The sequence below is a fragment of the Heyndrickxia coagulans 36D1 genome, from assembly GCF_000169195.2.
In the GTDB taxonomy this organism is placed as follows: Bacteria; Bacillota; Bacilli; order Bacillales; family Bacillaceae_C; genus Weizmannia; species Weizmannia faecalis.
In genome coordinates this window covers 2,595,213-2,652,883 of the sequence record NC_016023.1, presented here as the reverse complement: position 1 = coordinate 2,652,883, position 57,671 = coordinate 2,595,213, and the positions used below count along the sequence as shown (strand labels likewise).

General features: G+C 48.1%; 45 protein-coding genes, 20 tRNA genes, 3 rRNA genes, 2 pseudogenes, 1 riboswitch and 1 other annotated feature (1 of these 72 only partly in view). Of the genes and pseudogenes, 16 read left to right on the top strand and 54 right to left on the bottom strand.

What is annotated here, in order from left to right; genetic code table 11:
• The 7 genes from BCOA_RS29795 to BCOA_RS29765 form a co-directional block, all read right to left on the bottom strand.
• A protein-coding gene (locus tag BCOA_RS29795; protein ID WP_014097667.1) for a putative polysaccharide biosynthesis protein crosses the window boundary here: on the bottom strand, window positions 1-596 show its 5' portion. The gene continues 1,030 nt to the left of window position 1, outside the view; 596 of the gene's 1,626 nt are visible here — the first part of the coding sequence; the start codon lies at window positions 594-596; its stop codon lies beyond the left edge, outside the window.
• Window positions 597-843: 247 nt separating this feature from the next.
• On the bottom strand, window positions 844-1,029 hold the full coding sequence (locus tag BCOA_RS29790) for a sporulation protein Cse60 (protein ID WP_014097666.1): 186 nt from the start codon (window positions 1,027-1,029) through the stop codon (window positions 844-846).
• Between the two features lie 53 nt (window positions 1,030-1,082).
• On the bottom strand, window positions 1,083-1,586 hold the full coding sequence (locus BCOA_RS29785) for a hypothetical protein (RefSeq protein WP_014097665.1): 504 nt from the start codon (window positions 1,584-1,586) through the stop codon (window positions 1,083-1,085).
• Window positions 1,567-2,052: a hypothetical protein gene (locus tag BCOA_RS29780; RefSeq protein WP_014097664.1), complete on the bottom strand. Its 486-nt coding sequence runs from the start codon at window positions 2,050-2,052 to the stop codon at window positions 1,567-1,569. The genes BCOA_RS29785 and BCOA_RS29780 overlap by 20 nt, the downstream gene beginning before the upstream one ends.
• 124 nt (window positions 2,053-2,176) lie before the next feature.
• On the bottom strand, window positions 2,177-4,591 hold the full coding sequence (gene leuS / locus BCOA_RS29775; RefSeq protein ID WP_014097663.1) for a leucine--tRNA ligase: 2,415 nt from the start codon (window positions 4,589-4,591) through the stop codon (window positions 2,177-2,179).
• Between the two features lie 68 nt (window positions 4,592-4,659).
• Window positions 4,660-4,865 (bottom strand) — a binding site (T-box leader).
• 54 nt (window positions 4,866-4,919) lie between these two features.
• Window positions 4,920-6,107: an MDR family MFS transporter gene (locus BCOA_RS29770; RefSeq protein ID WP_014097662.1), complete on the bottom strand. Its 1,188-nt coding sequence runs from the start codon at window positions 6,105-6,107 to the stop codon at window positions 4,920-4,922.
• 343 nt (window positions 6,108-6,450) lie between these two features.
• On the bottom strand, window positions 6,451-6,726 hold the full coding sequence (locus BCOA_RS29765; RefSeq protein WP_014097661.1) for a YtzC family protein: 276 nt from the start codon (window positions 6,724-6,726) through the stop codon (window positions 6,451-6,453).
• 374 nt (window positions 6,727-7,100) lie between these two features.
• Between BCOA_RS29765 and BCOA_RS29760 the strand changes: the two genes are divergently transcribed.
• Window positions 7,101-7,673, top strand: coding sequence for a class I SAM-dependent methyltransferase (locus BCOA_RS29760; protein WP_014097660.1), 573 nt, complete (start codon window positions 7,101-7,103; stop codon window positions 7,671-7,673).
• 429 nt (window positions 7,674-8,102) lie between these two features.
• On the opposite strand, the gene BCOA_RS29750 is transcribed toward BCOA_RS29760, so the two are convergent.
• Window positions 8,103-9,197 carry a tetraprenyl-beta-curcumene synthase family protein gene (locus tag BCOA_RS29750; RefSeq protein WP_014097658.1) on the bottom strand — a complete coding sequence of 365 codons (1,095 nt, stop codon included), beginning with the start codon at window positions 9,195-9,197 and terminating at the stop codon, window positions 8,103-8,105.
• Window positions 9,198-9,207: 10 nt separating this feature from the next.
• A complete protein-coding gene (locus BCOA_RS29745; protein ID WP_014097657.1) occupies window positions 9,208-10,014 on the bottom strand; it encodes an alpha/beta hydrolase in 807 nt (268 codons plus the stop codon).
• Window positions 10,015-10,172: 158 nt separating this feature from the next.
• Here BCOA_RS29745 and BCOA_RS29740 point away from each other — a divergent pair, with 158 nt between their 5' ends.
• Window positions 10,173-10,688: a gamma carbonic anhydrase gene (locus BCOA_RS29740; protein WP_014097656.1), complete on the top strand. Its 516-nt coding sequence runs from the start codon at window positions 10,173-10,175 to the stop codon at window positions 10,686-10,688.
• A 370-nt stretch (window positions 10,689-11,058) separates the two neighbouring features.
• On the opposite strand, the gene asnB is transcribed toward BCOA_RS29740, so the two are convergent.
• Together asnB and metK are read right to left on the bottom strand one after the other, a co-directional pair.
• Entirely contained in the window at window positions 11,059-12,957 is a 1,899-nt protein-coding gene (gene asnB / locus BCOA_RS29735; RefSeq protein WP_014097655.1) for an asparagine synthase (glutamine-hydrolyzing), read from the bottom strand.
• Window positions 12,958-13,187: 230 nt separating this feature from the next.
• On the bottom strand, window positions 13,188-14,399 hold the full coding sequence (gene metK, locus BCOA_RS29730) for a methionine adenosyltransferase (protein ID WP_014097654.1): 1,212 nt from the start codon (window positions 14,397-14,399) through the stop codon (window positions 13,188-13,190).
• Window positions 14,400-14,544: 145 nt separating this feature from the next.
• Window positions 14,545-14,693, bottom strand: a riboswitch (SAM riboswitch).
• A gap of 170 nt (window positions 14,694-14,863) precedes the next feature.
• Between metK and pckA the strand changes: the two genes are divergently transcribed.
• The gene (pckA, locus tag BCOA_RS29725; protein WP_017550244.1) at window positions 14,864-16,453 is read left to right on the top strand and encodes a phosphoenolpyruvate carboxykinase (ATP); all 1,590 of its coding nucleotides are present in this window, start codon (window positions 14,864-14,866) and stop codon (window positions 16,451-16,453) included.
• Between the two features lie 150 nt (window positions 16,454-16,603).
• Here pckA and BCOA_RS29720 read toward each other — a convergent pair whose 3' ends face one another.
• The 3 genes from BCOA_RS29720 to BCOA_RS29710 all read right to left on the bottom strand — a co-directional run bounded on the left by BCOA_RS29720 (window position 16,604) and on the right by BCOA_RS29710 (window position 19,078).
• Window positions 16,604-16,993 (bottom strand): DNA mismatch repair protein MutT, encoded by a 390-nt coding sequence (locus BCOA_RS29720; RefSeq protein ID WP_014097652.1) that lies wholly within the window; start codon window positions 16,991-16,993, stop codon window positions 16,604-16,606.
• A 483-nt stretch (window positions 16,994-17,476) separates the two neighbouring features.
• Window positions 17,477-18,520: a DUF2584 family protein gene (locus tag BCOA_RS29715; protein ID WP_258435304.1), complete on the bottom strand. Its 1,044-nt coding sequence runs from the start codon at window positions 18,518-18,520 to the stop codon at window positions 17,477-17,479.
• A 15-nt stretch (window positions 18,521-18,535) separates the two neighbouring features.
• Entirely contained in the window at window positions 18,536-19,078 is a 543-nt protein-coding gene (locus BCOA_RS29710) for a flavodoxin family protein (RefSeq protein WP_014097650.1), read from the bottom strand.
• Between the two features lie 217 nt (window positions 19,079-19,295).
• On the opposite strand from BCOA_RS29710, the gene gntK reads away from it, so the two are divergent.
• The 4 genes from gntK (at window position 19,296) to BCOA_RS29690 (ending at window position 24,423) form a co-directional block, all read left to right on the top strand.
• Window positions 19,296-20,831 carry a gluconokinase gene (gntK, locus tag BCOA_RS29705; RefSeq protein WP_014097649.1) on the top strand — a complete coding sequence of 512 codons (1,536 nt, stop codon included), beginning with the start codon at window positions 19,296-19,298 and terminating at the stop codon, window positions 20,829-20,831.
• A gap of 981 nt (window positions 20,832-21,812) precedes the next feature.
• Entirely contained in the window at window positions 21,813-22,820 is a 1,008-nt protein-coding gene (locus BCOA_RS29700) for an ABC transporter substrate-binding protein (protein ID WP_014097648.1), read from the top strand.
• Window positions 22,821-22,859: 39 nt separating this feature from the next.
• A complete protein-coding gene (locus BCOA_RS29695; RefSeq protein WP_014097647.1) occupies window positions 22,860-23,630 on the top strand; it encodes an ABC transporter ATP-binding protein in 771 nt (256 codons plus the stop codon).
• Window positions 23,617-24,423 (top strand): ABC transporter permease, encoded by an 807-nt coding sequence (locus BCOA_RS29690; RefSeq protein WP_014097646.1) that lies wholly within the window; start codon window positions 23,617-23,619, stop codon window positions 24,421-24,423. The genes BCOA_RS29695 and BCOA_RS29690 overlap by 14 nt, the downstream gene beginning before the upstream one ends.
• Window positions 24,424-25,061: 638 nt before the next feature.
• Here BCOA_RS29690 and ytkD read toward each other — a convergent pair.
• Complete coding sequence (gene ytkD, locus BCOA_RS29685) at window positions 25,062-25,523, bottom strand: RNA deprotection pyrophosphohydrolase (RefSeq protein ID WP_014097645.1); 462 nt, start codon at window positions 25,521-25,523, stop codon at window positions 25,062-25,064.
• 168 nt (window positions 25,524-25,691) lie between these two features.
• On the opposite strand from ytkD, the gene BCOA_RS29680 reads away from it, so the two are divergent.
• Window positions 25,692-25,940 carry a DUF6154 family protein gene (locus BCOA_RS29680; RefSeq protein ID WP_013860030.1) on the top strand — a complete coding sequence of 83 codons (249 nt, stop codon included), beginning with the start codon at window positions 25,692-25,694 and terminating at the stop codon, window positions 25,938-25,940.
• 72 nt (window positions 25,941-26,012) lie between these two features.
• Here the strand turns inward: BCOA_RS29680 and BCOA_RS29675 are convergent, their stop codons facing one another.
• Complete coding sequence (locus BCOA_RS29675; protein WP_014097644.1) at window positions 26,013-26,462, bottom strand: Dps family protein; 450 nt, start codon at window positions 26,460-26,462, stop codon at window positions 26,013-26,015.
• A gap of 116 nt (window positions 26,463-26,578) precedes the next feature.
• Between BCOA_RS29675 and yidD the strand changes: the two genes are divergently transcribed.
• From yidD to BCOA_RS34790, 4 genes are all read left to right on the top strand, one after another.
• Window positions 26,579-26,815, top strand: coding sequence for a membrane protein insertion efficiency factor YidD (gene yidD, locus BCOA_RS29670; RefSeq protein WP_013860032.1), 237 nt, complete (start codon window positions 26,579-26,581; stop codon window positions 26,813-26,815).
• A gap of 100 nt (window positions 26,816-26,915) precedes the next feature.
• Window positions 26,916-27,035: a DUF4021 domain-containing protein gene (locus BCOA_RS34795; protein ID WP_014097643.1), complete on the top strand. Its 120-nt coding sequence runs from the start codon at window positions 26,916-26,918 to the stop codon at window positions 27,033-27,035.
• 119 nt (window positions 27,036-27,154) lie between these two features.
• Window positions 27,155-28,045: a metal ABC transporter solute-binding protein, Zn/Mn family gene (locus BCOA_RS29665; RefSeq protein ID WP_014097642.1), complete on the top strand. Its 891-nt coding sequence runs from the start codon at window positions 27,155-27,157 to the stop codon at window positions 28,043-28,045.
• Between the two features lie 61 nt (window positions 28,046-28,106).
• The gene (locus tag BCOA_RS34790; RefSeq protein ID WP_014097641.1) at window positions 28,107-28,265 is read left to right on the top strand and encodes a DUF1540 domain-containing protein; all 159 of its coding nucleotides are present in this window, start codon (window positions 28,107-28,109) and stop codon (window positions 28,263-28,265) included.
• Between the two features lie 328 nt (window positions 28,266-28,593).
• Here BCOA_RS34790 and menC read toward each other — a convergent pair whose 3' ends face one another.
• The 6 genes from menC to BCOA_RS29635 all read right to left on the bottom strand — a co-directional run bounded on the left by menC (window position 28,594) and on the right by BCOA_RS29635 (window position 36,462).
• Window positions 28,594-29,697 carry an o-succinylbenzoate synthase gene (gene menC / locus BCOA_RS29660; protein ID WP_014097640.1) on the bottom strand — a complete coding sequence of 368 codons (1,104 nt, stop codon included), beginning with the start codon at window positions 29,695-29,697 and terminating at the stop codon, window positions 28,594-28,596.
• On the bottom strand, window positions 29,694-31,148 hold the full coding sequence (locus BCOA_RS29655; protein WP_014097639.1) for an o-succinylbenzoate--CoA ligase: 1,455 nt from the start codon (window positions 31,146-31,148) through the stop codon (window positions 29,694-29,696). Before BCOA_RS29655 ends, menC begins: the two co-directional genes overlap by 4 nt.
• Window positions 31,149-31,725: 577 nt before the next feature.
• Complete coding sequence (gene menB, locus BCOA_RS29650) at window positions 31,726-32,544, bottom strand: 1,4-dihydroxy-2-naphthoyl-CoA synthase (RefSeq protein ID WP_014097638.1); 819 nt, start codon at window positions 32,542-32,544, stop codon at window positions 31,726-31,728.
• Between the two features lie 39 nt (window positions 32,545-32,583).
• Window positions 32,584-33,387, bottom strand: a complete 804-nt coding sequence (menH, locus tag BCOA_RS29645; protein WP_014097637.1) for a 2-succinyl-6-hydroxy-2,4-cyclohexadiene-1-carboxylate synthase — start codon at window positions 33,385-33,387, stop codon at window positions 32,584-32,586.
• Window positions 33,384-35,129, bottom strand: a complete 1,746-nt coding sequence (menD, locus tag BCOA_RS29640) for a 2-succinyl-5-enolpyruvyl-6-hydroxy-3-cyclohexene-1-carboxylic-acid synthase (RefSeq protein ID WP_014097636.1) — start codon at window positions 35,127-35,129, stop codon at window positions 33,384-33,386. The genes menH and menD overlap by 4 nt, the downstream gene beginning before the upstream one ends.
• Window position 35,130: 1 nt before the next feature.
• Window positions 35,131-36,462: an isochorismate synthase gene (locus BCOA_RS29635; RefSeq protein WP_017551861.1), complete on the bottom strand. Its 1,332-nt coding sequence runs from the start codon at window positions 36,460-36,462 to the stop codon at window positions 35,131-35,133.
• Window positions 36,463-36,727: 265 nt separating this feature from the next.
• Here BCOA_RS29635 and BCOA_RS29630 point away from each other — a divergent pair, with 265 nt between their 5' ends.
• On the top strand, window positions 36,728-37,651 hold the full coding sequence (locus BCOA_RS29630; protein WP_014097634.1) for a 1,4-dihydroxy-2-naphthoate polyprenyltransferase: 924 nt from the start codon (window positions 36,728-36,730) through the stop codon (window positions 37,649-37,651).
• Window positions 37,652-37,815: 164 nt separating this feature from the next.
• Here the strand turns inward: BCOA_RS29630 and BCOA_RS29625 are convergent.
• The 25 genes and pseudogenes from BCOA_RS29625 to BCOA_RS35710 all read right to left on the bottom strand — a co-directional run.
• A tRNA-Glu gene (locus BCOA_RS29625) sits at window positions 37,816-37,887 on the bottom strand.
• Window positions 37,888-37,892: 5 nt separating this feature from the next.
• Window positions 37,893-37,984 (bottom strand) — tRNA-Ser (locus BCOA_RS29620).
• A gap of 3 nt (window positions 37,985-37,987) precedes the next feature.
• A tRNA-Asn gene (locus BCOA_RS29615) sits at window positions 37,988-38,062 on the bottom strand.
• 5 nt (window positions 38,063-38,067) lie between these two features.
• A tRNA-Ile gene (locus tag BCOA_RS29610) sits at window positions 38,068-38,141 on the bottom strand.
• Between the two features lie 4 nt (window positions 38,142-38,145).
• Window positions 38,146-38,219: transfer RNA gene (locus BCOA_RS29605), tRNA-Gly, on the bottom strand.
• A gap of 7 nt (window positions 38,220-38,226) precedes the next feature.
• Window positions 38,227-38,299, bottom strand: a tRNA-His gene (locus tag BCOA_RS29600).
• 23 nt (window positions 38,300-38,322) lie between these two features.
• Window positions 38,323-38,398, bottom strand: a tRNA-Phe gene (locus BCOA_RS29595).
• A gap of 8 nt (window positions 38,399-38,406) precedes the next feature.
• A tRNA-Asp gene (locus tag BCOA_RS29590) sits at window positions 38,407-38,479 on the bottom strand.
• A 2-nt stretch (window positions 38,480-38,481) separates the two neighbouring features.
• Window positions 38,482-38,555, bottom strand: a tRNA-Met gene (locus BCOA_RS29585).
• Between the two features lie 17 nt (window positions 38,556-38,572).
• A tRNA-Ser gene (locus BCOA_RS29580) sits at window positions 38,573-38,665 on the bottom strand.
• A gap of 18 nt (window positions 38,666-38,683) precedes the next feature.
• Window positions 38,684-38,760: transfer RNA gene (locus BCOA_RS29575), tRNA-Ile, on the bottom strand.
• 13 nt (window positions 38,761-38,773) lie between these two features.
• Window positions 38,774-38,847 (bottom strand) — tRNA-Met (locus BCOA_RS29570).
• 24 nt (window positions 38,848-38,871) lie between these two features.
• Window positions 38,872-38,947 (bottom strand) — tRNA-Ala (locus BCOA_RS29565).
• Window positions 38,948-38,960: 13 nt separating this feature from the next.
• Window positions 38,961-39,037 (bottom strand) — tRNA-Pro (locus BCOA_RS29560).
• A gap of 13 nt (window positions 39,038-39,050) precedes the next feature.
• Window positions 39,051-39,124 (bottom strand) — tRNA-Arg (locus BCOA_RS29555).
• Between the two features lie 17 nt (window positions 39,125-39,141).
• Window positions 39,142-39,227 (bottom strand) — tRNA-Leu (locus BCOA_RS29550).
• Window positions 39,228-39,236: 9 nt separating this feature from the next.
• Window positions 39,237-39,311 (bottom strand) — tRNA-Gly (locus tag BCOA_RS29545).
• Window positions 39,312-39,326: 15 nt separating this feature from the next.
• Window positions 39,327-39,408, bottom strand: a tRNA-Leu gene (locus BCOA_RS29540).
• A 7-nt stretch (window positions 39,409-39,415) separates the two neighbouring features.
• Window positions 39,416-39,491, bottom strand: a tRNA-Lys gene (locus tag BCOA_RS29535).
• A gap of 168 nt (window positions 39,492-39,659) precedes the next feature.
• A tRNA-Val gene (locus tag BCOA_RS29530) sits at window positions 39,660-39,732 on the bottom strand.
• An 8-nt stretch (window positions 39,733-39,740) separates the two neighbouring features.
• Window positions 39,741-39,856: ribosomal RNA gene (gene rrf, locus BCOA_RS29525) — 5S ribosomal RNA — on the bottom strand.
• A gap of 133 nt (window positions 39,857-39,989) precedes the next feature.
• Window positions 39,990-42,922 (bottom strand): 23S ribosomal RNA (locus BCOA_RS29520).
• A 165-nt stretch (window positions 42,923-43,087) separates the two neighbouring features.
• Window positions 43,088-44,641: ribosomal RNA gene (locus BCOA_RS29515) — 16S ribosomal RNA — on the bottom strand.
• The 16S, 23S and 5S rRNA genes sit together here with 20 tRNA genes alongside, the layout of an rRNA operon.
• A gap of 468 nt (window positions 44,642-45,109) precedes the next feature.
• Window positions 45,110-45,385, bottom strand: a pseudogene (locus BCOA_RS34785) (zinc ribbon domain-containing protein); the annotation flags it as partial.
• Window positions 45,385-45,983 (bottom strand): annotated as a pseudogene (locus BCOA_RS35710) (IS1380 family transposase); the annotation flags it as partial. The pseudogenes BCOA_RS34785 and BCOA_RS35710, both read right to left, overlap by 1 nt.
• Window positions 45,984-46,114: 131 nt before the next feature.
• Between BCOA_RS35710 and BCOA_RS29505 the strand changes: the two are divergent.
• Both BCOA_RS29505 and BCOA_RS29495 read left to right on the top strand, forming a co-directional pair.
• On the top strand, window positions 46,115-46,321 hold the full coding sequence (locus BCOA_RS29505; protein ID WP_014097633.1) for a helix-turn-helix transcriptional regulator: 207 nt from the start codon (window positions 46,115-46,117) through the stop codon (window positions 46,319-46,321).
• A gap of 895 nt (window positions 46,322-47,216) precedes the next feature.
• Window positions 47,217-48,380 (top strand): glycosyltransferase, encoded by a 1,164-nt coding sequence (locus BCOA_RS29495; protein ID WP_013860044.1) that lies wholly within the window; start codon window positions 47,217-47,219, stop codon window positions 48,378-48,380.
• 323 nt (window positions 48,381-48,703) lie between these two features.
• Here the strand turns inward: BCOA_RS29495 and BCOA_RS29490 are convergent, their stop codons facing one another.
• Entirely contained in the window at window positions 48,704-48,883 is a 180-nt protein-coding gene (locus tag BCOA_RS29490) for a hypothetical protein (RefSeq protein ID WP_013860045.1), read from the bottom strand.
• A gap of 342 nt (window positions 48,884-49,225) precedes the next feature.
• Window positions 49,226-50,131, bottom strand: coding sequence for a DMT family transporter (locus BCOA_RS29485; protein ID WP_014097631.1), 906 nt, complete (start codon window positions 50,129-50,131; stop codon window positions 49,226-49,228).
• A gap of 90 nt (window positions 50,132-50,221) precedes the next feature.
• Between BCOA_RS29485 and BCOA_RS29480 the strand changes: the two genes are divergently transcribed.
• Window positions 50,222-50,911, top strand: coding sequence for an MgtC/SapB family protein (locus BCOA_RS29480; RefSeq protein ID WP_014097630.1), 690 nt, complete (start codon window positions 50,222-50,224; stop codon window positions 50,909-50,911).
• Window positions 50,912-51,048: 137 nt separating this feature from the next.
• Here the strand turns inward: BCOA_RS29480 and BCOA_RS29475 are convergent, their stop codons facing one another.
• The 5 genes from BCOA_RS29475 to BCOA_RS29455 all read right to left on the bottom strand — a co-directional run bounded on the left by BCOA_RS29475 (window position 51,049) and on the right by BCOA_RS29455 (window position 57,429).
• Window positions 51,049-52,116 (bottom strand): DUF1646 family protein, encoded by a 1,068-nt coding sequence (locus BCOA_RS29475; RefSeq protein WP_014097629.1) that lies wholly within the window; start codon window positions 52,114-52,116, stop codon window positions 51,049-51,051.
• Window positions 52,117-52,564: 448 nt separating this feature from the next.
• Window positions 52,565-53,719: an MFS transporter gene (locus BCOA_RS35480; RefSeq protein WP_230090548.1), complete on the bottom strand. Its 1,155-nt coding sequence runs from the start codon at window positions 53,717-53,719 to the stop codon at window positions 52,565-52,567.
• 632 nt (window positions 53,720-54,351) lie between these two features.
• A complete protein-coding gene (locus tag BCOA_RS29465; protein WP_014097627.1) occupies window positions 54,352-56,766 on the bottom strand; it encodes a heavy metal translocating P-type ATPase in 2,415 nt (804 codons plus the stop codon).
• Between the two features lie 93 nt (window positions 56,767-56,859).
• Window positions 56,860-57,066, bottom strand: coding sequence for a copper chaperone CopZ (gene copZ / locus BCOA_RS29460; RefSeq protein WP_014097626.1), 207 nt, complete (start codon window positions 57,064-57,066; stop codon window positions 56,860-56,862).
• 15 nt (window positions 57,067-57,081) lie between these two features.
• On the bottom strand, window positions 57,082-57,429 hold the full coding sequence (locus tag BCOA_RS29455) for a metal-sensitive transcriptional regulator (RefSeq protein ID WP_014097625.1): 348 nt from the start codon (window positions 57,427-57,429) through the stop codon (window positions 57,082-57,084).
• Window positions 57,430-57,671 lie beyond the last annotated feature (242 nt).

Sequence of the window (57,671 nt, the reverse complement as noted above, 5' to 3'; positions counted from 1 at the left end):
GCCGCGCTGATGGCGGACACGATGCTGCCGTGGAGCATATGTAAAATCACGTAAGCACCGATCAGCATAAATAAAATCCGGACAACCTGCTCCACAACCTGGGAAACAGCAGAAGGCCCCATTGACTGGTGCCCCTGGAAAAAACCGCGAATCAGGCTCATCACCGGAATAATGATCAGCGCAAAACTGACCGCCCGGATCACCACCGTCACGTCGGCTTTTGAGAAAACCTGAGCCTCCTGCTTACCGGCCATCGCCAAATCCGTAAAATACGGGGCAAAAACATACATCACAAGAAAGCCGGCAATACCGGTCCCAATCATTAAATACATGCTCGACCTGAACAGCTTCCGGCTGACTGCATATTCTTCAAGCGCATTGTATTTTGCCACATATTTTGCGACAGCAAGCGGGACGCCTGCCGTGGAAATGCTAATAAAAATATTGTAAGGGACATACCCGAACTGGTAGAGTGCCTCCGGTCCTGATCCGCCGATGATCGCATCAAACGGAATCACATAGAACACCCCGAGAATTTTCGAGATGATCGTCCCAAGTGTTAAAATAAATGTGCCGCGCAATAATTTTGAAGACATAAAATCCCTTCCCGCCCGAAATGATCTTCCGGCCGCCCCTGATGCGGACGGGCCTTTTTTCACACACTATAATGTAGTGTACCGCGAACATACCCGCTTGACAATTTTTTTATGAAGAATTTTTTCCGCGGACAGGTGGCGGGATGGATGGCAGTTGAGACTGCAGCTACCATGGATCATCTTTTACAATCGTGTGGACGAAAAAAAGCAGAGCGGGGCAAAAAAGTGAGCGTCCCCACACTCCGCTTTATTTATGGTACAAAATCATTGCAGAGAAGCAATAAATCTGGTCATCCTCTGCCGGCTCCACCATGGCAGCAATATTATATTTGATGTCAATCAGTTTATCTTCCTCTATTTTTTCCAAAAACGCATTCATGCTTTCCTCGAGATCCTTTTCATGTTCACAATCGAAAAGTTTGACCTGTACCATTTGTGATTCCTCCCCGTTTCTTTTATGTCTATTGTCTCCAATTTCAGAACATTTTAATCAGTCACTTCCATTTTTAAAATCCAATTTGCATAAGCATAAAATATCGGAAAGATGAAGCAATAGGCAACTAGCGAATGAAAATTGTTCCATTCCTTCAAATAGTGGAACACGCCAAACTTAACAGCAATGGTCTCCATCAAACACGTAAAAACGATCCAGGCGAGCAAATAAAAAAACACGTTGCGTACAGAGCGGAGTCGCGCCCGAAAAAAACGCTGCACCGTAATAAACAAATAGCCGTACAAGGTAAAAACAGGTAAATAAATAATGAAGTCAAAAAGCTCGAGATCAGGCGAATCAAATGTGTTGTATAAGTTTAAAGGATGCATCGCGCTAAGCACTTCATCCGCAAAGCAGGCCATTGCTGTAAAAAACAGCCCGTTCGCAAGTCCTGCTTTCCATGAAACGGCTTTTGGCAAGAGATACAGCGCCAGCATCAACCCTGCCAAGGCGGCAAGGGTAAAGATTTCATTCTCGTCAAATTTTTCCGGAAGCATGCCGGTGTACCTCCTTTTTCCTGTCCAACCATCTATAGAGCGCATCGCCTACGTGTAAAACCGCAAGATCAGTGAAGAAGAAAGCAAGGACATACCGCCATGACCATCCGTAGGTATACAGAATTTGTAAAAAATCAAGGATGGCGACATAACCTGTAAAAACAAGGAAAAAACATGCTACTGTCAGTGTTTTCCGGCCGGACGTCCGTGACAGGTGAAACACGTGCAAATACAGCAGAAACAAAAGGGGCACCTCGAACAGAACAAGCAACCTGGAAATATAGAACATCGTTGTATGGTGATCATGAACAAAGTGCAGGTTCATTTCCAGTATCCTTAAAAAATTGATTGTCCAGAAGTATAGCCATAAGTAAAGCAGCAATGATTTCATTTTTTCTGCCTCAAACAGCGTGCGGGACAAATAGGCCAGCCCTGCCCCTGCCAAAAGTGAAAATAAAAGAACCATCTTTTTTCCCCTTTTTATGGTTGATAATCCTAGTTTGCCATTTCACAAACAAATTATGAATTTCACGCATAAAAAACGGGGCTTACGGCCATTTCACCGTAAAGCCCCGTTTTCCGGAAATCCATCAGTTTGCCACAATGTTGACGAGTTTGCCCGGTACAGCAATGATTTTGCGAATCGTTTTTCCTTCCGTAAATTCCTTGATTTTTTCATCCGCAAGCGCGAGTTTTTCCATGTCCTCGCGGCTCATGTTGCGGTCGATCTTCACTTTGTTGCGCACTTTGCCGTTCACCTGGAGGACAATTTCCACTTCATTTTCGATGAGTTTTGAAGCATCAAAAGCAGGCCATGCTTCATATGTGATCGTGCCGCTGTGGCCGAGTTTTTCCCACAGTTCTTCGGCAATATGCGGGCAAAACGGCGACAGCAGCTTGACGAAGCCTTCCACATACGTTTTCGGTATCACTTCCGCTTTATAGGCATCGTTTATAAACACCATTAATTGCGAAATGGCCGTGTTAAAATGAAGGGCATCGATATCTTCCGTCACTTTTTTGACCGTCAGATGATACGTTTTTTCAAGTGCCGGATTGGCCTTGTCCTGAATTTTTTCTGACAGGCTGCCGTCTTCATTCACAAACAGGCGCCAAATCCGGTCAAGGAAGCGGCGGGAACCGTCAAGGCCGTTCGTCGACCACGGAATCGATGCATCCAAAGGGCCCATGAACATTTCGTACAGCCGGAGCGTATCGGCCCCGTGCGACTCGAGAATGTCATCCGGATTAACGACATTGCCGCGCGATTTGCTCATTTTTTCATGGTTCGCGCCCAAGATCATGCCTTGGTTGAACAATCTTTGGAATGGTTCTTTCGTTGACACCACCCCGATATCGTACAAAAATTTATGCCAGAAGCGGGCATACAGCAAGTGCAGCACCGCATGCTCGGTTCCGCCGATGTAAAGGTCAACCGGCAGCCATTTTTTCAGCTTTTCCGGATCGGCAATCGCTTTATGATTTTTCGGATCGATGAAACGGAGGAAGTACCAGCAGCTTCCCGCCCATTGCGGCATCGTGTTTGTTTCGCGCCGGCCTTTTTTCCCTGTTTTCGGATCGACAACATTGACCCAGTCTTCCACATTCGCAAGCGGTGATTCACCTGTTCCGCTCGGTTTGATTTCCTTCATTTTCGGCAGCATGAGTGGCAGCTCTTCTTCCGGCACGGCCGTTATGGTCCCGTCTTCCCAGTGGATGACCGGAATCGGCTCGCCCCAGTAACGTTGGCGGCTGAACAGCCAGTCACGCAGGCGATATGTCACTTTCTTCTGTCCGATCCCTTTTTCTTCAAGCCACTCGATCATGCGTTTAATCGCTGTCTGTTTATCCAGCCCGTTTAAAAATCCGGAATGGACGTGTTCACCGTCACCGGTATAGGCTTCTTTTTCAACGTTGCCGCCTGCGACGACTTCTTTAATCGGCAAATCGAATTTGCGGGCAAATTCATAGTCGCGTTCGTCATGGGCCGGCACCGCCATGATTGCGCCTGTCCCGTAGCTCATTAATACATAATCGGCAATCCAAATTGGCATTTTTTCGCCGTTCGCCGGGTTCACGGCATACGCCCCCGTAAATACGCCGGTTTTGTCTTTCGCAAGGTCCGTCCGTTCGAGGTCGCTTTTTAATTGCACCTCGGCAATGTAAGCCTGAACTGCATCGGCCTGCTCAGCTGTTTTGATTTTATCCACAAGCGGGTGTTCCGGCGCAAGCACGGCGTAGGTCGCCCCGAACAGCGTATCCGGGCGGGTCGTGAAAACGGTAAACGTTTCATTTGTGCCTTCAACCTGGAATGTCACTTCTGCCCCTTCCGAACGGCCAATCCAGTTGCGCTGCATATCCTTAATGTTTTCCGGCCAATCCAGCTCCTCAAGGTCTTCAAGAAGGCGGTCTGCATAGGCGGTAATTTTCAACATCCACTGGCGCATCGGTTTGCGGATGACCGGATGCCCGCCGCGTTCGCTCTTGCCGTCAATGACTTCTTCGTTTGCCAGCACGGTTCCGAGCGCAGGGCACCAGTTGACTGGCACTTCATCAATATAAGCCAGCCCCTTTTTCCACAGCTGCAGAAAAATCCACTGCGTCCATTTATAATATTCCGGATCAGATGTGTTGATTTCCCTATCCCAATCATAAGAAAACCCGATCGATTTCATCTGGCGGCGGAACGTATTGATATTTTGAATTGTGAAAACAGCCGGATCATTGCCGGTATCAATCGCATACTGCTCAGCTGGAAGCCCGAATGCATCCCACCCCATCGGATGGAGGACATTATATCCTTGCATCCGTTTCGTCCGCGACACGATGTCGGTCGCCGTATAGCCTTCCGGGTGCCCGACGTGAAGGCCTGCCCCCGACGGATACGGAAACATATCCAGGCAATAAAATTTCGGTTTATTTTCGTCTTCACCGGTACGGAACGTGTGATGCTCTTCCCAGTACTGCTGCCATTTCTTTTCGATTTTCCGGTGGTCAAAACTCATGACAGACTCCTCCTTTTTTATGTATCGACATTGACAATATAGGACGCAAAAAACCTCCCATCCCAAGAAAAAGGGACGAGAGGGTTCTCCCGCGGTACCACCCAAATTAGTGCAAGCACTCACTTTAAGTCCTTAACGCGGAATACGGCAAATACTAAAACGGGTCATATTTGCAACTCAAAGGCGAGTTCACGGGGTTCTCTGATTGGCTTGCACCTTCCGCCAATTCTCTTGTTTCAGCGCCGCCGTTACTACTCCTTGTCAACGTTCTTCTATCATTTATTCAATTTATAACCTATTTTACAGAAATTCATTCCCAGTTTCAATATTATTTTCCTGTTGCCCCAGAATGTGATTTTTCCACGAGTGGGCGGTCATACAGCAAGGCCAATAAAAGGGAAATAGCGAGAAAAATAATGAGCAATCCGAACAATGCCTTCATGCCGAATGCATCTGCGACAAACCCGCCAACAACAGGGCCAATCATTCTGCCGCATGTTGCGACACTGTTGATGATGCCCTGGTAAAACCCTTCCCGCCCTTTCGGCGAAAGCGTATTGGCAACTGCGGGCACAGCCGGCCAGACAAGCATTTCCCCAACCGTTAAAATGGCCATTGCCACTAAAAAGCCGGCAAAATGCCCGGCAAAGGCAACGACAGCGAATGACAGCATAAAAATGGCCGTCCCAACAACAATTTGCTGTTTGACTTCCGGCAAGAACCGCTTTAAAAACGGCAAAAGGAGCGGCTGGCCGAGCACGATGATCGCGCCATTCAATGTCCAAAGAAAGCTGTATTTGTTCAGCGATATATGAAGCGTCTGCGTATAAGTGGAAATCGTGGCCGTCCATTGCGTGTACGCCGTCCATGCCAGGAAATAAGCAAAGCATAACAGGATGAGTGATGCCACTTGCGCCCGTCCTGCACGTTTGGCAGAAGCAGCGGCTGTGCCCGCATATCCGGCATGTTTTTCGGCAATATTCCGGTAGCCGAAGATAGCAATCGCCATAAAAACGAGAAAAAGTGCAAGATTCGCTGCAAAAATAAGGTCAATGGAATAAGAGGCAATCACACCGCCCAGCGCGGCACCGAGTGCAACCCCGATGTTGTTGGCGACATAGATGGCATTGAACGCTTTTCTCCCTCCGCCTTTCCAAGCCGCGCCCGCCATTGCAAGGATCGCCGGGCCGATCATGCCGGAACCGAGCCCGATGGCACCGAGGAAAAATACATAATCCGGCCAAGCGTGGTTCCATGTCAAGCCGGCAAGCGCCCCGGCAGAGATCAAGCCACCCAGTATTACGGAACGGTAACCTCCGATTTTATCATGCAAATATCCACCCAAAAGACTGCCGATGACGCTTGTAAAATTATTCAGCATGAGCACAAGCCCGGCGATAAACAGCGATTTACCGAGATGATCGTGGATATAGATTGAATTTAACGGCCATAAAAAAGAAGCGCCAGTCATGTTGACAGCCATGCCAATGACAAGCAGCCACACAGTTTTTGGCAAAATGAATGCCCCCCTGCTAATGAATCGATCAAAGGAAATTGTAGGGGTTTTTCCCGACAGTTACAAGCATTCTTGCAAAATATAAATATTATGGCAATTCCCCGTCCTCTACTTGATCCAACATTTGCATTAAAAGCGGGATAAGGCCCGTGCCCTATCCCGCTTTCATGAATCCGCCCGGCTTTTCTTGTTGTTTTTCCTAAATTTTCTGTGCCGAAACCGCTCCTACATGTCCGTTGTTCCCGTCGGATTTTTCGCCGTGATGTTTGCCTGGCTTTTCCGTTTTCCCCATTTGCTTATTGAGCATTTTGCCCCAGCAAGTTTCCGGCTTACGTTTTTCCAATTACATGGTCGGTTCATGTTCCTGTAAAATCATCTCGTTTTGCAGCTGCTGAATCACAAGGCGCATACGGTGGAGGCGCTCACGCTGCTGGGAGTTGGCACTGATCGCCAATTTGCAAAGTTCATTATAGGCTTCTTCCAGCTCTGTTAACGGTTCCGAAAAATCATAATAGCCGTAGTTTTCCTGGCGGTTGCCTTCCGCAAATTGCTCACGCGCCGATTGAACGGCTTGCTCGCAACGGTTGATACAATTTTCGACTGCTTCCCGTGTGGCCATCACGATTCCCCCCTTTATGCTTTGAAGCGTGCAGGCTTCATTTGTATAATGCCCCGTGCAGAAAAAATGTTTCCCCAGCGCATTGGGAGTTTCTTCCCGACAGCTCGATTTAGAATCCGAGCCGCCTTTGCACCCGCACCCGTTCATGGTAAAATGCAAAAGGAGTGCGCTGCATAAAGACGGTTTTTTACCATTTTGGGGCGCGAGCCTGTATGTCTGAAGAATAAGAACGATTTTGCCGTGTCCATTCCGGTATTCGAATGGAAAGCGCTGAAAAATATGATTTACATGGGGCACATTTGCCTTTTCACAGTAAAAAAACAGGCGTTCAACTTTCGCCTGTAGACCAATCAATAAATGGAGATGCTGCAAAGATGAATATGCTTCCTGTTCTCTCATTTGCTCATTTACTTTTAGAAAAAGCTGTAAAGAGCGGCGGTTTTGCCATTGACGCAACAGCCGGGAACGGGCATGATACTGTATTTCTCGCCAAACGGGTTGGAGAAGGTGGAAAAGTGTTTGCTTTTGATATCCAGCCGGAAGCGGTGAGGCGGACAAAGGAACGCCTGGAGAAAGAAGGCCTCGTTACGCGCGCCGAACTTTTCTGCACCGGCCATGAACATGCCAGCGAATGCATCCCGGCAGCGCTGCATGGCAAGATCAGCGGAGCGGTTTTCAATTTGGGCTATTTGCCGGACAGCGACAAAACGGTCATTACCCGGCCGGAGTCAACCATTGCCGCACTCGAGCAGATTTTTTCCATGCTTGAAACCGGCGGGATCATCGCAGTTGTGGTTTACCACGGCCATGAAGGCGGCGCGTATGAACGTGACCGGCTCCTGGATTATGTAAAACAGCTCGATCAGAAAAAGGCGCATGTGCTCCGGTATGAATTTCTCAACCAGGCAAACCATCCGCCTTTTCTTATTGCTATTGAAAAACGATAACGAAGGATCGATTGGTTCGGATTCAAAACATAACGGGAACCTGGCTTTTTCATGTCATTCCCAAAAGCGATAACATATGCGCCGGCTACGAACAGCTGCCTTTTTCAATCGCATATGAATCTGACCGGGTTCTGGATTATGCAAAGCCCGCCTTTTTTCATGCCATTCAAAAAGCGATAACAAAAGGGCCGGGTACGAAAAGCACGCCTTTTCTCATTGCCTTTGAAAAACGGTAACAACGGGGCCGGGTACGAAAGCCCGCCTTTTTTAATCGTATATGAACACGGCCGGCTCTTGAATGATGCAAAAAGTCCGGCCGGAAAAAGCCACATTGCTCCGGTTTCCTCAACCAGACAACCATCCGCCTTTTCTAAAAACGGCAACAAAGGGGCCGATAAAATCTGCCCTTTCCCGTTGCCACCAGCCGGCTCATTTTACTATTGTTTTTGCCAGGCTGGCCGGGATCATGTTTTTGATGGCGCGGTACATTTTTCCGTTAAAATAAAAGAATAAACTGATCGAGCCGGCAAATTTGATCATTTTCCGCGACAATTTCTGAACGCTCCGCTGCTTCTTCACCTTTTCATCTGACAAATAAACAGCCAAAAGCCCCCGGTTAATCAGTTTATGAAATTTTTCATTTGGGAGTCGGGCCGTATGTTTATCCGCCTCCTGCAAAAAATGCTTCAGCCGTTTAAACAGCTCTTCTTCGCTCGGGTAATAAAAACAAAAATTCAAGTCTCCGCCTTTTTTGTCTTCGTCCTGGTCGATAAAATAATCCAGCAGAATATGCAACCCCTGAATATAAGGAAAATACCCGTCACGGATGATTGTCGCATATTCAGGGCGGAAATCGTCCCGGAGCGCGTAGGAAACAAGGCAGAAAATCCCGAGGGTCGAGCCGGAACAGGCGGAAAACTCATACCATTCCATATCTGGAAAATCCGGCTTGTAGCGCAAAAACCATTCCTTTAGCCGCGGCACCCGTTCCTCTACGCGCACATGTTTATGTACTTGCAGATCCGAATAATAACGGCAAAGTTCCAGCAAATAAGGTTGAATGGCTTTATATTGAGGGATGCGGCTCAACACAACCTGGCATGTCCGCACGAGTTCATGCAAATAACCACCGTCATCCTGGTCCAGTCGGTAACGGTAATAATTTTTCAACGGTGCGCCGACTGTAAGCGCATCGGACATGGACTCGTGCAGTGCTCGGAAATCAACCGGGTCAAGCGATGTGCTGCGGTCGCATAGATTATCAAGATAGTCGCTGATCGTCTGGTAAGCGACAATAAACCGAAAAGCCGCTGTCCGCTCTTCCATTGCCAAAAGGCCGAGGATCGATCCGCCTTCACAGTGAAACGTTTTATGTTGAATGCTGGCGAGCGCCTGTGTCTTTAATTCATCATTGGGAATCTGGCGTGCCTTTTCCCGCCAGTAATGGAGTTCACGGTGGACAGCCGGCATCACCCGGCGGTAAACTTGCGCCATTAATGAGATCGGATAGGATGGAATTGTCACAAGCGTCACCTCATTCTAATATATAGCCTAACGTGCGGAGCCGGTTTTCCACAAAATTTTTCGCATAAAGGAAAACATCTTCCCTTTCCGGTTCATTGAAAATTTCATGGTAGCATTTCGGCCATTCTTTGTATAATTTTTCGGACACGGAAGTTTGGTTAAACCAATTTACGACAGCCCCCTTGTCCACAATTTTGTCATTCCCGGCCTGCATGACAAGAAACGGGACGTCCGGCAGCCGTACGGTATCCATCTGTGCCTGCCGCATCGCTGCGAGCAGCTCACGGTACCAGCGGACAGATACTTTTGTCAGCATCAATGAATCGTTGACCGCCTGCATTTGAATATCCTTATTCCGCGTTGCCATTTGCACGGTCAGCGGGCTGTTAAAGCGGAGGCCCGGGGCAATCCGGTTTAACCCGATCGAAAGCAGGCCGAGCAGCTTTGAAGGATACTGGACAAGCCCAAGGCACGGCGAGGAAAGAATAACCCCCGCGATTTTCAGATGTTCCTGCTCAAGCAGCCGGATGACCGCCAGCCCGCCCATGCTGTGACCGAGGAGAAAAATCGGGAGGTCGAACTGATAGGCTGCCGTCACCCACTCTTTTATCTCTGTTGTATATTCATCAAAGGAATCAATATGCCCCCTTTTTGCTCTTGATGTCATCCCATGACCGGGAAGATCGCCCATCACGACATGATAGCCGCTTGATCTCCACATCTCAATTAGCCAGCTGTAGCGGCGGTGATGTTCCATCGCGCCATGAACTATGACGATGACTGCTTTTGGGTTTTCATCTGCTTCCCATTTCCACATGTTCCTGCCTCCTTCAAAACCTGCGAAACCATCCTGCTTTTATTTTACCCATAATCCTTCTGTTCTGAAAAACATATGCCATTTTTAACCCGATTTATTCACAATTTATTCCCAATTCTTTAAGATAAAAGAAAAGATCAAAACAGGAGGGTATGAATATGATTTATGCTTACAATGGAAAAACCCCTTTGATTGCGCCAACTGCTTATATTGCTGACAATGTGACCGTTACGGGGGACGTTGAAATCGGCGATGAATCCGGCATCTGGTTTGGAACCGTTATCCGCGGCGATGTCGCACCGGTAAAAATCGGACAAAAGGTAAATGTCCAGGATAACTGCGTCCTGCACGAAAGCCCGCAAACACCGCTCATACTGGAAGATGAAGTGACGGTCGGCCACCAGGTAATTTTACATAGCTGCCATGTTCGGACAAAAGCTTTGATCGGCATGGGTTCAATTATTCTTGACGGCGCCGAAATCGGGGAAGGCGCTTTTATTGGCGCCGGCAGCCTTGTAACGCCCGGGAAAAAGATTCCTCCGCATACGCTTGCGTTCGGCCGCCCGGCAAAAGTGATCCGTGAACTTACCGAAAAAGATATCCAGGACATGCGCCGCATCGTCCGCGAATATGCCGAAAAAGCACAGTACTATAAAAATTCCGTCGGGCGCTGACAAAGGTTACCGGCGGGGACAAAAATAACGCCTTCTTTAAAAGCATCGGCAGCCGCACTGTTTTAAGCCGCAAACAAGCGAAAAAATGAACAAAAAAAGCCATGCTGCGAACCGGGATAAATGCAAAGCTTACCAGGCATATACGAAAAAAGCGTTATACGATAAAGGGGCCTGCCCCCGTTTCCGATTACACGGAAGCGGGGCCAGACCCCCCTTTTTTGTCCCAGCTTTCTTACTGTGAAACGCTGAACGAACACCGGACCATTTCACAATTCCATCCCCTTTTGAAGACGGAAAAACCTCCTGTCCGCTCATTTTGCGGACAACTTTACCCGGTTATTTTCCCGATTGTGAATCGATTTTTTGGAGATTACAGCGAAGCGCCGGCAAGCCGCCCTTGTGCGCCTTTTTGGAAATCGTACTTGTCTTCCATATACACGGCATGCCAGAGCATGAAAATGAGCACGGTCCAGATTTTCCGGCTGTAATCGAGCTTGCCTGCACAATGGTCTTCCAAGAGCTTCAGTACATATTGTTTGTTGATGATGTCATCGGTCGGGCTCGTTTTGATGATCTCTGCCGCCCAATCATGCATTTCATCTTTCAGCCAGTGGCGGATCGGGACCGGGAACCCGAGTTTTTTCCGATTCAGCACATGTTCCGGCACAATGCCTTCTGCCGCTTTACGCAAAACATACTTCGTTGTGTTATGAGACGTTTTTAAGCTCGCCGGAATTTGCGAAGCGACCCGGAACACTTCTTTATCCAAAAACGGCACACGCAGTTCAAGTGAATGGGCCATCGTCATCCGGTCCGCCTTCAGCAAAATATCGCCGCGCATCCACGTATGGATATCGATATATTGCATCCGGTTAACCGGATCATAGCCTTTTGTTTCATTGTACAGCGGCTTTGTGATGTCACGGTAGTCAAGGCTGTTGTTATAAGTCAACAGCAAGTCGCGTTTTTCTTCTTCGGTGTACATTTTCGCATTGCCAATATAACGGTCTTCCATTGGCGTGACGCCGCGTTCGATAAAGCTTTTTCCTTTTACCCCTTCCGGCAACACTTTCGCCAAAGCTTTCAAAATAGATTTTCCGGCAGCCGGAATTTTATCAAAAACTTCAAGCGACTGCGGTTCACGGTAAATATTATAGCCGCCGAACAATTCATCCGCGCCTTCGCCAGACAGAACAACGGTCACGTACTTTCTTGCTTCACGCGCCACAAAATAAAGGGGCACACAGGCAGGATCTGCGAGTGGATCGTCCATATGCCAAATGATTTTTGGCAGTTCTTTCATGTATTCTTCCGGCGTGATCACATAGCTGATATTTTCAACCCCGAGTTTTTCCGCCGTTTCTTTGGCCACATCAATTTCGCTGTAGCCGTCGCGTTCGAAGCCGACGGAGAATGTTTTAATGCCCGGATGGAACTGTTTTGCAATCGATGCCGTAATCGAGGAATCGATCCCACCCGACAGGAATGCGCCAACCGGTACATCGCTGCGCATATGGACTTTCACCGAATCAATCATTACGTCACGCACTTCTTGAATAAATTCGTCCTCGCTTTTATGAACCGGGTGGAAGGATGCTTTCCAATATCGTTTGATTTCCATCGGTTTGCCAATTTTTTTCACAAAATAATGGCCCGGTTCAAGTTTCCGGATGCCTTTTGTCATGGTGAAAGGTTCGGGCACAAATTGGTAGGTTAAATAATATTGGACAGCATCATAATTCAGTTCTGGTTTTTCCATGGCAAGCAAAATGCTTTTCTTTTCAGAACCGAAATACATTTTATCGCCGTCTTCATAATAGAAGAACGGTTTAATACCGAACGGGTCACGCGCGCCGCACAGCGTTTGTTCCTGCTTATCCCAGATCGCAAACCCGAACATCCCGCGCAGGCGTCCGATTGCTTTTTCGCCGTAACGGCTGTACATGGCAAGAATGACTTCCGTATCCGAATTCGTTTCGAATGTCATCCCTTCTTTAATCAATTCTTCACGTAATTCAACATAGTTATAAATTTCGCCATTAAAAATAATCCAGTACCGTTCGTTTTCGTATGTTAAAGGCTGGTGCCCCGCCTCGATATCGATAATGCTCAGGCGCCTGAAACCGAACTGGATATGCTCGTCTTCATAAAAGCCTTCATCATCCGGGCCGCGGTGCTCAATCATATGATTCATCTGTTTAAACTGTTGCCTGTCTTCGTCTGATAATGTAACGGGATGGTCATGGACGCAGCCAATAAATCCGCACATGTAAAAAGTCACCTACTTCATTTCGATATACTCTATTGTAAATTTATTTCTTTAAAAAACAAATGCATTTCCGCCAAAATTTGACGGCCAAATTCTGCACATGTAATATAGTTTAGCATGTTTTCCGCCAGTTTGCAGGGTTTTTGTTAAAAATGAGGCAAACAGGATTCCTTATTCCCGCCGTTTTATGAAAAAGAGCGGCCTGTATACCAGGCGCGCTCTTTTTCCTATTATTTTCCGATATGATTGCGGGCGAATTCGTTCAACGCCCCGGCTTTGTCCGTTTTTTCCCAAGGCACATCCAAATCATCGCGGCCGAAATGCCCGTACGCAGCGATCTGCCTGTAAATCGGACGGCGCAAGTCGAGCATTTTGATAATGCCGGCCGGGCGCAGGTCAAAATGAGCTTCGACCGCCTCGATCAGCACTTTTTCCGGCACTTTTCCGGTCCCAAACGTATCGATGGAAATAGAAACGGGCTTCGCCACCCCGATCGCATACGCAAGCTGTACCTCGCATTTTTCCGCAAGGCCTGCCGCAACAATATTTTTCGCAACATAGCGGGCGGCATAAGCAGCGGAACGGTCCACTTTCGTCGGGTCTTTCCCGGAAAATGCGCCGCCGCCGTGCCGGGCATAGCCGCCGTACGTGTCGACAATGATTTTGCGGCCGGTCAGCCCCGCATCCCCTTGAGGGCCGCCGATGACAAAGCGGCCGGTCGGATTAATCAAATACTTTGTATCCGCATCGAGCAAGTGTGCCGGCACAACCGGTTCAATGACGTATTTTTTCATATCTTCCTGGATTTGTCCGGCGCTTGTGTCAGGATCATGCTGCGTTGAAATGACAATCGTATCAATCCGGGCAGGCTGGTTGTTCTCGTCATATTCAACTGTCACCTGTGTCTTTGCATCCGGGCGCAAATACGGGATCACTTCTTGTTTGCGGAGTTCAGCAAGACGGCGGGCAAGCTTGTGGGCAAGCGAAATGGGAAGCGGCATCAGCTCTTCTGTCTCATTGCAGGCAAACCCGAACATCAGGCCCTGGTCGCCGGCTCCGATTGCCTCAATCTCTTCGTCGCTCATCCCGCCTTCGCGGGCTTCCAAAGCCTGGTTAACGCCGCGCGCAATATCTTCGGACTGTTCGTCAATCGATGTCAGCACCGCGCAGGTTTCCGCATCAAACCCGTATTTCGCGCGCGTATAGCCGATCTCTTTAATGGTCTTGCGCACCACTTTCGGAATATCCACATATGTATTGGTGGAAATTTCCCCCGTGACGAGCACGAGCCCTGTTGTGACGGAAGTTTCACAGGCAACGCGGGCATTCGGGTCTTTTTCTAAAATGGCATCCAAAATGGCATCGGAAATCTGGTCGCAAATTTTGTCCGGATGGCCTTCCGTCACCGATTCCGATGTGAACAAATGCCGTCCTTTTAACATCCGCTTTTCCTCCTTATATGGTTACATATTGGAAACGGTACTCATACCCTAAACTCGATTCATTTCATGTACAAAGCCAAAAATAAAAACCTTCCCCATTCATCATGAGTGGAAAGGTTTTGACTTCAATCAATCGCGCCTTTCACTCTTATCGTTCAAGGAAACAATCCTTGCTGCAGGTTAGCACCTTTGCCTGGAAGTCAAGCGGCAGCTGCGTTGCGAGCGCATTGCCTGTTCCAGAGGCGGGTTGCTGGGTTTCATCGGGCCCGTCCCTCCACCAGCTCGGGATAAGAGTATCCGTTCAAAGTAAAATCATACGCAATTTAGCAGGCGCTGTCAATGATTTTTTCGCCCTTCTCCCCTTTGTCCTCTGCATTTTTCCCGGAAAAAAGTATGTAATAAACGGATGAATATGTTATACTGATATCGTTTAAAGTGAAATAAGTTATTCAAAGGGGCGGTTTATGAAAATGGATCTGATTGGCGCTTCTGACGATTTAAAGTTTTTGTTGTCGGGGGAAAACGTACGCATGCAGCTTTCCGTGCCACAATTAATGGAAAAAATTATCGAACGGAAAGAAGCTGTACTGACAACGGAAGGGGCCATTTCTGCTGCAACAGGAAAATATACAGGAAGGTCACCGAAAGATAAATTTATTGTCGTCGACTCCGAATCAAAAGACCGTGTCGACTGGGGCAAAATCAACCAGCCGGTTTCTCCCGGCGTGTTCAACAGGCTTTATGAAAAAATGGTCCGGCATTTAAAAGGGAAAGACGAAATTTTTGTGTTTAAAGGTTTTGCGGGTGCCGATCCAAAAAGCCGCCTTCCGATCCAGACCGTGAATGAGTTCGCCTGGCATAATTTATTCGCGCATCAATTGTTTATCCGGCCGGATGCGGAGGAGCTCTATCAACACGATGCGCAATTTACGATTCTTTCCGCGCCGCTGTTTAAGGCAGACCCGGCGCTTGACGGCACGCATTCCGAAGCGTTCATCATGATTTCACTTGAACGCCGGATAATTTTGATCGGCGGGACGGAATATGCAGGCGAAATGAAAAAAAGCATTTTTTCCATCATGAATTACTTGCTGCCGCAAAAAGGCATCCTTCCCATGCACTGCTCCGCCAATACTGGGAAAAACGGCGATACGGCCCTGTTTTTCGGCTTGTCCGGGACCGGGAAAACGACGCTTTCCGCCGATCCGGAGCGCGCACTTATAGGGGACGATGAGCACGGCTGGTCCGACAGCGGTGTCTTCAATATTGAAGGCGGATGCTATGCAAAGTGCATCGGGCTTACGGAAGAAAAAGAACCACAAATTTACCAGGCGATCCGTTTTGGGACCGTACTTGAAAATGTGGTCGTAGATCCGGTGTCCCGCAAACCGCAATATGACAACAATGCACTGACGGAAAATACAAGGGCTGCTTACCCGATTGAAAACATCGGCAATATTGCCCGCTCCGGCATGGCCGGCCATCCGTCAACCATTATATTCCTAACGGCCGATGCGTCCGGTGTCCTGCCGCCGATCAGCAGGCTGACAAAAGAGCAGGCCATGTACCATTTCTTAAGCGGTTACACTTCTAAACTGGCCGGTACCGAACGCGGCGTCACGCGCCCGGAAGCCGTGTTCTCCACTTGCTTCGGCGCGCCGTTTTTGCCGCTTGAGCCCGCCGTTTATGCGGAAATGCTCGGCGAGAAAGTTGACAGGCACAACGTCCAGGTATTTCTTGTCAATACCGGCTGGACAGGCGGCCCGTACGGAACCGGTTCCCGCATGAAATTAAGCGATACGCGCGCCATGGTCCGGGCTGCGATAAACGGCAAACTGAAAGATACCGAAACACGGCAGGATGATATTTTCGGGCTACACATCCCGGTTCATATTGAAGGGGTGTCAGATGACGTCCTTTATCCGGCAGATACATGGACGGACAAGCAGGCTTACCGTGAAAAAGCGTTCGAACTAGCAGCCCGGTTCAAAGAAAATTTCCGGCAATTTTCGGTGCCGGATGACATTGAAAAACTCGGCGGCCCGCTTATATAAGCATAAGCGAGAAACCGCATTTTAAATTAAAATGAGACTCCAATTAAATTGTGGTCTGCTCATTTCTGCAAAAGCGGAAACGCTGCAGCAACCCGAAAGGTTACGGCGAGTACCAAGGGTCTGCTCATTTAAGCAAAAGCGGAAACCTAGTTAAAACCAGGTACTTGTCTGGACGGCGCTGATTCCTTCCTGCACTGCCCATTGATGGTGGGCACCGGCCATTTTTTCCACAGCCTCGTGAAGGTTGAGCCATTCCAAGTTATGGCTTCCTTTGCGGGGCTGTTCCCATTTTCCTAAATAAAACAGGCCTTCATCCATGGACCGCGCGCCCGTTTCCTGTGCCGCTTTGCCTAAAAAGCCCGCGATTTCAAGTTCCGCGCCGACTGTCCGCATCAGGCAGGCAAGTTCAGACTCCCCGCGGCTGATTTCCCCACCCGGCAGCCTGTAGCCGCTGCCCGATGGCACCACCCCGACTTTTTCTTTTTTCGCATCAAAAATGACGGCATATGCGCCGCAAGCTTTTTTGTAGTCCGTTTCCATCTTTGGACTTCTCCTCCTTTTTCAAGCAAATGCGGAAGGCCGGCCCTTTACCTCAAGTATTCGATTCTGGCGGGAGTAGCTGCCAGCCTTTTTAAATCGCTGCGACCAGTTCTCTTTTCCAGTTTTAGAAGCCGGCCTCTCTTCCGATTAGTATTTTCAATCCTGCCCATTTCATCCCGAAGAACCAGGCTGGCGGCACACTTGCAAGACGTGTTGCGTTCGCCAATATTCCTGTCCACACCGGTCTAGGCCCAGTTGAAAAATTTTAGCAGTTCCATTCACCAATACTCCGGCACCACTCCCGCCGGATCCGTTCTTTCTCCGCGCTACCCGCAAGCTGGTTCAGTTCCGTTCACAAGGCATTGCCCTTTGGCCGAATTCCGGCGTTCTCCGCAAGACCAGCCAGGCATTACACTTGTAAAATTCCCTTCCGCCCGTCCTGATAAACTAAACAGGCGCCGCGGACCATGGTGCGGCGCCTGTTTAATTCGGCGTGTTCAAAGAAACCAATTCATAGTGAACGATCGTTGTATTGTTTTCCCATTCCAGTTTGCGGATGACAGCGCTTCCGCTCGGCCCGTGTTCCTTCTTTTTCCGGATTTCAACCGGCGTATCAAGCGGATACACGCAGTATCCCGGTTGTTTTAGCAAAAAGAGGTTTTGCTCAATACGCTCTTCTTTTCCGTTCGTCACGAGCATCGTATCGAGTTCCATCGGCATTCCCATTCGGCTCACCTCCGTCGTTGCTTCTATTGTATCATGTGCGGAATGCCTTTTCATCCAAACGCTGGCAGCATGGACAATCCGCCGGTTTACAGGCGGCGGGAAATGGTGGCCAAGTTCCGGAAAATACCATGTTTCAACCGATTTTCCAAGCTGTTTGAGACCGTGTTCGAGACGTATGGCGTGTTCCACGGACACATTTTGATCCTTCTCCCCATGGATGACGAGAACGGGGCAACCGATTTGCCCGAGCTTGTACAGTGGCGTCCGCACCCGGTACCGTTCCGGATATTTTTCCGGCGTGCCCCCGATCACGCGCTTCATCATTTTTCTTAAATCGACCCGTTCCGCATAACAAAGCGCAACATCCGAAACGCCACCCCATGTGACAATAGACGCGGCAGGCCGTGCTTCCGCGGTGCCGAGTGCCATGATGCCGCCGCGGGAAAATCCGAAAACGTGGACACGCCCGCTCACCCGCTCATGCTCCATTAATACGTCAAAACCAAAATACGCATCATGCATATCGTCTCCGCCAAAGTCTTCATCGCCTTCCCCGCCCCAGTTGCCGCGGTAAAAAGGCGCGAAAACGATAAACCCTTCCGACGCAAACTCGCCGATTCGCGCCGGCCGCACCATCCCGACGCTTTTGATGCCGCCGCGTAAATATAAAAACCCGTCATAAACGCGCCCGTCATCCGGCTCTGCCAGCAACCCTTTCACTTTCAGGCCGTCCGACCAGTATGTTACAAGATACATGCGCACATGCGGATTCGGGGACGGAAAAAGCTGCTTTTCGATCACGGTCTTCAAATTGCATCACCTTTTCAGTGCTTCGTTTAATTGATCCGCTGCAAAGATTGCCTCTTTATCTTGTACAATATCGCCGGGTTTATTGCCTTCTCCAAGAATGTAACCGTCAAAACGCATGCCTAAAAAGTCAAAAATATATGCAAACTGCTGAATCAGCGGCAGCCCTTTGACACGCGGCATATCCCCGCCGACTGCAATCACATAAATTTTTTTCTCCGCCATTCTTTTTTTAAAATCCGGAAACTGCGGATCCCGCAACGTTTGCGACCAGCGATCGATGAAGTTTTTCATCAGCCCCGACATCCCGTACCAGTAAATCGGCGTTGCAAAGATAATCGTATCGCACATGAAAATATGCTGGATGAGAATGCTATAATCATCCTCCACTTTTGAAAACCCTGAATCCGTATGGCGCTTGTCTTCGATTGGAAGAATATGCGCATCTTTCAAATAGAAGCGCTCCACATGCATGCCTTCCACTGCCCGCTCTGTCAGCATCTCTGTATTGCCGCGCGGGCGCGAACTTCCGTAAATCACTGCAATCGTCATGGCTGTACCCTCTTTTATCCATTTACTTTTACTTTCTATGTTAGTATGTCGGCCGCAGCCTTCGCCTGTCAAGCAATTCGGATTCCAGCGATTTTCCAAAAAACTTTTAAAACCCGTCCAGTTTCAGTTAAAATAAAGGTATTGGAAAAAATTAAAAAAACGCTGAACTGTAAACCATTTTGAAGCAACAGGTTCATAAAAAGGAGATTGACTTTTAATGACCTATTATTTAGGCGTAGATATCGGTACAACAACAACAAAATCTGTTTTATTCGGCGAAAAAGGGAAAGTCATCAGCATGCACCATGCAGGCTATCCGCTTTACAGCCCATCCCCTCAGGTCGCCGAGCAAAATCCGGATGAAATTTTCCGTGCTGTCATTGACTCGATGAAAACAGCGATCGTAAAAAGCGACATTGATCCTTCCGAAATAAAACTTGTTTCGTTCAGTTCCGCGATGCACAGCTTGATTGCAGTGGACAAAGACGGAAAACCGCTAACCAACTGCATTACTTGGGCGGACGCACGCGCGGCAAAATGGGCGAAAAAAATAAAGGATGAATGGCACGGCCAGGACATTTACAGGCGGACCGGCACCCCTATCCATCCGATGTCCCCCCTTTCCAAAATCACATGGCTCCGCCACGAGGAACAGGAGCTGTTCAAAAAAACGTTCAAGTTTATCGGCATTAAAGAGTATATTTTTTACCGCTTTTTCGGGCAGTATGTCGTCGATTATTCGCTTGCCTCTGCGACCGGCCTTTTTAACCTCCACGACCTGGACTGGGACAAAGAGGCGCTACATGTGGCCGGCATTACAGCGGACAAGCTGTCAAAACCTGTGCCGACGACCTTTTCCCTCACCGGGCTTGCGCCGGAATATGCGGTCGAAACCGGCATTCCGCAAGACACGCCGTTTGTTGCCGGCGCAAGTGACGGGGTGCTTTCAAATCTTGGTGTGAATGCAATCGACCCCGGTGTTGTCGCGATCACGATCGGGACAAGCGGCGCGATCCGGACCGTTACCGACAAACCTGTGACCGATCCAAAGGGAAGGATTTTCTGCTATGCATTAACGGAAAACCACTGGGTCGTTGGCGGGCCGGTCAATAACGGCGGCATGACGTTCCGGTGGGTGCGCGATGAACTGGCCGCAGCTGAAGTCGAGACGGCAAAACGGCTCGGCATTGATCCGTATGAAGTGCTGACGAAAATTGCCGCCCGTGTTGCCCCGGGATCGGACGGACTCATCTTTCATCCGTACCTGGCCGGCGAGCGCGCACCCATTTGGAACGCGGATGCAAGGGGCTCGTTTTTCGGCCTTGGCCTGCACCATAAACGCGAGCATATGGTCCGCGCCGTGCTGGAAGGCGTGATTTATAATCTCTATACGGTCATGCTGGCGCTTCAGGAAATGATCGGCATTCCGAAAAAAATCCAGGCGACCGGCGGCTTTGCCCGCTCCGATTTGTGGCGGCAAATGCTCGCTGATATTTTCAACCAGGAAGTCGTCGTGCCGGAAAGTTTTGAAAGCTCCTGCCTCGGGGCGATCGTCCTCGGCATGTACGCGCTCGACGAAATAGATGACTTCTCGGTTGTCTCCGACTGGATCGGCGCCACGCACACCCATCGCCCGATTCCGGAAAACACTGCGGTATACGAAGAGATCCTCCCAATTTACATCCGGATCTCCCGCCTGCTTGAAGGGGAATACACCAACATTGCCGCATTTCAGCGAAAATGGGTAAAATAACACACACGTAATGGTGAAAACAAAGACACACATGGATTTGATAGGGCCGCCATTTGCTTTTGTTCATTCTGCAAATGGCGGCGTTTTTTGTAAAACTAGGCCGCCCACTTTGCGAGATCCAATTCGCAAATGGGGGCGTTTTTCCCAAAACCCGTTCGTTCGCTTTGCAAGATCCAATTCGCAAATGGTGGTGTTTTTCGCAAAAACAGTTCGTCCGTTTTGCCTTTAGAAAGACACAGTGTGGGGGTGTATGGAAGACAACCATTCCGCTTTAAAATTTGCGAAGGACCTGGGTTGCAAATAGGGATTGCTGAATAAGCAAAATTCCTAGATTTAGCAAGAATGCTGACAGCTTTGGCATTTATAAAAAATGCAGGGAAAAGCTTGCACTTGAAACGCGCCCTACGTGAAGGAAGGCCGTCAATTTTACGCACTTTCTTAACGTAGACGCGCTCTATGTGAAGAAAGAGACTCGTTTTTGCTTGCTTCCTTAACGTAGACGCGCTCTATGTGAAGAAAGGCCTTCATTTTTCCGTGCTTCCTTAACGTAGACGCTCTCTATGTGAAGGAAGCGCCTCGTTTTTCCACGCTTCCTTAACGTAGATGCACTCTATGTAAAGGAAGCGCCTCGTTTTTCCGCGCTTCCTTAACGTAGATACTCTCTATGTGACGGAAGACCTTCATTTTTCCGCGCTTCCTTAACGTAGACGCTCTCTATGTGACGGAAGACCTTCATTTTTCCACGCTTCCTTAACGTAGATGCACTCTATGTGAAGAAAGGATGTCAATTTTCCTCGCTTTCTTAACCTAGACGCCCTCTATGCCCCGGCATCCGGCTGGTCTCCAGTACTGTCATCGTTTTTATCATAAGCTCTCTTCTCTTCCCCTAACCCGGCAAAATAAATTTTTAATTGATTAGGCGTTCACACAATCAGCGCCCGCGGCATAGGCTGTAAAAAAGCCCAATGAGGAGGTTGCATGATGAAAAAGTGGCTCAAATCCGGATGCACGCTTCTGCTTGCCGCATTGCTTGCATTCAGTTTAAGCGCGTGCGGCAGTATCGGTTCAAAGAAAAAAGCATTGCAGAAAGTACGGGTTGCCGAAGTGACACGCTCCGTCTTTTACACTCCGCTTTATGTCGCGCTTGAAAAAGGATATTTCAAAGAGGAAGGGCTTGATATTAAGCTGACCACCACATGGGGCGGGGATAAAACGATGACTGCCCTGCTTTCAGGGGGAACCGATATTGCGCTCGTTGGATCGGAAACGTCCATCTATGTATACAAACAAAAAGCGGCAGACCCGGTTATCAATTTCGCACAGCTGACGGCGACAGACGGAACATTTCTCGTCTCGCGCAAAAAAATCGACCATTTTTCGTGGGATATGCTGAAAGGCACCACTTTTCTCGGCCAAAGGAAAGGCGGAATGCCGCAAATGGTCGGCGAGTTTGTCCTGAAAAAGCACGGTATTGACCCGCACAAAGACACGAAGCTGATCCAAAACATCGATTTTGCCAATGTCGCTAATGCTTATGCATCCGGAACGGGGGATTTTGTCCAGCTGTTTGAACCGACCGCATCCACAATGGAAAAAGAAGGAAAGGGTTATATTGTGGCTTCTTTCGGCAAAGAGTCCGGCGAAGTGCCGTACACGACCTTCATGGCAAAACAAAGCTATTTGAAAGAGCATGAAAAAACAGCGGTGAAATTTGTCCGCGCCCTGCTAAAGGCCGGAAAATGGGTGCAAAAAACCGATGCGGAAACGGTCGCAAAAACGGTTCAGCCTTATTTTAAAGACACGAAAACTGATATGCTCGCCTCCTCCATTGAACGGTACCGCAGCCAGGGCTCGTTCAGTAGCGATATGATTTTAACCAAAAGCGGCTGGAACACGATCCAGGACATCATGAAAGAAGCCGGAGAACTCGACCATACTGTGCCGTACGACAAACTCGTCAACGCATCGATTGTGAAAAAGGCAAAATAACGGAAAGGGGGTGCGCCCCTCTTCAGGCGGGCAGCACAAATGCATTTTTTGACCGTACAAAACGTCAATCACACCTATTTTACGGCAAAACAGGCCACAAAGGCGCTTGAAAACATTTCGTTTCAAATGGAAGAAGGCGAGTTTGTCTCGCTTTTGGGCCCGAGCGGCTGCGGAAAAACAACGCTGCTTTCGATTCTTGCAGGGCTTCTGCAACCGACTGCGGGGATTGTGCAGATTGACGGCAAATTACCAGGTTCCCGGCAATCTTCCATCGGCTATATGCTGCAGCAGGACTATTTGTTTCCGTGGAAAACAATTGAAGAAAACATCATGATCGGGCTGAAATTGGAAAAACGGCTGAATCCGGAGTCAAGAAAACATGCTCTCGGGCTTTTACAAACGATTGGCCTTGCCGGCACCGAAAAGCAATACCCGCGCCAACTTTCGGGAGGAATGCGGCAGCGGGCGGCACTTGTGCGGACGCTCGCGGTCGATCCGAAAATCCTGCTGCTGGATGAACCGTTTTCCGCCCTTGATTTTCAGACGAAGTTAAAACTGGAGGACCTGGTATTTGACACACTGAAGCAATTCCATAAAACAGCGGTGCTTGTCACGCACGATATCGGCGAAGCGATTGCGATGAGCGACCGGATCCTGCTGTTGGCATCAAAACCCGGCAGGCTCTATAAAATTTTTGACGTGCCAACAGAGCTGCGCCGCCTCCGCCCGTTTGAAGCGCGAAGCCAAAAAATTTATTCCGAACTTTTTAATGACATATGGAAGGAGCTGGAGTCCCTTGAAAACAGCTGAAAATACGGCGCTCTGGCATGAAGATTACCTCGCCGCAATGCGCAAAGAAAAACGCCGGGTTCGCTTTTTCCAGCTTTTCATTTTAATTGTCTTTTTCTGCCTATGGGAAGTGGCGAGCCGCCTGCATTGGATTGACCCGTTGATTTTCAGCTCCCCATCCAAAGTGTGGGCGTTATTGGTGGCAAAGTTGGAAGACGGCTCGCTTTACGTCCATTTGGGAATCACCGTTTTTGAAACCGTCATGGGCTTTATCCTCGGGACTGTGCTCGGCGCGGCACTTGCCGCCGTTCTTTGGTGGTCGCCGTTTTTATCGAAGATTCTTGACCCGTATCTCGTCGTCCTGAACGCCATGCCGAAAGTAGCGCTCGGGCCGATTTTAATTGTCAGCATGGGCCCGGGATTTTCTTCTATTGTTGCCATGGGTGTCATTATTTCCGTCATTGTGACGACGATTGTGATTTATACGGCGTTCCGGGATGTCGACCCAAATTACACGAAAGTGCTGCACTCGTTCGGCGCCTCCCGCTTGCAAGTGTTCCGGGAAGCCATTTTTCCGGCATCGATTCCTGTGATCATTTCCACGTTGAAAGTCAATGTCGGGCTTGCATGGGTTGGAGTCATTGTCGGCGAGTATCTCGTATCTTCAAAAGGGCTCGGCTACATGATCATCTATGGTTTCCAGGTGTTTAATTTTACGCTCGTCATGCTTTCGATGATCCTGATTGCCATTGTGGCAACGATCATGTACCAACTTGTCGGCTGGTTGGAGAAAAAGCTGGTAAAAGACAGATGAGGCAGGTAAGCTGTTCTGGTATAGCATCTTAGCGTAGACGCGCTCTATATGAAGGAAGCGGCCGTTTTTGCCGACGTATCTTAATGTAGACGCGCTCTATGTTAAGGAACTCCTTCTTTTTTGTTTGCTTCCTTAACGTAGACGCACCCTATGTTAAGATACGCCTTCTTTTTTCCATGCTTCCTTAATGTAGACGTGCTCTATGTTAAGGAACTACGTCTTTTTTTCACGCTTCCTTAACGTAGACGCATCCTATGTTAAGAAACATTTTCTTTTTTTCACGCTTCCTTAACGTAGACACGCCCTATGTAAAAAAACAATGTCTTTTTTGCTCGCTTCCTTAACGTAGACGCGTTCTATGTTAAGGAACTACGTCTTTTTTGCTCGCTTCCTTAACATAGACGCGCCCTATGTGAAGGAACATCTTCTTTTTTTCACGCTTCCTTAACATAAACGTGCCCTATGTTAAGGAACATCTTCTTTTTTTCACGCTTCCTTAACATAGACGCGCCTTATGTGAAGATACGGATACCTTCACCGAGATTCACGCTATGTTAAAAAAGGCCCCAATCACCCCGAAATCTTAACGTTTGCGAGATTTCCGTTTAACCCGAGAAACTTCCTGCTGCTTTTTCTTATTATTCGACGTGTCTGAGCGCTGTTTCGACAACCCCGTCTTTCATGAGAAAACTGAATGACGAGGACTGCAATTTTCCAACAAGATCGCCTTCCACAAGCACAGGTCCATCCGTTTCCAAATAGTCGTGTTTGGTTTCAAGCCGGCCGATGTCCGCGTAAAAAACCGCCTTCACAAACGGCCCGCGCACCTGATCATCGACGCAGTATTCCCCGATATATTGAAGGTTTTCCGGAATGCCGCCCGTTTCTTCATACAGCTCGCGTTCAGCCGCTTCTCGGACCGTCTCGCCCGCTTCCCTTTTTCCGCCCGGAAATTCGAGCCCCCGCTTCGGATGCCTTGTCAAAAGCCAGTTTCCACGGTACCGGGCGAGCACAAGCACATGCTGCGGCTCTATAGGAAAAGCATTTTTTTCAAAAATAAATGTAACTGGATTGCCGTTCAAATCTGTAAACCGATACATCAAATCCCTCCTGTTCTTCATTATACGGCAACCGGGTGCAAAAATTGGCGAAATTTTTCTTGAAACCCGTTGCATTTTTCGAGGTACATCGCGTGAAAATAATCATAAAATGTTTAAAAGGGCCCCATTGCGGATAGTGAATAAGAAATGAATAAAGGAGGAGACGGCATGAGGCTAGTCGATGAATTGTTTGAGCTGTACCGGGACCGGCTGACGGGGGATGAAGAAGATTTGGACGCCATTTCTGCAGCGGTCGTCGAAAATTACAACCGGAAAGACCTGCTTGGGATTGTGCGCGAAATGAGCACGGCCGAACTGGAACATTTTATCGGATTATACATACTGGAGACACTGAAAGATAAATTTTCCGATTACGCAGGCTTTGATGCTTACCCGACAACAAAATATTTGCAGTAATAAAGGCTGTTCCGCTTTGGCGGGACAGCCTTTATAGCGGGGGCCGGCTCCATTTGACCTCCCACTTTTGCGTTACCGTCTTCCAAGAAAGGCGTTCAGCATCCAAATGTTTTTATCGAGCGTTTCCTGGATGTTGATAAACATGTCGGCGGTTGCGTCATCGCCAATCCTGTTGGCAAGCCCGATCGCTTCCTCCAATTCTTTCGCGATCATCGCAAAGTCATTGGCAGTCCCCTGTACCATTTCCTCCGTGCTCTCATTGCCGCTTGCTTCCTGTACCGATGACAATTCAAGGCTTCCTTTCAATGTCGCTACCGGATTGCCGTTTAAAGCGAGAAGACGTTCAGCCAGTTCATCGAGATAGTCATTTGCAAGATTGTACAATTCCTCAAATTTGGCGTGAAGGCTTAAAAAATTCGGTCCCTTCACATACCAATGGTAGTTGTGCAATTTTGTATAAAGCACTGTCCAGTTGGCAACCTGCTTATTTAAGATTTCCATCAATTGTTCGTTTTCTGCCATGTTTCATCAACCTCCTGCTTTGTTTGTACCCTTTTCCCGGGCCTTCAAACACCCAATCATATGTTGCACATCTTTTTTGAAAACATGCTAAAATAAACGAAGAAAGGGGCAGATCGATGCTGAAGTTCATTTTTATTAAATTGATCCGTTTTTATCAACTTGCGATTTCCCCGCTGTTCCCGCCAAGCTGCCGGTTTCAGCCGACCTGCTCGAATTACGGGCTTGAAGCGGTAAAACGGTTTGGCGCACTACGCGGCGGCTACCTGGCAATCAGAAGAATTTTAAAATGCCACCCATTCCATGCCGGCGGGTACGATCCCGTTCCGGACCAGTGGCCAGTGAAAAAACATTGAACACCATTCGGTTGCTACTCCGCCGTACCGATGAAAAAACAACCCCTCCTCCGTATACGTTTCCCATTTCCGGAAAACGCTACAGGTGGAGGTGTTTTTTATGGAAGAGAAAAAAGAGCAGCAAAAAAAGAGCGGCGATTTCGGCGCTGATCCCGACGAACAGGCCATAAACGGCGATTACGGTATGCTTGAAACCGAAGAAGAAGACAAAAAAGATTAAGGGGCAGCATTTGCTGTCCCTTAAAAATTTTTCTTGCCATATGAAGCGGAGTTTAGTAATATATTTTTTGTGAGTAAATCGTAATCATTACGAATTAAAAAAGAAAGGAATCGTCCGCTTTGAAAAAACTTTTTCCCGTACTGCTCGCTTTTACCATGCTATTTGTTACGGCATGTGCAAACAAACAGGAAAGCAAGCAGGATCATAAAATTTCGGTCTATACCACCGTCTATCCACTGGAATACGTTACACAGCAAATCGGCGGGAAGTATGTGTCGGTTAAAACGATTTATCCGCCGGGCACGGATGAACATACATACGAACCGTCACAGAAAGATATCCTGAAGCTCGCCGATTCCGACTTTTTCTTTTACATCGGGCTCGGGCTTGAAGGCTTTGCGAATAAGGCGAAACAAGTGCTCGAAGGCCAGAATGTGAAAATGATGGCGCTCGGGGACCGGCTTCCTGTTCCGGATAAAACAAGTACGAAGGCCGATCCGCATGTCTGGCTCGACCCAATTTACGTCAAGCAAATGGCCGGCATGATTACAACACAACTTTCGAAAAAAATGCCGAAGCAAAAAACGTATTTCAAGAAAAATTACGCACAACTCGCAAAGAAACTGGATCAAGTCAATGCGGCATACAAACAGGCAGTTGAAAAGTCGGACAACAAAGAACTTGTCGTTTCCCATGCGGCATACGGCTACTGGGTAAAACGATATGGCATCAAACAAATTCCGATTGCTGGGCTCTCCACTTCGGATGAACCGTCGCAAAAACAGTTGGAAAACATCATCCAGAAAGTAAAACAAGACCATATTTCCTACATCGTATTTGAAAAAAATGTGCCTTCCAAAATTGCGAAAGTGGTCCAACAGGAAACGAATACAAAAGCGGTTTACATCCACCATCTTGGCGTCCGAACGAACGCAGAAATCAAAGCGCATAAAGATTACTTTACTTTGATGGACGACAATTTAAAAGCATTGGAAAAAGCTTTACAGTAATGGTTTGCCGCACGCTGCAAAAACTAGAAACGTACGACATGTTTTAAGGGAGGGTGTCCGGATGGCAAAAGATGTGTTATGCGAAGTCAGGAACTGTGTGTTCTGGGAGGAAGGCAATCTTTGTTCTGCCGAAGAAATTTACATCGTGAGCCATACAGGAACCCAGGCTGAAAACCAGCGGGAAACCGATTGTAAAACGTTTGAATCGATGTTTTCATGAAAATTGGCGTGAAGGGTCATTCCATTTATAAAACATTTGAATGAAAAAAAGCCTCGAGCGTCAGCCGTGTAGGATAATTTCATTTGTGAAATCGAAACTCAAGTGACGTTTGAATCGATGTTTTCACGAAAAAACATCGATTGTCCAGGTGTGAAAACTAAAATCCATGTTTTATGAAAAAATCAAGCGGGATTTCACAAAAAACATCGTTTGTCCCGGCGTGAAGATCGATTTCATATGTAAAATCGAAACTCGAGCGGGATTTCACTTATAAGACATTTGATTCGATGTTTTCATGAAAAAACTGCCGTCTTGTGCGGCAGTTTTTTCATATCGTTTCGGTATATGTCCGGGTTTTTTCCACATAGGCGCGGTCGATCTCAAACCCGGTTCCCGGTCTGTCCGGCAGGCGGATTTGGCCGTTTTCTACCGTGATTTCCGGCTCAATAATATCTTTTTCCCAGAACCGGCTGGATGAAGAAATATCGCCCGGAATCGTAAAGCCCGGCAAAGAGGCGAGCGCGAGGTTAAAGGCGCGCGATACGCCAAATTCGATCATGCCGCCGCACCAGACCGGAATGCCACGGGAAGCACAAAGGTCATGCAGCCGGATCGCCGGATAAAGCCCGCCGACCCGCCCAATTTTAATATTGAGCACCCGGAAGCTGCCGAGCCGGAGCGCGCTTTCCGCATCATGGTATGTTACGATGCTTTCATCCAGACAAACCGGCGTCTCCAGCTGCTTTTGCAATGCCGCGTGCTCCACAATATCATCGGCGGCAAGCGGCTGTTCAATCATCAGGAGCCCGTACCGGTCGAGCCTTTTCAAATCCGGCGCGTCCGCCAGCGTGTAAGCGGAGTTCGCATCTGCCATTAGCGCGAGATCAGGAAATGCATGCCGGATTTCGCGGATAAACGCTTCATCATGGCCGGGCTTGATTTTGACTTTCACCCTTTTATAACCTTCATCAACAAATGCCGCGATTTGCCGGAGCGCTTCCGCTGTATCATGGCTGCCGACCGCAACGCCGGCATCTACATAGTCCCGCGCACCCCCGATTAACTGCCAAAGCGGCTTTTGCTTTTTTTTCGCATACAAATCCCATATAGCCGTTTCGATTGCTGCTTTTGCCATATGATTGCGCCGGACGGATTGGAACCGGCCGCTCACTTCTTTTGGGTGTGCAACCGGCTTTTCCCGAAGAAGCGGGACGAGTACATCTTTCAGCATGTGAAAGCATGTCTGCACCGTCTCTTCTGTATACCAGGGGGTTGAAAATGCAACAGCTTCCCCGAAACCGGTCACCCCGTCATTGTCTGTCACCTCAAGCAGGATCGCTTCCCGCTCCGTTACTTTTTCGAGCGCATTTTCAAATGGAGACTTAAGCGGCATTTTGATCACAGAAAGCGTTACTTTTTCAATCCCGATCATGACGGCAGCAGCTCCAGCAGTTTCCTGCGCACCAACTTATTCGATGCATTCCGCGGCAGCGCGGGAACGGCATACACTTTTTTCGGGATTTTAAATTTTGCGAGCCGCGTTTCGCAAAAAGCCTGCAGCTCCCTTTCCTGGACTGCCCTTTTTGTGACAATAAACGCAGCCGGCACCTGGCCCCATTTCTCATCCTCCACGCCGATAACCCCGGCTTCAAGAATATCCGGATGGGCAAGGAGCACCTCTTCAATTTCAGCGGGATAAATATTTTCGCCGCCGGAGATGATCAGATCGGAGCGCCGGTCCAGTACGTATAAAAAGCCTTCATCATCCAGATAACCAATATCGCCGGTGAAAAACCAGCCGTCCCGGAAACTTTTCTGGTTTGCATCCGGGCGGTTCAGATAACCGATTGTCACGTTCGGACCTTTTACCGCAATTTCTCCGTGCTCAAACGGACCGCACACTTTGCCATCGGAAACGATCCGGATTTGCGCTGGGAATAACGGTTTCCCCGCTGACCCGATTTTTCGCAGGCTGTCTTCAGGCGCAAGCGTCACGGTTTGCGAAGCCGTTTCGGTCATGCCGTATGACTGGAAAACCGGGATATTCTTTTCAGCACACGCTTCAAGCAGCGGGCGCGGCGCCGGCCCCCCGCCGAGCAGGAGACAGCGGAAGTTCGGATGAAGGCGCTCTTGCCCGAGTTCACGAAGCAAACGCTGCAGCATGTTGGTCACAACCGACATCGTTGTAATGCGGCCGGACTTCAGCAGTTTGGCCGTCTCTTTTTCATCGAATTTTTCCATTAAATAAACCGTCATACCATAAAAAACAGAGCGCATCAGGATCGAAAAACCGCTGATATGAAAAAGCGGCACTGCGCACAGCCACGTATCGTCTTCCCGCACGCCGAGATTGAGCGCAGAACCGGCGGCGCTCCACCAGTGGTTGCCGTATGTTTGCAGGACGCCTTTTGGTTTGCCGGTTGTGCCCGATGTGTACATGATCGAGCAAACATCCTCGAGTCCAAACTCCACACGTTCTTCGTATCCTGCAGCCGGCAAACCGTCAAGCGCTTCGCTTTGGATCACTGTTGCTGTTTCGTTTAACACTTCTGCTTTTTCCCGGAACGATTTTTCTGTAATCAGCCATTTCGCCCCGCTGTCGGTGAGCTGGTACTGCATTTCCGCCGGTGTTAAACGGTGGTTAAGAAAAAGGGTGCGGACACGGAGCTGCTGCAGCGCATGGAGAATGACCACCGTTTCCGCGCGGCTGTTTAAAAGGACCGCTGCCGTATCTTCCGCCTGCATGCCGCAGCCGGACAGCTTCCGTGCCGTTTCTTTCGCCTTTTCGTACAGCCCGGCAAACGTCAGGCTTGTACCTTGACTGATGAGCGCAATCCGGTTCGGCGTTAAATACGCGCGCTGTTTTAAAAAATTGGGTAGCATAACATCACCTGGTAAAAATCTATTTTGGACATGCCACTTTTGCTTTTTCAACAGGACAGGTTATCCCTGTCCAATGCAAAATCGTCTTTTAAAAGCGCCTTAAAGGACATTACGGGCTTCTTTACTTGCGGAATTGTCCTTTTGAACCTCTTTAAAGGACAATTTGTGCTTTGTTTCTCCCTGAAATGTCCTTTTGAATCCCTGTAAAGGACAGTTTACGCTTCGTTTCTACCTGAATTGTCCTTTTGAACCCTTCTAAAGGACATTTTGCTTTTTGTCTCTCCCTGAATTGTCCTTTTGGAACACGCTAAAAGACAATTTGACCTTTGTCAGTTGCCGAAATGTCCTTTTGAATCCCTGTAAAAGACAATTTGCTCTTCGGCTTTCCCTAAATTGTCCTTTTGAACCTCTCTAAAGGACAATTTGCACTTTGTCATTAGTCAAAACGTCTTTTTGAACCACGCTAAGGAACATCTCAGCCACTTGCAGAATTGCCTTTTTGAATCATGGACCACATAGCAAAAATTTCCCCGTGAAAAAATTCAGGCTGCCTCAGTTGAGACAGCCCATTTTCCAATCACGGGAAACGCGGGAATTGACCGAAGTCCGGTTTGCGTTTTTCCTTGAATGCATCGCGGCCTTCTTTTGCTTCGTCCGTTGTGTAATACAAAAGGGTTGCATCGCCTGCAAATTGCTGGAGGCCGGCAAGCCCGTCCGTATCAGCATTAAACGCGGCTTTCAGGAAACGGATCGCCATTGGGCTTTTCTCAAGAATTTCCTCCGCCCATTTGATCGTTTCTTCTTCCAGTTTTTCATACGGCACGACTGCGTTGACAAGCCCCATTTCCAACGCTTCCTGCGCATTGTACTGGCGGCACAGATACCAGATTTCACGCGCTTTTTTATGACCGACGATCCTTGCAAGATAGCCTGCGCCATAACCGCCGTCGAAGCTGCCAACTTTTGGACCGGTCTGGCCGAAAATGGCATTGTCGGCCGCAATCGTCAAGTCACAAACCACTTGCAGCACATTCCCACCGCCGATCGCATAGCCTGCTACCATGGCGATAACCGGTTTCGGGATCACACGGATCAAATGCTGCAGATCAAGCACGTTCAGGCGCGGAATATTGTCGCTCCCAACATAACCGCCATTGCCGCGCACTTTTTGGTCACCGCCGGAACAAAATGCCTTTTCCCCCATACCGGTTAAAATAATGACCCCGATATTGGCGTCATCGCGCGCCCGGGAAAATGCATCATACATCTCGGTTACCGTTTCCGGCCGGAAAGCATTGCGCACATGGGGACGGTTAATCGTAATCTTGGCAATGCCGTTATAGGATTCGTATAAAATATCTTCATACTCATGCTCAGTTTTCCATTCAACTGCCATGATGATTCCTCCTTTTTATGTACATTTTACGACAATTTATCAACAATTTTTTAAAAATCCCTTTACCATTGTACCAAATTTTTTCGGATCTTCCACATGAATTGCATGGCCGGCATGCGAAAAAATGATTTTTTTGGCATGCGGGAGCCGCTCCTCCATCTCTCCAGCAATCCGGCAAAACTTGGCATCCCATTCGCCCGCTGCAAGTAAGACGGGGAAATGAAGTTCAGAAAGTCTTCCCCACCATGATGGCTGCGCGCCTGTCCCCATGCCGCGCAGGCTGTTCGCCAAACCAGCCGGGTCATTTTCAAGGCGCTGTTTGCGGATTTTCCCCCGCACTTCAGCCGGCAGCTGTTTTTGTGATGCAAACAGCGGGAGATTTTCCCAATGACTGACAAATGCTTCCATGCCTCCGGTCAAAATCCGTTCCGCTAGCTGTTCATCCCGCTCTCGTCGCGCCAGCCGTTCCGCTTCCGTTTTCAAACCGGGAGATGCGCTTTCCAGTACAAGTTTGTCCACCATTTGCGGATACTGGACGGCAAACGTAAGCGCCAGCCGCCCGCCCATCGAATAGCCGAGAATAGACGCCCGCCGGATGCCAAGCGCCAGAAGCACCGCACGCAAATCAGCAGCGGCTTTTGTAATGTCATAGCGGTCGGAATCATCCGGTTTTTCGGTTTTGCCGTGGCCGATGATATCCACCACAATACAGCGGAATTCGTCCCGCAACAGGGCAACCGTATCATCCCAGGTATTACCATTTCCGGTAAAACCGTGAAGCAGCAGCAACGGTTCTCCGTCGCCCGCCGTTTCTACATGATATTCCAAACCGTTGATTCTCATTGTTGCTCACCTTGAAAATAACGTTCCATTTCCCGGGAAACTTGTGACCAGATTTTCCGGTGGGTTTCGACATTTTTCGCCCGGTTTGTCCGCACTTCAATCACTTGCAGCCCGCCTTTATATTCGGAAAGCGCCGCCCGGAATTGATCCCAGTTTTGCGGCTGAATGTAGCTCCCGCCATACATTTTAACCGCATATTCAAACGCGAGGTCCGTCGGCGTGCCGAACAGCTGCTCAAATTTCTCCGGTTCATCCGCCTGGGGCAGGAAAGAAAAAATGCCCCCGCCATTATTATTGATCAAAATCACACAAAGATTGAGCTTGTGCATTTTCGTCATCAGCAGCCCGTTTAAATCATGGAAAAAGGACAAGTCGCCGATCAGCAAAAAGGCTTTGCCGCATCCCGCGCTCACGCCGGCTGCACTGGACACAACGCCGTCAATGCCGTTCGCGCCCCGGTTTGCCAGAATGCGGATCTTTTTATCTGTTGCCTGAAAAAATGTATCGACATCCCGGATCGGCATGCTGTTGCCGACAAAAAGGGTACTGCCGTCCGGCAAAGCAGCAGCAAGTTCGGTTACCGTTTTTCCTTCATCAAAGGTTTCTTCCGCCTCCAGCGAAGCCGTAACAATCTGCCGCGCCTGTTGATTCAATTTTTCCCACATGGTGAACCATTCCGAAACCGGGTTCATTACAATTATATTTGACAATTTTTTACAGAAATCAATTTCATCCGAATAAACAACCGTTGTCCCCCGCTTCACGGGATCGCGCCAGCCGTTTCCGCCGTCAACGATATAATGGGCAGCTGTTTTTACTTTTTTTAGCAAAAGGGTCAGCGGTTTGGAAACGGGCATGGCACCGAAGCGAATCACAACATCCGGTGCAAGGCGGTCGGCCCATTTCGGATCTTTTAGTAAGGAATCATAATTTTCAATGATCCTTTCTTTCCCGTGCCGGCCGCTTCGCAGTTGTGACAGCGGATCGGCCAGCACCGGGTAACCCGTTTTTTCGCTGAGCGCCACAACCGCCTCCGCAAAGCCGGGAATATCAATCGGCCCGCAAATGATCAGGCCGCGGTTCTTTTCCCGGATCTCTTTTGCCACGACTTCAACCGTTTCTTCTGAAAGTTGCAGGGTGCCGGAAAAATTTTCAATTGCCGGCACCGGTACTTCGCCGGCAAAAGGAGACGGCTTAAGAACCGGAACAAGCGGCTCGCGCAACGGAAAATTAAGATGCACGGGGCCCGCCGGCTGCTGTAGTGCCGTCACGACTGCCCTGGCCGCCGTCTGCCGGACAAATTGAAGCACTTCTTCTCCTGCTTCCGGAAGCGGCATCTCCTCAAACCATTTGACATGGGTGCCGTACAGCCGGATCTGGTCAATGGCCTGCGGGGCACCGACATTGCGCAGTTCATGCGGCCGGTCTGCCGTCAGCACAATAAGCGGCACGCGTGAAATATTGGCTTCCGCAACCGCCGGATAATAGTTGGCGGCAGCTGTGCCAGACGTACATAAAAGCACAACCGGTTTGCGTTTTTCTTTTGCAAGCCCGAGCGCAAAAAAAGCGGCTGACCGTTCATCAATATCCATGTAAATTTTAAAATCCGGATGTTCCGCTAACAACATCGCAATCGGCGTCGACCTTGACCCGGGGCTTACCACCGCATAGCGGATCCCCATCGCGGACAACTGCCGGATAAAAGCTGCCAAATAAGTTGTCATGATCTCCTGGTGTTCCACTCTATTTGCCTCCTAAAGCACGCAGCATTGGGGTAAATTTGACGCTTGTTTCTTTATATTCTTCTTCAGGTTCCGATTCCTTGACGACACCGCATCCGGCATAAAGGGATGCATGATCCTCCTTTAATAGTCCGGAGCGGATGCCGACGCAAAATTCGCCGCTTCCCCTGTAATCCACCCAGCCGATCGGCGCACCGTATAAACCGCGGTCCATTTTTTCAAGAAGCCGGATTGCTTCCATGGCCGGCTGCCGCGGAATACCGCCAAGTGCTGGCGTCGGATGGAGCGCTTTGACCAATTGAAAAAGGGTGGTGTCCTTGTCCTTCACTGTCCCGGTAACCGGGGTGTAAAGATGCTGGATATCGCGCATCCGCATCAACACAGGCGCATCCGGCACATTCAGCCCGTTGCAAAAAGGTTCAAGCACCTGCCGAATCATGGATACGACAAAACCATGCTCGCTTAAATTTTTCTGATCCGAAAGCAGCGCTTTTCCAAGTTCCAAATCCTCCGCCTCATTGCGGCCGCGTTTGATCGAACCGGCAAGACACGTCGATAAAATATGCCGGCCCGTTTTTTTCACCAGCCTTTCCGGCGAAGCCCCGATAAAACTTTCACTGCCTTCTTCCAGCACAAATAAATAGCTGTCATGCTGCTGGGCGGAAAGCGCCGCAAGCACCGCATCCGGGCTCGCCACACCGTCAAAAGCAAGTTCCAGTTTTCTTGCCAGGACAACTTTGTCCATTCTCCCTTCCCGGATAAACTCCACGGCTGTTGCGACACTTTTTTTCCATTCGTCCGAACCGATTTCCTTTACAGCTTTTAAAAGCGGAAGTGCAGGGAAAGCTGTACTGCCGTTTAAAAGGCTTCGCGCGGTTTCCTCCGCTTCCTGCACGCTCTCTGTTCCGCCGCATCCGTTTACCGTAAGAAAGACGGCATCTTTTTTAAACGTGAAAAGAATTTGCGGCACGCGGAAAATGCCTTGGCCAAATGTTTTCCATTCCTGCTTTGCAACCGTCCCGTCAAACGCAAAACCGCCGAAAAGCACAGGCCCTGTTCCCGTTTCACCGGTATCCGAATAAACTTCGCCCGCCCCCTTCAAATTTCGCCATTCGTCTTCCATTTGGGCAAAACCGTCAGAGGCTGTGACCGTACAGGACCATACGCGGCCAAAACCGACAAATACGGTTTCGCGATCGGCATCCTGCCAGAAAAACCGGCTGCCGTAAAAACGCGCGGCACCCGCTGTAAAAAGGCGGAGCGGATCCGGTGCAGTGCGGCATTTTATGACTTTGCTTACCAGTTTTAATGCCGGCGCCGTTTTTTCTTTCATTAATATATCCTCATTAGCCAAAAGATCTCCTCCAAACCTCTCTTGCTTTTTGCCGGGCCATCTATCACAGTTTTCATATGAAAACTTAACATTTTTATGAACATACCTCATCTATTATATAAAATTTGCCGGTTAAATTCAGCAAAACGGCTTAAAATAAGATTGCCAACCAAATACATTGACACATGGGCCTGATTTCCCTAAACTTTAAATGTACTAATTTCGCCATATTTATATAAGAATAGCATAAAAGGAGAGTAAGAAGATGAATGCGCAATCTTCTCCATCAATCGGCCCTGACAAAGGCTGGCGGATCTGGTGGCAATTAACACGGCCCCATACTTTAACGGCCGGTTTTGTGCCTGTCATTCTCGGGACAGTACTAGCTTTGGGCATTGCCCGCATCAATCTGCTGCTGTTTGCTGCAATGCTGGTTGCAACCCTGTTAATTCAGGCAGCAACCAATATGTTTAATGAATATTACGATTACAAACGCGGCCTTGATACCGAGCATTCCGTCGGGATCGGCGGGGCAATCGTCAGAAACGGCATCAAACCGAAAACGGTGCTCCACCTCGCCTTTGCTTTTTTCGGCGCAGCCATGCTGATCGGCGTTTACATTTGCTCGCAAAGTTCCTGGTGGATCGCTGTAATCGGCACTGTCTGCATGCTTGTTGCTTATCTTTACACTGCAGGGCCTTTTCCAATTTCATCGACGCCGCTTGGCGAACTGATTTCCGGCTTTTTTATGGGTGTAATTATTATATTAATATCGTTTTTTATCCAGACAAAAACGATCACATGGCCGATTGTATTTATTTCGATTCCGATTATGATTTTAATCGGTGCCATTATGCTGTCGAATAATATCCGCGATCTGGACGGCGATAAAGCAAATGGCAGAAAAACAATCGCCATTCTGCTCGGCCGGAAAGGAGCCATCCTGCTTCTGGCCGCAATGTTTGCCCTTTCCTATCTCTGGATGGCCGGGCTCGTTTTGTTCGGTGTTGTAACCCCGTGGGTATTGCTCGTTTTTGTCAGCACACCGAAACCGGTCCGGGCCATTAAAGGCTTTATTGGAAAAAGTGAACCGTTGCAAATGCTGCCTGCCATGAAAGCAACCGCACAGACAAACACCATTTTCGGGGTGCTTTTATCCATCAGCTTTTTGATCGATCATTTTATTTAAAAACAAACGGCGGAGTGTTGCACTCCGCCGTTTGTTTTTGCGTTTTTTCTATCATACTTTAACGGACCCGTAGCCTGGGTGAAGTCCTGAAGAGGTTTGCAGAAGTGAAAAAACGCGCAAAAAAAGCTGCTCCGGAAGTTTCCGGAACAGCTTCGTGACCAGTATGACCCGTACGGGATTCGAACCCGTGTTACCGCCGTGAAAGGGCGGTGTCTTAACCGCTTGACCAACGGGCCGGAAATGGCGGAGAAGGAGGGATTTGAACCCTCGCGCCGCTAATCGCGACCTACACCCTTAGCAGGGGCGCCTCTTCAGCCACTTGAGTACTTCTCCATATGGCTCCGCAGGTAGGATTCGAACCTACGACCGATCGGTTAACAGCCGATTGCTCTACCACTGAGCTACTGCGGAATATATGGGCCTAAATGGACTTGAACCATCGACCTCACGCTTATCAGGCGTGCGCTCTAACCAGCTGAGCTATAGGCCCAAAGTGGAGCGGGTGATGGGAATCGAACCCACGACAACAGCTTGGAAGGCTGTGGTTTTACCACTAAACTACACCCGCAGCAAAGGGCGGATGATGGGAATCGAACCCATGAATGCCGGAGCCACAATCCGGTGCGTTAACCACTTCGCCACAACCGCCATATATTTTTCATTGAAACCAATGGTGGCTCGGGACGGAATCGAACCGCCGACACAAGGATTTTCAGTCCTTTGCTCTACCGACTGAGCTACCGAGCCAAAACAAGCGGTCCCGACGGGAATCGAACCCGCGATCTCCTGCGTGACAGGCAGGCGTGATAACCGCTACACCACGGGACCAATTGCGGGGGCAGGATTTGAACCTGCGACCTTCGGGTTATGAGCCCGACGAGCTACCAGACTGCTCCACCCCGCGATGATAAAATAATGAAATGGCGGAGGAAGAGGGATTCGAACCCCCGCGCGGTGTAACCCGCCTGTCGGTTTTCAAGACCGATCCCTTCAGCCAGACTTGGGTATTCCTCCGTATGAAAAAATAAAAAATGGTGGACCTTGTAGGACTCGAACCTACGACCGGACGGTTATGAGCCGTCTGCTCTAACCAGCTGAGCTAAAGGTCCGATATACAAAATATAGCGGCGGAGGGGATCGAACCCCCGACCTCACGGGTATGAACCGTACGCTCTAGCCAGCTGAGCTACGCCGCCGTTATTTGACTCTGTTTGGTGGATTGGTGGAGCCTAGCGGGATCGAACCGCTGACCTCCTGCGTGCAAAGCAGGCGCTCTCCCAGCTGAGCTAAGGCCCCGTTATGATCTTCATGGTCGGGAAGACAGGATTTGAACCTGCGACCCCATGGTCCCTAACCATGTGCTCTGCCAAGCTGAGCTACTTCCCGAAAAAGGAATAAGCGCGCCCAAGAGGAGTCGAACCCCTAACCTTTTGATCCGTAGTCAAACGCTCTATCCAATTGAGCTATGGGCGCATTTGTCATGGTACTGATGCCGAGGACCGGAGTCGAACCGGTACGGTAGTCACCTACCGCAGGATTTTAAGTCCTGTGCGTCTGCCAATTCCGCCACCCCGGCGGGATAAAATGGAGCGGAAGACGGGATTCGAACCCGCGACCCCCACCTTGGCAAGGTGATGTTCTACCACTGAACTACTTCCGCATATCATGTAAACAGTGCGGGTGAAGGGAGTCGAACCCCCACGCCTTACGGCGCCAGATCCTAAGTCTGGTGCGTCTGCCAATTCCGCCACACCCGCGGATAAATGGTGAGCCATGCAGGATTCGAACCTGCGACCCTCTGATTAAAAGTCAGATGCTCTACCAACTGAGCTAATGGCTCATATTCCGATAACGACATTACTTGTCACAAAGAGAATTATACTATATTGGGTTAAATATGTACATATCTATTTTTAAGATTCCCGGGAAGTATGGTGCCGGTCACAAGCCAGTATCCCCAACCTTCCGATGGAAAGCCGGTTGCACCTGAATCGGAACGGCATAAAAATGGAGGATGACGGGATCGAACCGCCGACCCTCTGCTTGTAAGGCAGACGCTCTCCCAGCTGAGCTAATCCTCCGTATTATGGCCCGGCAACGTCCTACTCTCGCAGGGGGAGACCCCCAACTACCATCGGCGCTGGAAAGCTTAACTTCCGAGTTCGGGATGTGTTCGGGTGTGACCTTTCCGCCATTATCACCGGACCTGTATAATTTTGGGATGTGTTCCCTGAAAACCGGATAGGAGAAAAAACTGTAAACGGAGAATAGCTTTGGTTTCTAACTTTGAGAATTGTCCAGCTCCAGCGCCTTTGGCAAGGCACCTCCGCTTTTCTGTTTGGTTAAGTCCTCGATCGATTAGTATCCGTCAGCTCCACGCGTCGCCGCGCTTCCACCCCGGACCTATCAACCTGATCATCTTTCAGGGATCTTACCAGTATAAACTGTGGGAAATCTCATCTTGAGGGGGGCTTCATGCTTAGATGCTTTCAGCACTTATCCCTTCCGCACATAGCTACCCAGCGATGCCTTTGGCAAGACAACTGGTACACCAGCGGTGCGTCCATCCCGGTCCTCTCGTACTAAGGACAGCTCCTCTCAAATTTCCTGCGCCCGCGACGGATAGGGACCGAACTGTCTCACGACGTTCTGAACCCAGCTCGCGTACCGCTTTAATGGGCGAACAGCCCAACCCTTGGGACCGACTACAGCCCCAGGATGCGATGAGCCGACATCGAGGTGCCAAACCTCCCCGTCGATGTGGACTCTTGGGGGAGATCAGCCTGTTATCCCCAGGGTAGCTTTTATCCGTTGAGCGATGGCCCTTCCATGCGGAACCACCGGATCACTAAGCCCGACTTTCGTCCCTGCCCGACTTGTAAGTCTCGCAGTCAAGCTCCCTTATGCCTTTACACTCTGCGAATGATTTCCAACCATTCTGAGGGAACCTTTGGGCGCCTCCGTTACCTTTTAGGAGGCGACCGCCCCAGTCAAACTGCCTGCCTGACACTGTCTCCCACCCCGGTAAGGGGTGCGGGTTAGAATTTCAATACAGCCAGGGTAGTATCCCACCGATGCCTCCGCCGAAGCTGGCGCTCCGGTTTCCAAGGCTCCTACCTATCCTGTACAAGCTGTACCAAAATTCAATATCAGGCTGCAGTAAAGCTCCATGGGGTCTTTCCGTCCTGTCGCGGGTAACCTGCATCTTCACAGGTACTATAATTTCACCGAGTCTCTCGTTGAGACAGTGCCCAGATCGTTACACCTTTCGTGCGGGTCAGAACTTACCTGACAAGGAATTTCGCTACCTTAGGACCGTTATAGTTACGGCCGCCGTTTACTGGGGCTTCAGTTCAGAGCTTCGCCTTACGGCTAACCCCTCTCCTTAACCTTCCAGCACCGGGCAGGTGTCAGCCCCTATACTTCGCCTTGCGGCTTCGCAGAGACCTGTGTTTTTGCTAAACAGTCGCCTGGGCCTATTCACTGCGGCTTCCCGGGGCATACACCCCAAAAAGCACCCCTTCTCCCGAAGTTACGGGGTCATTTTGCCGAGTTCCTTAACGAGAGTTCTCTCGCTCACCTTAGGATTCTCTCCTCGCCTACCTGTGTCGGTTTGCGGTACGGGCGCCTTTCACCTCACTAGAGGCTTTTCTTGGCAGTGTGGAATCAGGAACTTCGGTACTAAAATTTCCCTCGCCATCACAGCTCCGCCTTGGTGCGAAGGATTTGCCTCCGCACCGGCCTAACTGCTTGGACGCGATCAACCAGTGTCGCGCTTACCCTATCCTCCTGCGTCCCCCCATCGTTCAAACGGTGAAGAGGCGGTACAGGAATATCAACCTGTTGTCCATCGCCTACGCCTTTCGGCCTCGGCTTAGGCCCCGACTAACCCTGAGCGGACGAGCCTTCCTCAGGAAACCTTAGGCATTCGGTGGAAGGGATTCTCACCCTTCTTTCGCTACTCATACCGGCATTCTCACTTCTAAGCGCTCCACCGGTCCTTCCGGTCCGGCTTCAACGCCCTTAGAACGCTCTCCTACCACGGACACCAAACGGTGTCCATCCGCAGCTTCGGTGATACGTTTAGCCCCGGTACATTTTCGGCGCAGCGTCACTCGACCAGTGAGCTATTACGCACTCTTTAAATGATGGCTGCTTCTAAGCCAACATCCTGGTTGTCTAAGCAACGCCACATCCTTTTCCACTTAACGTATACTTTGGGACCTTAGCTGGCGGTCCGGGCTGTTTCCCTTTCGACCATGGATCTTATCACTCACAGTCTGACTCCCAAGCATAAGTTTTTGGCATTCGGAGTTTGTCTGAATTCGGTAACCCGATGAGGGCCCCTCGTCCAAACAGTGCTCTACCTCCAAAACTCTCCGCTTGAGGCTAGCCCTAAAGCTATTTCGGAGAGAACCAGCTATCTCCAAGTTCGATTGGAATTTCTCCGCTACCCACACCTCATCCCCGCACTTTTCAACGTGCGTGGGTTCGGGCCTCCAGCAAGTGTTACCTTGCCTTCACCCTGGACATGGGTAGATCACCTGGTTTCGGGTCTGCGGCCTCATACTCTTTCGCCCTGTTCAGACTCGCTTTCGCTGCGGCTCCGCTTCTTCAGCTTAACCTTGCATGAGACCGTAACTCGCCGGTTCATTCTACAAAAGGCACGCCATCACCCGTTAACGGGCTCTGACTACTTGTAGGCACACGGTTTCAGGATCTCTTTCACTCCCCTCCCGGGGTGCTTTTCACCTTTCCCTCACGGTACTGGTTCACTATCGGTCACTAGGGAGTATTTAGCCTTGGGAGATGGTCCTCCCGGATTCCGGCGGGATTCCTCGTGTCCCGCCGTACTCAGGATCCACTCGGGAGAGAACGAAGTTTCAGTTACAGGGCTTTTACCTTCTCCGGCAGGCCTTTCCAGGCCGCTTCACTTACCCCGTTCTTTTGTAACTCCCATATGAGTGTCCTACAACCCCGGAAGGCAAGCCTTCCGGTTTGGGCTGTTTCCTGTTCGCTCGCCGCTACTTGGGAAATCGCAATTGCTTTCTCTTCCTCCGGGTACTGAGATGTTTCAGTTCCCCGGGTGTGCCCTTCCTGCCCTATGAATTCAGGCAGGAATCCTGTCCGATTAAAGACAGGGGGTTTCCCCATTCGGAAATCTCCGGATCAAAGCTTACGTACAGCTCCCCGGAGCATATCGGTGTTTGTACCGTCCTTCATCGGCTCCTAGTGCCAAGGCATTCACCGTGCGCCCTTTCTAACTTAACCATAAAAAGGTTTAAATCCAAAAATAAGCGATTCTCGGTTTACTTGGTTTGTTTCTCCTATCCGGTTTTCAAAGAACACATGTTGAAGGATTGAACCTTCAAAACTGAACAAAACGGAAACGTCAAACTTGATTTTGGAAAACGAAGTTTTCCTTTTATTCCTTAGAAAGGAGGTGATCCAGCCGCACCTTCCGATACGGCTACCTTGTTACGACTTCACCCCAATCATCTGTCCCACCTTCGGCGGCTGGCTCCGTAAAGGTTACCTCACCGACTTCGGGTGTTACAAACTCTCGTGGTGTGACGGGCGGTGTGTACAAGGCCCGGGAACGTATTCACCGCGGCATGCTGATCCGCGATTACTAGCGATTCCGGCTTCATGCAGGCGGGTTGCAGCCTGCAATCCGAACTGGGAATGGTTTTCTGGGATTGGCTTAACCTCGCGGTCTCGCAGCCCTTTGTACCATCCATTGTAGCACGTGTGTAGCCCAGGTCATAAGGGGCATGATGATTTGACGTCATCCCCACCTTCCTCCGGTTTGTCACCGGCAGTCACCTTAGAGTGCCCAACTGAATGCTGGCAACTAAGGTCAAGGGTTGCGCTCGTTGCGGGACTTAACCCAACATCTCACGACACGAGCTGACGACAACCATGCACCACCTGTCACTCTGTCCCCCGAAGGGGAAGGCCCTGTCTCCAGGGAGGTCAGAGGATGTCAAGACCTGGTAAGGTTCTTCGCGTTGCTTCGAATTAAACCACATGCTCCACCGCTTGTGCGGGCCCCCGTCAATTCCTTTGAGTTTCAGCCTTGCGGCCGTACTCCCCAGGCGGAGTGCTTAATGCGTTAGCTGCAGCACTAAAGGGCGGAAACCCTCTAACACTTAGCACTCATCGTTTACGGCGTGGACTACCAGGGTATCTAATCCTGTTTGCTCCCCACGCTTTCGCGCCTCAGCGTCAGTTACAGACCAGAGAGCCGCCTTCGCCACTGGTGTTCCTCCACATCTCTACGCATTTCACCGCTACACGTGGAATTCCACTCTCCTCTTCTGCACTCAAGCCTCCCAGTTTCCAATGACCGCTTGCGGTTGAGCCGCAAGATTTCACATCAGACTTAAGAAGCCGCCTGCGCGCGCTTTACGCCCAATAATTCCGGACAACGCTTGCCACCTACGTATTACCGCGGCTGCTGGCACGTAGTTAGCCGTGGCTTTCTGGCCGGGTACCGTCAAGGCGCCGCCCTGTTCGAACGGCACTTGTTCTTCCCCGGCAACAGAGTTTTACGACCCGAAGGCCTTCTTCACTCACGCGGCGTTGCTCCGTCAGACTTTCGTCCATTGCGGAAGATTCCCTACTGCTGCCTCCCGTAGGAGTTTGGGCCGTGTCTCAGTCCCAATGTGGCCGATCACCCTCTCAGGTCGGCTACGCATCGTTGCCTTGGTGAGCCGTTACCCCACCAACAAGCTAATGCGCCGCGGGCCCATCTGTAAGTGACAGCCGAAGCCGTCTTTCCTTTTTCCTCCATGCGGAGGAAAAAACTATCCGGTATTAGCCCCGGTTTCCCGGCGTTATCCCGATCTTACAGGCAGGTTACCCACGTGTTACTCACCCGTCCGCCGCTAACCTTTTAAAAGCAAGCTTTTAAAAGGTCCGCACGACTTGCATGTATTAGGCACGCCGCCAGCGTTCGTCCTGAGCCAGGATCAAACTCTCAGTAAAGATGTTTGATAAAAGCTCAAAAAGAATTTGACGTTTCGTTTTGTCCAGTTTTCAAGGAACAATCTGTGTCGCATCTTTATGACTGCGACTTTTCTATTATATCAAATGCCGGATAGCTTGTCAACGTTATGTTGCTTGTTCGCTATCGGACGAGTATTAATATATCATGTCGTGAGCATTTGTGCAATAGTTTTTTTGAAATTCGTTGGTAAATTTGAAACCGGCCACCTCCAGTTCCTTCTACAAAATAAGACAGGACAAACATACATTGCGGCTTTATTGCGAAAACCGGACGGACAAAAAATAATAAGATTCAGCCTATTTTTTGAGATTCCCATGACTAAAGCCGCAATCCCTACATTTTATGATGTGACGAGTGGAATGCTTAAAATGGCTAAGCGTTCGCAGTCCATTTCTGTTTGACACCCTTCAACTCATTACCCTTCCTATGACAGCGCGTATAGCATCTTAGGCTGATTGGCTATTACCACCAACTACAGGCGCATATCGAATATTCATTGCACCAACTAAATCTCTGTGTTTCCGGAGTTGCATTTGCAATCATATTTACGGTCATTTGCCTTATTTCTCTCGGAACAATTCGAGAGCAGGTTTAACTTATATAGACAGGATTAACATGTTCAGCCTTAATCCAACTCATTTTGCTTTATATTCACTGAATTGAGACAGACGATAAAATGACCATGTGTGCAAACTTTTCTCGTTTTTACGGCTTGTTCTTGCGTTGAAATCTTATCCATCGAGAATCCATATTTTGACGGTTTGATGTCGTTTTCCACGCAAGCCCTCTGGTATAGAAGTTCCCAGTCCATCCTTGTGACAATTGCTTCAAATTTCCAGAGAGGATCACAACTTGAAGCTGATTTTTCTCATACTTTGGCATTACGAATGGCCAAAACCTTCTTGGGGGCTTCTTCCAGAAATTCACCTGATCATATACAGCCTTTCCGTCCAACACGGTCAATTCGTCGTCAACATAGCGGATTCACGATGAATCATCGTTTTTAGGTTTTGAAGTCCACCTCCGTTTACGGTATAACCAATCCTACAGTTTTCCCACTAACTGTAGAAATCATCTCCCCAACCCCTTTGTCAAAAAGAGCATAACGAATGGTAATAGGGAGAAAGCAACTGATAGGTCTCTTCTGCAAAACCGAGTACCCCTTGAGATTAAACAAAGACGTGACTTCCCTTCAAACACAAGAAGAGGATAATAACTTTTTCTCCCCGGATTGTTGGGATTAACCGATCTCTGCTTTCCCCTAGCCTCCATAGACGGTTTTCACATTGAATCAAACTCCAGAATGAGCTCCTGGTTCAATCAGATCCATACAGTGCACACACCCTTTAAAATAACAGTTGCATATTTTATTTAAAAATGTATAATGTATTTGACAGTAAAGGAGACTTTACGTTAAGTATGCTTTACCTTTTGAAAGGAGATGCCTACGTTTGAAAAATAACCTACCTGAAATACGGTCTGAATTTGGGTATTCTCAAGAAAAGTTGGCCAAAGAACTAAACGTGTCGAGACAAACCATTATTTCCATTGAAAAAGGTAAATATAACCCTTCCCTGCCATTGGCATTAAAAATTGCTAAGATTTTTAATATGAAAGTGGAGGATATTTTTACACTTAATGAAAAGGAGGAGTTATAAATGTCTAATCGAAAAATGTTACTTATATGTAGTTTCTTTTTTCTCATCGTCACGATAGGACTCTTAATCTTGTCTTTCAAAACAAAATATGGCTTAAATTTTAACGCTTTATTAACGTTGTCGCTTTCTGTTCTCTCATTTAATGTGTGGTATGTATATCCTCATATAAATAAACACGATGAGAGAGCAAAATTCATTAAAAGAAAAACCATAAACTACACTTACTTTTTCATCCTTCTCTATTTGATAGTATTTTTTATATTAAGCCAATTCACACTAAAAGTACAGATAAGCAACTTAATTATTTTGTTAATCAGTTTCATCATTATTACATTGTCATTTACCATGACTATTGTTGCTAAGAAAAACTGAAACCGGATGCCGGTTTCAGTTTTAATGTTTTTTAATACCAAGAGCCTTGCCTACAGGACCAACCAATAGTACCACCGGATGCTCCAGCTGCTAGGTATATACAGGCTGCACATCCAGTTCCTGCTGTCCCCACGCATGCTGCACTACAAAGAACAGAAATAACTGTAATCGTCGACCAAGCAATCCTTTACTAGCTAAGCATTTATGGAGATATTTCGTCCGCAGCCATGCCGCTATTGCAAGAGGTTTTGACGTTTATTTTGGCGGATACTTTAAAAAGGGTTATTTGCTCCTCCTATGCTTGGCAGCCGGAAAACAAATAATCCTCCCAATATAATGCCTATTTTTACTGAATGTTTCTTCCTATTTCAGATTTCTTATAAAATATGCGGTGTTTTTACTTATTTCAAAGTAAACCGCACGACCTCTCGGAAATATAGGTTTATGGTACGGAAAAAAGTGGTATATAAGTTGAGATATATATAGATAAAAACTATGGATCCATCTAGGAGAGTGATTGTTCATGAAACCTATTGCCACACCGTTTCCACCTGTTTCGATGGGAGACATCCATGTATATGATGATATTATCCAGTATTTTAATTTCAAACAAGTAAAACAAGCGTTGCCGCACCGGCCGAAGTCGATTACCTTTGTCACAACCGGGATTATTCCTTATGACGGCGGACAGACGACGATGCTGCATTTAGGTACGGAACTCAGCAAACTTGGTTTCCAGGTTTACTATTTAAGTTATTTTTCCCAACCGCGGAAAGCGATGGAGATAAACGCTGAGTTTAATTACGCCGGGTATCAGGGTACCTGTCTTGATGTGAGCGCATTGAAGACCCATCAGTCAGATATTTGGATAGGGACACTCTGGGAATCGGTTTATGTTTTTAAAGACAAACCCGGATACAAGATGTATTTTGTTCAGGATTATGAACCTTATTTTTACCCATTTGGCGATCGGTATTATCTTGCGAAGAAGACCTATGAATTAGGATTACATATGGTTTCGCTCGGACCTTGGTGTGCCGAGATGATTGAAAAAGAATGCCGGGTGCAAAGTCCGCTTGATGTGATCCGTTTTCCGGTTGACATGGAACAATATCCCTTCCACCCGAGAAACTTCCTGGATTATAAGAAAAAAAAGGAATTCAGAATTGCAGTCTATACAAAATGGGACAGTCCACGAAGAGCACCAATCACTATTCAGATCGTTCTCAATAATTTTCTTAAGCTTTGCCAAAAACACGGATATCAGCTGGATATTGTCTATTTCGGTACCGATCAATCCGCGCAATTTATCAACGGTAAGAATCTTGGCCAGCTGACGAAAAAAGAATTGCACGAGCTGTATCTCAAATCGGATTTTGGCATTGCACCATCGATGACCAATTTTTCTCTTGTGCCCTATGAAATGATGAGCAGCGGTTTGCCGGTTATCGATTTCTATGAAGGTACGGGCCGAAGCTTCATGCCAGAGAATTGTGCTTTATTTTGTCATCTTGATGAGCAAAGTCTTTTCCAAACCTTCCAAAATGCGATCAGCCATCCAGGGCATATCGCGGAAACGGTTAAGAACGCACAGGCACATTTAAACACCGTTACTTGGAAGGAAACGATCAAAGATTTTATCAATGTAATAAACACTATTCAATCCAAAAACAGGATTGTTTCTTGACAAAAGTTTTATATCTTTTTCCAGGGGCTCTTTTTTGATGGGGAAAACTTCTATTGAGGAGGATGAATCCTTCTTACGATGATCCCGATCCCACCTCCTTTTCCCCGCAATCCCCCCTGACCCTCAATTGATTTCGCATTCGTTTACATTGCTGTGGTGAATTTACAGATTTCCCCGTAGCGAAAAAAAGAGAGGCCTCTTAAAATTGCGCTGATCATCCAGTCACGGATGCCAGGAGATATAGCATTTTGGCAAAGGCTCTTAAGATAGCATCATGACCACCCATATAGGATCAACGTTTGTTAATCGTAACGAATTCAGGTTTACCAATAACGGCCTTTTTCTTTTCCTGTGCGAAAAATCCACACACCCCAGGCAAGGACTACTAACAAATTGTATGCCTTAATCCAGCGGGGAGCAGGGCCAACGATCATGTTGGCAATGAAACCTGCCACACTCAAAATTAAAAGGATTGCTAAAAAAATTTGATTTTTCTTGTTCATTCTCAATCCTCCCTTTTCCAAAGAAAGTTGAAATCCCCGATTATGCTTGGCATCTGCCACGCGGATTTTTTTTTTCTTTATGACTGATCCCTTTCCCCCCTTGCATTTGCCAGCCATCCATTGGCCTTAATCGTCTACCGGTCAAATCCAGGGGGGCACAAGTCATCCCCAAAACAGCCGTTAGTTGCTGCAAGTGTATCGGTTGTAGGCCAAGTACCCGGCACGGTATAATATTTTTATATACGAAACTTTCTTGTGGTTTATTTTCTTCCTTTTATCATGGGGTGCATATTAAAGCGATTCAACGCTCACAAGTGCAGCGAAGTCTTAAACGTTCCGAGGCTAACGGGCCGGTTCGCTTTTTTCGTTCAGCCTGACAGCGCGGCGGTGTTCGGCATGATCCTGGGCCAAAAAATAGGCAATGCTCAGCAAAATAATGATCCCGCCAACTGCCTGGAACCAGGAAATTTTTTCTCCAAAAAGCAAATAGGCCAAAATGGCTGCGCCTACCGGTTCGAATAAGATCGCGACAGAAACAACCGATGCACTGATCCATTTGACAACCCAGCTAAAAACAGAGTGCCCGGCAAGTGTTGGCAAAACGGCCAGGAGGAGAAAACAGATCCAGTTGCGGGCGGAATACGGGTAAAAAGCTTCTCCGGCAAAAAGCACATAGAAAAACAGTACAACTGTTGACGCGAGGTAGACGATAAATGTGTATGAAACCACATCCGACCTTTGCCGTACGTACTGGCCAATCATCATATAAGCTGTAACAAAAAGGCAGGAGATGAGCGCCAAAACATCGCCGTAGAGTGCTTTTCCGCTGATAAAAAAATCGCCCCAGCTGATCAGGATGCTCCCGAAAATGGAAAATGCAGCACAAACAATCGCCTTAAGAGAGAGCGATTCCCGAAAAATAAAATAGCTGCCGGCAAATGTAAAAACCGGTTGCAATGTTACAAGGACAGTCGAGCTGGCAACCGATGTCAAATTCAGCGATTTAAACCATAAAATAAAATGGAAAGCGAGCAATGCCCCGGAAAGGATGGAAAAGAACACATCTTTTTTTAGCATGCGCATTTTCGCTTTCTTTCTGGCAGCCAGAAAGATTGGCATCATGATGATGGTGGTAAAGAATAACCGATAAAAAGCAATCACACCGGCATCCGCCGTACTGTACTTCACCAAAATGGCGGAGGATGTGACAGCCAGTACGCCCGCAATTAAAGCAATATAAGGATTCAAATTGCGAATTCTCCTTTTTTTGATTATTTACTTTTATTTTATAGCGCAAAGGCAACATTGAACAGTGTTTTTTATAAGGGGGGAAGCCGGATGGTTTTTGGAGATTTGGAAATTTTATATAAGCTTGGGATTACGGCCGTGCTGGGGCTGATTATCGGGCTGGAAAGGGAATTAAAGCGGAAGCCGCTCGGACTGAAAACCAGCCTTGTCATTTCAATTATCAGTTGCATCCTCACCATTGTTTCCATTCAGTCTGCCTATCTTTTCAACCATGCCCATAGTGTGCAGATTACAATGGACCCGCTCCGGCTTGCCGCACAAATCGTTTCCGGAATTGGTTTTCTCGGGGCAGGGGTGATTTTAAAAAAAGACAATGACACCATTACAGGCCTGACCACCGCCGCCATGATTTGGGGAGCGAGCGGAATCGGGATTGCTGTCGGGGCCGGTTTTTATATGGAGGCGATTGCCGGCGTTGTGCTCATCATCATTAGCGTTGAAATTATCCCTTATTTAATGGGCAAAGCAGCACAATCAAAATTGCGTAATAAAGACCTGATTATAAAAGTGATCGTCTGCAACAGGGATGCCATACCCTCCGTCCTCGATGCGATTGAGAAGCAGCATATTACTATTGAAAATATCCGGATCAAAGATTTAAAAGATCAAACCCATTTAGTCGATTTAAAGGCGCGGGCGAGCTACAAACATACGACTGTGGATGTATACCGCCATATTTCCGGCATGGATGAAGTTGCGGCTGCAGAAGTAGAGAGCTGAATAAAGCTTTTTACTGAGCGAAAACCGCTTGCTTCTTCCGATCAGGCTCAGGTTTCGGATATTCAGCAGCAGCCGCATTTTCTCCATCTTTGCTCGCACCCGCCGGCAAGTAAGGACTTCGTTACGAAGCGCTTATTTTAAACCAGGAAAAGGATGATCGCAAAATAAACGACCATTGCTGCCAGGCCGAGCGGGAATGCAAAGCGCGCATATTCAATGCTTGAGATTTTTAATTTTCCCGCGGCAATGATATTCGGAATATTCCCCGGCACGAGCATTCCGCCGCTAATCAGCAGGCCCATCAAAATATCTTGAATCGCCTTATCACCCATCGCCGGGCTGATTTCAGCTGCGGCAAGGGTGGCATTATCCAAAACAGCAGAAACCATATTGATCCAATACAGGACGAGCGGATTTAGGTCCAGTAAATAGGCTTCAATAAATGGTTCAAATCCTGCCCCGAGCAAAGTGAGCGCCATGACAAACAAGTAAATCTTGAAACTGCGAATGACAATTTCCTTGTATGATTCTGAAGCCGGTTCAGCTTTTAGCCCTTCATCTTCCTTGGAGGCTATGCTCGGTTCTTTTCCTGCCGCGGTTTCCATGGCGCTTGTATACTGCCCCGGTTTGACGATCAAAGCAGCCAGTACGCCGAAAAGAATGACAGCCGGGATCACTGAAGTGCCGGTAAGTCTCAGCAAGTAAAAAAAGTCCGCATCCAGTTTGCTCACGACAATGGTGGAAAGTGGCTCCCCGATCGGCGTGAGCACAGCTCCAAGGCCAATGGCGAAACAGGCGAGGACAACCAAACGGACTTCCGTCTTCCGGTCAAGCCGCAAAAAACGAATGATCGTGACAAGAACGATGGCGGCAACAATGGCGGTGATGACGCTCGACAGCAAACCGAGTATGATGACAAAGAGCGCAATAAACAAACGAAACGGCATCGCATGGCTGATCCGACTGATTCCTTTTTCGATCGGTTTCTCAAACCAGCGGAACAAAAGCCCCATCGCAAGCACAGCAATCGTGATATTGAGCGGATGTAGTAGCGCTTCCTGCACAAGATGCCAGGAAAATGACCGGCTGACAATACAAGCTGCCACGCCCATTACAAACAAAAAGGCTTCCAGATTCCTTTCCACTATTTTTGTAAACGGCAGGCACAGCACCAATAACAAAATAACCGACAATCCCATTACCATCAAACCACTCCCTTTTCATTTTTCTGGAAAGCAAAAAAGCCTGCCACCGCGGGACATACGTATCCCTTGGTGACAGGCTCCTCCTTTAAGACAATCTATTCCATTGTCAAAACCATCTGCGTTTCACAGTAATGCTCTATCTATCATAACATCTACCCCGCATTGGCGCAATGGTGTACACCCCATCATTTGCAAAAAATTTGATCATCTTTTGCCCTTTAACGGATTGATTTTATGAATGATTCAATCCCCAATCATTAGGGTTTGCTGAACGAATCCGATTTGTGAGCAAGCTTTGCCCATGCTAAAAAAGCGAAAATGCTTGATGATATTAAGTCAGCTTTCGAGTGCATCGTTTTTCTGCATTTGTTATAAAACTTCCAAGTGCAGCCAGAGCTGTCAGCGCCTTTGCGAATCCCGGGCCTTTTGCTTATTCAGCAAGCCTTGATTATTGCACGACCTTTTTTTCCTGTGCAAGTCCATGATGTTTCAATACTTTATTCACAATCAGGTATACAGGAATAGAAATGATGATGGAAAGGACAGACATTGCGACCCATGCAGGCCCTATTCCATAAAGGTTTGAGATCAGGCCATTTAGTGATAAAGCAATAACGGTTGTTCCGGCTTCCAGCGTGTTGAAAAAAGACAATAAAGTGGACCTGTTTTCATTTTTAATATGCTGGTTTAAAAAGGTGTACCGGATGATTTCTTCGCTCGCTGTGATCATCACATGCAGCAAGAATACACTGATAGCAATGAGATAGTTATGAACGATGACACTCATTATGATCGCCAACGTATTACATAAGGTGCTCCCGATCAGAATATAAATTTTATTATCCGATAAAGCGGATATTTTTCTTGAAAAGTAGGCGCCCAATATACTAAAAAGATTCACTCCGATTAATATATATCCTGTATTTAAAGACTGGCGGCCTTCCTGAAAAAATAATTGCCATTGATTGAAAGGCCCTGTAACGATGAGAGATAACGGCAAAAAAGATAAGCAGATCAGAAAAAAACCCTTGTCCTTTTTTAAAAAGAAAAATCCATCTTTCATTGTTTCCGCTAACATATGAAAACTGTTTTTTATTGCTTTTGCGCCTGCTTGTTTTTGTTTTCTCGACGCCGGCTCTTTCATAAAGAATACGGCTACCATCATGGGACATAAAAGTAAAATAGCCCCTGCTAAAACAGGATAGCTTAAATCAATATTTCCTAAAACTTGTGCACCAACATACCCTGCTAGTAAGCTGAAAGTAGTACCGAATACTTGATTATTAGAAAATACTTTTTCAAACGGATAATCCTTTTCTTCCTCATGAATGCTATCTATCATCCAAGAATCCACAGTCCCCGATCTTAAAGATTCGCCAAGTGAAGTAAAAACCGCACTAAGGATCAGAAAAATCATATTTCCCCAATCAAAAAATAATAGGAACAGGCCAGTGCTCCTGATCACGCAACTGCTGATCAGCGTTTTTTTTCTTCCGAAAGTATCCGCAATCACTCCAGACGGGATTTCCGTAATAAAACCGACAATCCAAAAAATGGACAAAAACAGATTTATATCAGCATAACTATAATGGATCGACTTCATATACAAATATAATGTCCCGCCGAATACCATAATCCCCATATTATACAAAATATTAATCGCATAATAGGTGTTTTTAATTCTTTGAATCCTATTCAAGTTTCATTCTCCATTCCCAAGACATGCAGTATCATATGTAAAACTGCCGAGGCCTGCTATGATTGCTTACCTGTATGGAGGACTTGCTGAACGAATCCGATTCTGAGTTTGTACCCAATTTGTCAGCAAGGATTTGTCTCAAAAAATATAGAAGGATCCATCTTTGAAAATGCGATTTTGTCTTCTCAAGTGCAAGCTTTTCCCTGGATTTTTTATAAAATCCTTGCATCTAATTTTTTGCCGAACCTGTTAGTATCCTTGCCAAATCCAGTAATTTTGCTTATTCAGCAAGCCCTATGTATCCCCCCAGCAAAGAGGCCACGGTTAAAACAGACGTTGTGAATGAGGCTACTTTTTAAAGTGCCCCTTAAACATACCTGATTTTGTTATCAGCAAATTTCAAATCATCTTTGAAAACAAACTGATCTGATATATTATAGCATATAGTGTACGGATTTGATGTCTCCATTCAAAAAAATGAAACAAAAAAACCGTTATTTTGATCGAGCAAAATAACGGTTTTTATTTTCTATATGTCATGATACCGGCTGCCATTTGCGCAAGAACAGGGTATTGCCCACAACTGACACAGAACTGAAGGCCATGGCTGCTCCGGCCAGAATCGGATTTAACAACCCGAATGCTGCAACCGGGATCAGAACCACATTGTAAGCAAAAGCCCAGAACAGGTTCTGGCGGATTTTCCGCATCGTTGCTTTCGACAAGCGGATTGTGTTGACAATCCCCATTAGGTCGCCGCGCATTAAAGTAATATCAGCGGCCTCCATCGCAACATCTGTCCCGGTTCCAATCGCAATCCCGACATCGGCTGCAGCAAGAGCCGGGGCATCATTGATCCCGTCGCCGACCATTGCGGTGATGTTGCCGGCACGCTTTAATTTTTCAACTTCTTTAGATTTATCTTCCGGCAGTACTTCCGCAAGCACACGATCCACGCCGACCTGTCGGGCAATCGCTTCGGCAGTGCGGCGGTTATCACCTGTCATCATGACCGTTTCAATGCCCATTTCCTTCAACATGCGGATCGCTTTTGCCGATGTTTCTTTTACCGTGTCCGCAACAGCAATCAGTCCGGAAAGCGCGCCATCCATTGCAATCAGCATGGCCGTTTTGCCGTCTTCCTCAAGCTTTTCCATTTGGCTGATCACATCGTCGATCCGGATATGCGCATCCTGCATCATTTTTTTATTCCCGATCAAAACTTCTCTTTCCTCTATTTTAACCCGGATACCACGGCCCGGGACTGCTTCGAATTCCGTAACATTTGGCAGTTGCAGACCCTTTTCAGCCGCTTTTTTTACAATGGCTGCACCAAGTGGGTGTTCCGATCCTTTTTCAGCTGCAGCGGAAAGGGCAAGCAACTCATCCTCTGAAAAACCGCCGTATGGAATGAGATCTGTTACTTCCGGCTCTCCTTTTGTAATCGTGCCGGTTTTATCGAGTACAACGGTCGTAATGCGATGGGCGCTTTGCAAATGCTCCGCGCTTTTGATCAGCACGCCGTTTTCAGCACCGAGGCCGGTTCCCACCATGACTGCTGTCGGGGTAGCAAGCCCGAGGGCGCAAGGGCAGGCGATGACGAGCACAGCAACCATGCTGACCATCGCAGGGGTGAATCCGGCCGCAAAATACGTTACCGCAAATGTCACCAGTGCAATCAATATGACAATCGGTACGAAAATACCCGAAATCTGGTCAGCCAGATGCTGGATCGGCGCTTTCGAACCTTGCGCCTCTTCCACGAGTTTAATGATCTGGCTGAGCGCCGTATCTTTCCCGACTTTTGTGGCTTTAAAACGGAACGAACCGGTTTTATTCAATGTCGCACCGATGACGGCATCGCCCGCTTTTTTTGAAACGGGCATGCTTTCGCCGGTCAGCATGGACTCATCGACAGAAGAAGCCCCTTCTGTGATGACGCCGTCAACCGGAATTTTTTCCCCGGCGCGGACAAGAAGTATATCGCCGGGGACGACTTCTTCAACCGGTACTTCAATTTCTTTTCCGCCCCGGTTGACTCGAGCCGTTTTTGCCTGCAGGCCCATCAGTTTTTTCATCGCTTCTGATGTTTGGCCTTTTGCCCTCGTTTCCATCAGTTTGCCAAGAACGATCAGCGTCATCACAATGGCGGATGCCTCAAAGTAAAGCATGCGCCCGGAACCGAGGATGGTGAGGACAAGGCTGTATAAATAGGCCGTGGATGTCCCAAGCACAACCAAAACGGCCATATTGGCACTCCCGCCCCGGATTGCATGGTAAGCATCTCGGTAGTAATGGCCGCCGACAAAGATTTGCACGATTGTAGCAAGCAAAAGCTGCAGCCACGGGTTCATATGGAATGAAAAACTGCCGCCGTAATGCATAGCGATATCCGAAATCATTTGCAACAGGAAAAAGACTGAGATGACAGCACCAACTGCAAATTTTATTTTTTGCTTTTTGTATGCTTTCTCACGCATCTTCTTTTCATAGTCCGGATCGAGTTCGCCTTTTACTTTTGCGTCATAGCCGGCCTTTTTTACAGCGGCAATCATTTGTTCAGCGCTTGCCTGCCCCGGCAGGTATGTAACACTTGCCGTTTCCGTTGCCAGGTTGACGGCGGCACTCACAACACCGGGGGTTTTTTTCAGCGCCCGCTCCACGCGGTTGGCGCATGCCGCACATGTCATGCCTATAATATTGAGCTGCGCTTTTTCTTCTAATACGCCATAACCCGTTTTCTCCACTTTTTCGATCAAATTTTCGACGGTCGCCTGTTTCGTATCGTATTGAATGGCAGCTTTTTCTGTTGCCAGGTTCACACTTACTTTTTTGACGCCTTCCACTTTTGATAAATTCTTTTCAATCCGGTTGGCGCAAGCTGCACACGTCATGCCGGTAATGCCAAGCGTGACGCTGGCGTCCTTTTTTTCCTGTAGTGATGCGGCCATATCCATTCCTCCTGACGCCTTTTATACCCTCTATAGGTATATTTTTTTGAAAAAAGAGAGCGTGCCCGAAAGCACAGCCCGTTTTGTCCGGATTTACGCTACTTCATAGCCTTGGTCTTCAATGGCTTCTTTTACCTTATCAAGCGTAACTTTATTCGGATCGAATTCAACATCCACTTTTCCTTCTGCCAAATGAACGTCTACATTTTTCACGCCTGACAATTCGCCGACGCTTCCTTTAACCGCTTTTACACAATGTTCGCATGACATGCCTTGTACATTTAAGGTTACTTTTTCCATGATCCATTCGCTCCTTTATTTTCGCATTGTTTTTTGTATGGTTACTAAAAATTCATCCAGCACATCAAGGTCCCCTTCTTGAATCCGTTCCAAGACACAATTTTTCAAGTGGCCCTCGAGCAGGATCTTCGACACGCTGTTTAAGGCAGATTGGATGGCAGCGATTTGGGTAATGACATCATCGCAATAGGTATCTTTTTCGATAAGGCCTTTTACCCCTCTTACCTGCCCTTCAATACGGTTCAACCTGCTGACCAGGTTCTTTTTCACTTTTTCCGAATGGTGGCTTTTACGTTCACTGTGGGCGGGGCAAACGGAAGCTTCATCCCGGGCGGCATCCATCATGATATCCAATTCCTCCATATCCTGGCCTCCTTGTATATGTAAAATATACCTCTCCCCGGTATACTATGTCAATAGAGATGCTCCTATTTCTAAAGCGTACGTCAAATGGCCCGGAAATGTTGATCACCTTTTCAAATAAGCGATCTTGTTTTAAATTGGAACTTGCTGAATAAGCCAAATTCCTAAATTTGGCAAGGATGCTGACAGCTTTGACATCAATTTAATGCAAGTGTTTTATAAAAAATGTAGGGAAAAGCTTG

Coding starts and splice junctions, on each gene's coding strand:
- BCOA_RS35480 (WP_230090548.1), bottom strand. CDS start 53,719: ATGAAGTCGATCCATTATAGTTATGCTGATATAAATCTGTTTTTGTCC.
- BCOA_RS29680 (WP_013860030.1), top strand. CDS start 25,692: ATGAGGCTAGTCGATGAATTGTTTGAGCTGTACCGGGACCGGCTGACG.
- BCOA_RS29700 (WP_014097648.1), top strand. CDS start 21,813: ATGAAAAAGTGGCTCAAATCCGGATGCACGCTTCTGCTTGCCGCATTG.
- BCOA_RS29760 (WP_014097660.1), top strand. CDS start 7,101: ATGAATATGCTTCCTGTTCTCTCATTTGCTCATTTACTTTTAGAAAAA.
- yidD (WP_013860032.1), top strand. CDS start 26,579: ATGCTGAAGTTCATTTTTATTAAATTGATCCGTTTTTATCAACTTGCG.
- BCOA_RS34790 (WP_014097641.1), top strand. CDS start 28,107: ATGGCAAAAGATGTGTTATGCGAAGTCAGGAACTGTGTGTTCTGGGAG.
- BCOA_RS34795 (WP_014097643.1), top strand. CDS start 26,916: ATGGAAGAGAAAAAAGAGCAGCAAAAAAAGAGCGGCGATTTCGGCGCT.
- BCOA_RS29740 (WP_014097656.1), top strand. CDS start 10,173: ATGATTTATGCTTACAATGGAAAAACCCCTTTGATTGCGCCAACTGCT.
- BCOA_RS29785 (WP_014097665.1), bottom strand. CDS start 1,586: ATGCTTCCGGAAAAATTTGACGAGAATGAAATCTTTACCCTTGCCGCC.
- BCOA_RS29790 (WP_014097666.1), bottom strand. CDS start 1,029: ATGGTACAGGTCAAACTTTTCGATTGTGAACATGAAAAGGATCTCGAG.
- BCOA_RS29630 (WP_014097634.1), top strand. CDS start 36,728: ATGAATGCGCAATCTTCTCCATCAATCGGCCCTGACAAAGGCTGGCGG.
- BCOA_RS29695 (WP_014097647.1), top strand. CDS start 22,860: ATGCATTTTTTGACCGTACAAAACGTCAATCACACCTATTTTACGGCA.
- asnB (WP_014097655.1), bottom strand. CDS start 12,957: ATGTGCGGATTTATTGGCTGCGTCCATGACCATCCCGTTACATTATCA.
- copZ (WP_014097626.1), bottom strand. CDS start 57,066: ATGGAAAAAGTAACCTTAAATGTACAAGGCATGTCATGCGAACATTGT.
- menB (WP_014097638.1), bottom strand. CDS start 32,544: ATGGCAGTTGAATGGAAAACTGAGCATGAGTATGAAGATATTTTATAC.
- BCOA_RS29655 (WP_014097639.1), bottom strand. CDS start 31,148: ATGCTACCCAATTTTTTAAAACAGCGCGCGTATTTAACGCCGAACCGG.
- menC (WP_014097640.1), bottom strand. CDS start 29,697: ATGATCGGGATTGAAAAAGTAACGCTTTCTGTGATCAAAATGCCGCTT.
- leuS (WP_014097663.1), bottom strand. CDS start 4,591: ATGAGTTTTGACCACCGGAAAATCGAAAAGAAATGGCAGCAGTACTGG.
- BCOA_RS29675 (WP_014097644.1), bottom strand. CDS start 26,462: ATGGCAGAAAACGAACAATTGATGGAAATCTTAAATAAGCAGGTTGCC.
- BCOA_RS29490 (WP_013860045.1), bottom strand. CDS start 48,883: ATGAACAAGAAAAATCAAATTTTTTTAGCAATCCTTTTAATTTTGAGT.
- BCOA_RS29765 (WP_014097661.1), bottom strand. CDS start 6,726: ATGGCCACACGGGAAGCAGTCGAAAATTGTATCAACCGTTGCGAGCAA.
- BCOA_RS29710 (WP_014097650.1), bottom strand. CDS start 19,078: ATGACGATTGCAGTGATTTACGGAAGTTCGCGCCCGCGCGGCAATACA.
- BCOA_RS29780 (WP_014097664.1), bottom strand. CDS start 2,052: ATGGTTCTTTTATTTTCACTTTTGGCAGGGGCAGGGCTGGCCTATTTG.
- BCOA_RS29635 (WP_017551861.1), bottom strand. CDS start 36,462: ATGAAAGAAAAAACGGCGCCGGCATTAAAACTGGTAAGCAAAGTCATA.
- BCOA_RS29495 (WP_013860044.1), top strand. CDS start 47,217: ATGAAACCTATTGCCACACCGTTTCCACCTGTTTCGATGGGAGACATC.
- BCOA_RS29480 (WP_014097630.1), top strand. CDS start 50,222: ATGGTTTTTGGAGATTTGGAAATTTTATATAAGCTTGGGATTACGGCC.
- menH (WP_014097637.1), bottom strand. CDS start 33,387: ATGAGAATCAACGGTTTGGAATATCATGTAGAAACGGCGGGCGACGGA.
- ytkD (WP_014097645.1), bottom strand. CDS start 25,523: ATGTATCGGTTTACAGATTTGAACGGCAATCCAGTTACATTTATTTTT.
- BCOA_RS29475 (WP_014097629.1), bottom strand. CDS start 52,116: ATGGTAATGGGATTGTCGGTTATTTTGTTATTGGTGCTGTGCCTGCCG.
- pckA (WP_017550244.1), top strand. CDS start 14,864: ATGAAAATGGATCTGATTGGCGCTTCTGACGATTTAAAGTTTTTGTTG.
- BCOA_RS29465 (WP_014097627.1), bottom strand. CDS start 56,766: ATGGCCGCATCACTACAGGAAAAAAAGGACGCCAGCGTCACGCTTGGC.
- metK (WP_014097654.1), bottom strand. CDS start 14,399: ATGTTAAAAGGACGGCATTTGTTCACATCGGAATCGGTGACGGAAGGC.
- gntK (WP_014097649.1), top strand. CDS start 19,296: ATGACCTATTATTTAGGCGTAGATATCGGTACAACAACAACAAAATCT.
- BCOA_RS29720 (WP_014097652.1), bottom strand. CDS start 16,993: ATGGAAACGGACTACAAAAAAGCTTGCGGCGCATATGCCGTCATTTTT.
- BCOA_RS29455 (WP_014097625.1), bottom strand. CDS start 57,429: ATGGAGGAATTGGATATCATGATGGATGCCGCCCGGGATGAAGCTTCC.
- BCOA_RS29745 (WP_014097657.1), bottom strand. CDS start 10,014: ATGTGGAAATGGGAAGCAGATGAAAACCCAAAAGCAGTCATCGTCATA.